General features: G+C 67.6%; 50 protein-coding genes, 1 tRNA gene and 1 pseudogene (1 of these 52 running past the window's edge). 23 read left to right on the top strand and 29 right to left on the bottom strand.

Annotated features, from left to right (window positions below):
- Window positions 1–709 carry the 5' portion of an RNA polymerase sigma factor gene (locus ABT297_RS27380; protein ID WP_350554676.1) on the bottom strand. It extends 2 nt beyond the left edge of the window, so only the first 709 of its 711 coding nucleotides appear in the window; it begins with the start codon at window positions 707–709; the stop codon is cut by the window's left edge — 1 of its three bases falls inside, at window position 1.
- Window positions 710–853: 144 nt separating this feature from the next.
- Between ABT297_RS27380 and ABT297_RS27375 the strand changes: the two genes are divergently transcribed.
- Window positions 854–1,705, top strand: coding sequence for an NAD(P)H-binding protein (locus tag ABT297_RS27375; protein WP_350554674.1), 852 nt, complete (start codon window positions 854–856; stop codon window positions 1,703–1,705).
- A gap of 27 nt (window positions 1,706–1,732) precedes the next feature.
- On the opposite strand, the gene ABT297_RS27370 is transcribed toward ABT297_RS27375, so the two are convergent.
- From ABT297_RS27370 to ABT297_RS27360, 3 genes are read right to left on the bottom strand one after another with little or no spacing between them, the layout of a single operon-like run.
- Window positions 1,733–2,539, bottom strand: a complete 807-nt coding sequence (locus tag ABT297_RS27370; RefSeq protein WP_350554672.1) for a hypothetical protein — start codon at window positions 2,537–2,539, stop codon at window positions 1,733–1,735.
- Window positions 2,529–4,658, bottom strand: coding sequence for a hypothetical protein (locus ABT297_RS27365; RefSeq protein WP_350554670.1), 2,130 nt, complete (start codon window positions 4,656–4,658; stop codon window positions 2,529–2,531). The genes ABT297_RS27370 and ABT297_RS27365 overlap by 11 nt, the downstream gene beginning before the upstream one ends.
- A complete protein-coding gene (locus ABT297_RS27360) occupies window positions 4,655–5,446 on the bottom strand; it encodes a hypothetical protein (RefSeq protein WP_350554668.1) in 792 nt (263 codons plus the stop codon). Before ABT297_RS27360 ends, ABT297_RS27365 begins: the two co-directional genes overlap by 4 nt.
- 148 nt (window positions 5,447–5,594) lie before the next feature.
- Between ABT297_RS27360 and ABT297_RS27355 the strand changes: the two genes are divergently transcribed.
- From ABT297_RS27355 to ABT297_RS27335, 5 genes are all read left to right on the top strand, one after another.
- Window positions 5,595–6,116 carry a Pycsar system effector family protein gene (locus ABT297_RS27355; RefSeq protein ID WP_350554666.1) on the top strand — a complete coding sequence of 174 codons (522 nt, stop codon included), beginning with the start codon at window positions 5,595–5,597 and terminating at the stop codon, window positions 6,114–6,116.
- Window positions 6,117–6,169: 53 nt separating this feature from the next.
- Window positions 6,170–6,877, top strand: coding sequence for a Crp/Fnr family transcriptional regulator (locus ABT297_RS27350; RefSeq protein ID WP_350554664.1), 708 nt, complete (start codon window positions 6,170–6,172; stop codon window positions 6,875–6,877).
- Between the two features lie 538 nt (window positions 6,878–7,415).
- Entirely contained in the window at window positions 7,416–7,649 is a 234-nt protein-coding gene (locus ABT297_RS27345) for a hypothetical protein (protein ID WP_350554662.1), read from the top strand.
- 132 nt (window positions 7,650–7,781) lie between these two features.
- Window positions 7,782–8,111: a nucleotide pyrophosphohydrolase gene (locus ABT297_RS27340; protein WP_350554660.1), complete on the top strand. Its 330-nt coding sequence runs from the start codon at window positions 7,782–7,784 to the stop codon at window positions 8,109–8,111.
- Window positions 8,108–9,076 (top strand): hypothetical protein, encoded by a 969-nt coding sequence (locus ABT297_RS27335; protein ID WP_350554658.1) that lies wholly within the window; start codon window positions 8,108–8,110, stop codon window positions 9,074–9,076. Before ABT297_RS27340 ends, ABT297_RS27335 begins: the two co-directional genes overlap by 4 nt.
- Window positions 9,077–9,245: 169 nt before the next feature.
- On the opposite strand, the gene ABT297_RS27330 is transcribed toward ABT297_RS27335, so the two are convergent.
- The 5 genes from ABT297_RS27330 to ABT297_RS27310 all read right to left on the bottom strand — a co-directional run bounded on the left by ABT297_RS27330 (window position 9,246) and on the right by ABT297_RS27310 (window position 11,908).
- A complete protein-coding gene (locus ABT297_RS27330; protein ID WP_502885652.1) occupies window positions 9,246–9,689 on the bottom strand; it encodes a DUF6036 family nucleotidyltransferase in 444 nt (147 codons plus the stop codon).
- Between the two features lie 61 nt (window positions 9,690–9,750).
- Window positions 9,751–10,257: a helix-turn-helix domain-containing protein gene (locus tag ABT297_RS27325; RefSeq protein WP_350554656.1), complete on the bottom strand. Its 507-nt coding sequence runs from the start codon at window positions 10,255–10,257 to the stop codon at window positions 9,751–9,753.
- 177 nt (window positions 10,258–10,434) lie between these two features.
- On the bottom strand, window positions 10,435–11,007 hold the full coding sequence (locus ABT297_RS27320; protein ID WP_350554654.1) for a Fic/DOC family protein: 573 nt from the start codon (window positions 11,005–11,007) through the stop codon (window positions 10,435–10,437).
- Window positions 11,004–11,318, bottom strand: coding sequence for an antitoxin VbhA family protein (locus ABT297_RS27315; RefSeq protein WP_350554652.1), 315 nt, complete (start codon window positions 11,316–11,318; stop codon window positions 11,004–11,006). The genes ABT297_RS27320 and ABT297_RS27315 overlap by 4 nt, the downstream gene beginning before the upstream one ends.
- Window positions 11,319–11,596: 278 nt before the next feature.
- Entirely contained in the window at window positions 11,597–11,908 is a 312-nt protein-coding gene (locus ABT297_RS27310; protein ID WP_350554650.1) for a calcium-binding protein, read from the bottom strand.
- A gap of 62 nt (window positions 11,909–11,970) precedes the next feature.
- On the opposite strand from ABT297_RS27310, the gene ABT297_RS27305 reads away from it, so the two are divergent.
- Window positions 11,971–14,340, top strand: a complete 2,370-nt coding sequence (locus ABT297_RS27305) for a TOTE conflict system archaeo-eukaryotic primase domain-containing protein (RefSeq protein WP_350554648.1) — start codon at window positions 11,971–11,973, stop codon at window positions 14,338–14,340.
- A 196-nt stretch (window positions 14,341–14,536) separates the two neighbouring features.
- Window positions 14,537–14,914, top strand: coding sequence for a replication-relaxation family protein (locus ABT297_RS27300; protein ID WP_350554646.1), 378 nt, complete (start codon window positions 14,537–14,539; stop codon window positions 14,912–14,914).
- Between the two features lie 5 nt (window positions 14,915–14,919).
- On the opposite strand, the gene ABT297_RS27295 is transcribed toward ABT297_RS27300, so the two are convergent.
- Entirely contained in the window at window positions 14,920–15,522 is a 603-nt protein-coding gene (locus ABT297_RS27295) for a hypothetical protein (RefSeq protein ID WP_350554644.1), read from the bottom strand.
- Window positions 15,523–16,114: 592 nt separating this feature from the next.
- On the opposite strand from ABT297_RS27295, the pseudogene ABT297_RS27290 reads away from it, so the two are divergent.
- Together ABT297_RS27290 and ABT297_RS27285 are read left to right on the top strand one after the other, a co-directional pair.
- Window positions 16,115–16,333 (top strand): annotated as a pseudogene (locus ABT297_RS27290) (site-specific integrase); the annotation flags it as partial.
- 166 nt (window positions 16,334–16,499) lie between these two features.
- Window positions 16,500–17,315: a tyrosine-type recombinase/integrase gene (locus ABT297_RS27285; protein ID WP_350554642.1), complete on the top strand. Its 816-nt coding sequence runs from the start codon at window positions 16,500–16,502 to the stop codon at window positions 17,313–17,315.
- 195 nt (window positions 17,316–17,510) lie between these two features.
- Here the strand turns inward: ABT297_RS27285 and drmB are convergent, their stop codons facing one another.
- The 5 genes from drmB to ABT297_RS27260 are packed head-to-tail and all read right to left on the bottom strand — an operon-like array spanning window position 17,511 to window position 29,760.
- Entirely contained in the window at window positions 17,511–19,319 is a 1,809-nt protein-coding gene (drmB, locus tag ABT297_RS27280) for a DrmB family protein (RefSeq protein WP_350554640.1), read from the bottom strand.
- Entirely contained in the window at window positions 19,300–22,464 is a 3,165-nt protein-coding gene (locus tag ABT297_RS27275; RefSeq protein WP_350554638.1) for a helicase-related protein, read from the bottom strand. The genes drmB and ABT297_RS27275 overlap by 20 nt, the downstream gene beginning before the upstream one ends.
- Window positions 22,461–23,981 (bottom strand): NERD domain-containing protein, encoded by a 1,521-nt coding sequence (locus ABT297_RS27270; RefSeq protein WP_259860853.1) that lies wholly within the window; start codon window positions 23,979–23,981, stop codon window positions 22,461–22,463. The genes ABT297_RS27275 and ABT297_RS27270 overlap by 4 nt, the downstream gene beginning before the upstream one ends.
- A complete protein-coding gene (locus ABT297_RS27265) occupies window positions 23,978–28,690 on the bottom strand; it encodes a sacsin N-terminal ATP-binding-like domain-containing protein (protein ID WP_350554691.1) in 4,713 nt (1,570 codons plus the stop codon). The genes ABT297_RS27270 and ABT297_RS27265 overlap by 4 nt, the downstream gene beginning before the upstream one ends.
- Entirely contained in the window at window positions 28,687–29,760 is a 1,074-nt protein-coding gene (locus tag ABT297_RS27260; protein ID WP_350554635.1) for a hypothetical protein, read from the bottom strand. The genes ABT297_RS27265 and ABT297_RS27260 overlap by 4 nt, the downstream gene beginning before the upstream one ends.
- Before the next feature lie 804 nt (window positions 29,761–30,564).
- Between ABT297_RS27260 and ABT297_RS27255 the strand changes: the two genes are divergently transcribed.
- From ABT297_RS27255 to ABT297_RS27230, 6 genes are all read left to right on the top strand, one after another.
- Window positions 30,565–33,210 carry a Z1 domain-containing protein gene (locus ABT297_RS27255; RefSeq protein WP_350554633.1) on the top strand — a complete coding sequence of 882 codons (2,646 nt, stop codon included), beginning with the start codon at window positions 30,565–30,567 and terminating at the stop codon, window positions 33,208–33,210.
- The gene (locus ABT297_RS27250; RefSeq protein ID WP_350554631.1) at window positions 33,207–34,232 is read left to right on the top strand and encodes a PD-(D/E)XK motif protein; all 1,026 of its coding nucleotides are present in this window, start codon (window positions 33,207–33,209) and stop codon (window positions 34,230–34,232) included. The genes ABT297_RS27255 and ABT297_RS27250 overlap by 4 nt, the downstream gene beginning before the upstream one ends.
- A gap of 95 nt (window positions 34,233–34,327) precedes the next feature.
- Window positions 34,328–36,109 carry a hypothetical protein gene (locus tag ABT297_RS27245; RefSeq protein ID WP_350554629.1) on the top strand — a complete coding sequence of 594 codons (1,782 nt, stop codon included), beginning with the start codon at window positions 34,328–34,330 and terminating at the stop codon, window positions 36,107–36,109.
- Between the two features lie 149 nt (window positions 36,110–36,258).
- Window positions 36,259–37,035 carry a hypothetical protein gene (locus ABT297_RS27240; protein WP_350554627.1) on the top strand — a complete coding sequence of 259 codons (777 nt, stop codon included), beginning with the start codon at window positions 36,259–36,261 and terminating at the stop codon, window positions 37,033–37,035.
- Entirely contained in the window at window positions 37,032–37,841 is an 810-nt protein-coding gene (locus ABT297_RS27235) for a DUF6339 family protein (protein WP_350554625.1), read from the top strand. Before ABT297_RS27240 ends, ABT297_RS27235 begins: the two co-directional genes overlap by 4 nt.
- A gap of 43 nt (window positions 37,842–37,884) precedes the next feature.
- Window positions 37,885–38,358: a very short patch repair endonuclease gene (locus ABT297_RS27230; protein WP_350554624.1), complete on the top strand. Its 474-nt coding sequence runs from the start codon at window positions 37,885–37,887 to the stop codon at window positions 38,356–38,358.
- A 15-nt stretch (window positions 38,359–38,373) separates the two neighbouring features.
- Here the strand turns inward: ABT297_RS27230 and ABT297_RS27225 are convergent, their stop codons facing one another.
- Complete coding sequence (locus tag ABT297_RS27225) at window positions 38,374–39,453, bottom strand: DNA cytosine methyltransferase (RefSeq protein WP_350554622.1); 1,080 nt, start codon at window positions 39,451–39,453, stop codon at window positions 38,374–38,376.
- A 492-nt stretch (window positions 39,454–39,945) separates the two neighbouring features.
- Between ABT297_RS27225 and ABT297_RS27220 the strand changes: the two genes are divergently transcribed.
- A complete protein-coding gene (locus ABT297_RS27220; protein WP_350554620.1) occupies window positions 39,946–41,238 on the top strand; it encodes a restriction endonuclease in 1,293 nt (430 codons plus the stop codon).
- A 337-nt stretch (window positions 41,239–41,575) separates the two neighbouring features.
- Here the strand turns inward: ABT297_RS27220 and ABT297_RS27215 are convergent.
- Window positions 41,576–41,648, bottom strand: a tRNA-Thr gene (locus ABT297_RS27215).
- Between the two features lie 237 nt (window positions 41,649–41,885).
- On the opposite strand from ABT297_RS27215, the gene ABT297_RS27210 reads away from it, so the two are divergent.
- Window positions 41,886–42,980 carry an ABC transporter ATP-binding protein gene (locus ABT297_RS27210; protein ID WP_350554618.1) on the top strand — a complete coding sequence of 365 codons (1,095 nt, stop codon included), beginning with the start codon at window positions 41,886–41,888 and terminating at the stop codon, window positions 42,978–42,980.
- A gap of 65 nt (window positions 42,981–43,045) precedes the next feature.
- On the opposite strand, the gene ABT297_RS27205 is transcribed toward ABT297_RS27210, so the two are convergent.
- The 3 genes from ABT297_RS27205 to cysS form a co-directional block, all read right to left on the bottom strand.
- Entirely contained in the window at window positions 43,046–45,769 is a 2,724-nt protein-coding gene (locus ABT297_RS27205) for an Hsp70 family protein (RefSeq protein ID WP_350554616.1), read from the bottom strand.
- A gap of 67 nt (window positions 45,770–45,836) precedes the next feature.
- Window positions 45,837–46,931: a 23S rRNA (guanosine(2251)-2'-O)-methyltransferase RlmB gene (rlmB, locus tag ABT297_RS27200; RefSeq protein ID WP_350554614.1), complete on the bottom strand. Its 1,095-nt coding sequence runs from the start codon at window positions 46,929–46,931 to the stop codon at window positions 45,837–45,839.
- A gap of 4 nt (window positions 46,932–46,935) precedes the next feature.
- Complete coding sequence (gene cysS / locus ABT297_RS27195) at window positions 46,936–48,342, bottom strand: cysteine--tRNA ligase (protein ID WP_350554612.1); 1,407 nt, start codon at window positions 48,340–48,342, stop codon at window positions 46,936–46,938.
- Window positions 48,343–48,501: 159 nt separating this feature from the next.
- Between cysS and ABT297_RS27190 the strand changes: the two genes are divergently transcribed.
- The 4 genes from ABT297_RS27190 (at window position 48,502) to ABT297_RS27175 (ending at window position 51,019) form a co-directional block, all read left to right on the top strand.
- On the top strand, window positions 48,502–49,140 hold the full coding sequence (locus ABT297_RS27190) for an IclR family transcriptional regulator (RefSeq protein WP_502885651.1): 639 nt from the start codon (window positions 48,502–48,504) through the stop codon (window positions 49,138–49,140).
- A 75-nt stretch (window positions 49,141–49,215) separates the two neighbouring features.
- Complete coding sequence (locus ABT297_RS27185; RefSeq protein WP_350554689.1) at window positions 49,216–49,824, top strand: sensor histidine kinase; 609 nt, start codon at window positions 49,216–49,218, stop codon at window positions 49,822–49,824.
- Entirely contained in the window at window positions 49,824–50,459 is a 636-nt protein-coding gene (locus tag ABT297_RS27180) for a response regulator transcription factor (RefSeq protein WP_350554608.1), read from the top strand. Before ABT297_RS27185 ends, ABT297_RS27180 begins: the two co-directional genes overlap by 1 nt.
- A gap of 131 nt (window positions 50,460–50,590) precedes the next feature.
- Window positions 50,591–51,019, top strand: coding sequence for a YkvA family protein (locus ABT297_RS27175; RefSeq protein WP_350554606.1), 429 nt, complete (start codon window positions 50,591–50,593; stop codon window positions 51,017–51,019).
- 11 nt (window positions 51,020–51,030) lie between these two features.
- Here the strand turns inward: ABT297_RS27175 and ABT297_RS27170 are convergent, their stop codons facing one another.
- From ABT297_RS27170 to rplK, 5 genes are all read right to left on the bottom strand, one after another.
- On the bottom strand, window positions 51,031–51,273 hold the full coding sequence (locus ABT297_RS27170; protein ID WP_350554604.1) for a hypothetical protein: 243 nt from the start codon (window positions 51,271–51,273) through the stop codon (window positions 51,031–51,033).
- A gap of 135 nt (window positions 51,274–51,408) precedes the next feature.
- Entirely contained in the window at window positions 51,409–52,545 is a 1,137-nt protein-coding gene (locus tag ABT297_RS27165; protein WP_350554602.1) for a hypothetical protein, read from the bottom strand.
- The gene (locus ABT297_RS27160) at window positions 52,542–53,048 is read right to left on the bottom strand and encodes a SigE family RNA polymerase sigma factor (RefSeq protein ID WP_350554600.1); all 507 of its coding nucleotides are present in this window, start codon (window positions 53,046–53,048) and stop codon (window positions 52,542–52,544) included. The genes ABT297_RS27165 and ABT297_RS27160 overlap by 4 nt, the downstream gene beginning before the upstream one ends.
- Before the next feature lie 132 nt (window positions 53,049–53,180).
- Window positions 53,181–53,543 carry a hypothetical protein gene (locus ABT297_RS27155; RefSeq protein ID WP_350554598.1) on the bottom strand — a complete coding sequence of 121 codons (363 nt, stop codon included), beginning with the start codon at window positions 53,541–53,543 and terminating at the stop codon, window positions 53,181–53,183.
- Entirely contained in the window at window positions 53,527–53,961 is a 435-nt protein-coding gene (gene rplK, locus ABT297_RS27150) for a 50S ribosomal protein L11 (RefSeq protein ID WP_350554596.1), read from the bottom strand. Before rplK ends, ABT297_RS27155 begins: the two co-directional genes overlap by 17 nt.
- A 263-nt stretch (window positions 53,962–54,224) precedes the next feature.
- Between rplK and ABT297_RS27145 the strand changes: the two genes are divergently transcribed.
- Window positions 54,225–54,626 carry a GntR family transcriptional regulator gene (locus tag ABT297_RS27145; protein ID WP_350554594.1) on the top strand — a complete coding sequence of 134 codons (402 nt, stop codon included), beginning with the start codon at window positions 54,225–54,227 and terminating at the stop codon, window positions 54,624–54,626.
- Between the two features lie 150 nt (window positions 54,627–54,776).
- On the opposite strand, the gene ABT297_RS27140 is transcribed toward ABT297_RS27145, so the two are convergent.
- The 4 genes from ABT297_RS27140 to ABT297_RS27125 are packed head-to-tail and all read right to left on the bottom strand — an operon-like array spanning window position 54,777 to window position 57,402.
- Window positions 54,777–55,448 (bottom strand): hypothetical protein, encoded by a 672-nt coding sequence (locus ABT297_RS27140; RefSeq protein ID WP_350554592.1) that lies wholly within the window; start codon window positions 55,446–55,448, stop codon window positions 54,777–54,779.
- Window positions 55,438–56,037: an RNA polymerase sigma factor gene (locus ABT297_RS27135; protein WP_350554590.1), complete on the bottom strand. Its 600-nt coding sequence runs from the start codon at window positions 56,035–56,037 to the stop codon at window positions 55,438–55,440. Before ABT297_RS27135 ends, ABT297_RS27140 begins: the two co-directional genes overlap by 11 nt.
- On the bottom strand, window positions 56,034–57,080 hold the full coding sequence (locus tag ABT297_RS27130) for a glycosyltransferase family 2 protein (RefSeq protein ID WP_350554588.1): 1,047 nt from the start codon (window positions 57,078–57,080) through the stop codon (window positions 56,034–56,036). Before ABT297_RS27130 ends, ABT297_RS27135 begins: the two co-directional genes overlap by 4 nt.
- 4 nt (window positions 57,081–57,084) lie before the next feature.
- The gene (locus tag ABT297_RS27125; RefSeq protein WP_350554587.1) at window positions 57,085–57,402 is read right to left on the bottom strand and encodes a hypothetical protein; all 318 of its coding nucleotides are present in this window, start codon (window positions 57,400–57,402) and stop codon (window positions 57,085–57,087) included.
- Window positions 57,403–57,671: the final 269 nt, after the last annotated feature.

Here is a 57,671-nt window from a genome sequence, read left to right as displayed (position 1 = left end):
ACCTCGTCCGGCTGCTTCCCCGTCTGTATGACCAGGCCCTCGCGTCACGCTGAGCGCCGCGGGCGGCGTACCAGAGCGTGCCGATGGCGAAGAGGGCGCCGGCGGTCAGCCAGGAGGTGGTGACCGACGACGGCTGCGCCGGCCAGGCCCAGACGCCGGTGACCCCGCCGATCTGACGCGGGGCTGCCCCGTAGACGGCGCAGACGTAGCCGAACACGGGCAGCCAGGCGAGCCGCGCGCCGAGCAGCGTGGCGCCGAGCGCGACCAGCCCGACGCAGCCAAGGGTGTTGCGCAGCAGGGCGTACGCCCCGAAAACTTCCGGTGCCCGCAGCCCGGTCAGCGCCAGTGGCCCGCCGATCGCAGCTGCGGCGAGCAGCAGGTGGCCGAGGCGCCACCGCCGCCACGGCAGCGCCGTGCCGCGTTCCAGCTCATCGTCCGCGCCGGCCAATGTGGGGGCGAGCAGCACCGCGGGCCCGCCGGATCGTGTCGACCAGCCGACGACCTCGCCGTCACCCCGATAGCTGCCGGCGGCCCGCCAGACCGTGAGGAAGGCTTCCTGCAGCATCTCGTCGGCGAGCTCCGCGTCGCGGCAGCGGCGACGCAGGCGCAGCGCCAGCCAGGGTGCGTTGCGGGCATAGAACGCTTCGAACGCCCGCCGGTCACCCTTGCCGACAAGGCGCAGCAGTTCTCTGTAGTCCGCCTCCCTCACAGAAGGTTAGGACGCAATCCCGAGCGAAATGGTTCTCGCCCAGCGAGCCGATCGGCCCCGCTTAGGACAGATCCTGACCTGACGAGTGCGTAACGTCGCTCCCGGCCGGGATCGCCGGCAAAAATGCGGAGAAGAGGACAGGACATGACGATCTTGGTTACCGGCGCCACCGGGGCAGTCGGACGCCACCTGGTCGCCGCCCTTGTGGCCGGCGGCGAGCAGGTACGGGCGCTGACCCGCAAGCCACAGGAGGCCGGCCTGCCAGCGGGCGTCGAGGTGGTCGGTGCGGACCTCACCGACCCGTCGACCCTCCACGCAGACCTGTTCGACACGGTGGACCGGGTGTTCGTCTTCCCCGCCGAGCACGGCGTCGACGAGTTCGTCGCCGCCGCGGTCAACGCCACGGTGGACCGGTTCGTCGTGCTGTCCTCGCTCGCGGCCGCCGGCGAGTTCTCCCGCGACATCGGCTCGGCCAGCTATACCCATCACCTGGCCGTCGAACAGGCCGTGACCTCCCGCACCGACGACTGGACGATCCTGCGGCCGGGCACCTTCGCCAACAACCTGCTCGCCTGGGCCTGGACCATCAAGGCCGGCGCGCCCGTTCGCGCCCCGTACATCCACTCCGCCCAGGCGCCCATCCACGAGGCGGACATCGCCGACGCCGCGGCGGCCGTCCTCACGCAGGACGGGCACAGCGGCAAGATCTATCCGCTGACCGGCCCACAATCGCTCACCCGGATCGACCAGGTCGCCGCGATCAGCGCCGCGATCGGCCGCGACATACAACTCCTGGAGATCAGCCCGGACGAGTTCCGCGCCGACGCGGCGCAATACATCCCCGAAAGCATCATTGCCATGCTGCTCGACTACTGGTCCGACACGGTCACCGAGCCCGACCGGCCCCGCCCCGGCATGCGCGACCTCACCGGCCGGCCCGGCCGCACCCTCGAGCAGTGGGCCCGCGACCACCGCGCCGACTTCGGCGCCGCCTGACCGCTGTGCAGGCGCCAGCTGGCTCGGTCACGCAGCTTCGTCCATGCCGGCGCGTTTGCGGTACTCCGCGAGTGCTGCGTCCAGCCCTTCCGCGTACTCGTAGAGTCCGATCTCGTTGAAGCTTCTCCCAGCCTTCTCCAGCAGGTCGATCAACTTCAGCAGCTCGTCCTTCCGCCCCTGCGTCATCGCCGTGAACACCTCGGCGAACGCCTCGTGTCCGACCAGCGCTGCCGCGTGCCGGTTTCGCGGATCCGCCTCCAACGCGGCCATGACTCGCGACCACGTTTGCGTACGCTCGCGTGTCAGCTCGGCTCGACGCATCGCCAACTCGTGCTCGGTCTGCATCTCGATGCGCCGCTGCCAGTAGGGCTGCATGCTTTCGCGGACACGGGGATCCGGCAGGACGAAGACCTCCGGGCGGCAGATGATCCGCTCCTTCAACGGGCCCATAGCCCAGTCCTTGGCAGACAGGCGCGTGTTGAGGTCGCGCTCGAGGTCGCGCGAGCGGTGCGGTTCGTACGATCGGGCCACCCGCTCGGCACGAGTCCTCAGCGTGTACAGCGCATCCGGCATGTACTCGTCGACGAGGTTCTCGAATTTGCTGCGGGTCATGTGCTCGGCGTACCAGGTGAAGGTCGGTCGTACAGAGAAGTCGAACGCGTCGCCGTGCGCGGCCAGAGCGATTGGTACGCCCGTGCGGCACTCGCTCAGCTCGGCCTCAAGGTCGGGTTGCTCGACGACCGGGGGCTGCATCAGGCTCGCCAAGAACCGGCGGAACCCTTGTTTGCCGGACTGCTTGGCCGTCTGTGCTTCCGCGTAATAGTCAGTGGTCACGGCGGCGTTCCTCCAGCATGGTCGTGACGGTGATGAGAGTCGGGTTGTCCGGCATGCTGCGACGCCAGAAGCACCGGAGATAGAAATTGGCGCGGCGGATGATCGGGCCGCCTGTGAGGACGTGGCTCAGTACCTCGTGGAGAACGTCGGCGAGAGCCTCGTCGGTGGCGGCCAACGCGATCCAGCGTTCGAACGCCGACCACGCTTGACGAGCCGTGCCAGGGTGCAGCAGTGCGCCGGGCCAGAGCCGGGCATGCTCCGCCGGCGAGACCTCACCGGCGGCGGTCTGGCAAAGGAGTGCCGGCCAGGCGCTGGTCACCGCTTCGCGATCGGCGTTGCTGTCCACGTCGGCCAGGCGTACCAGGCAACGGCTCGCCATGGTCCGCAAGTTCGCGAACGGGGAATCGGACCACTCGACGAGCCGGTGCACGACCGCGGCGCCGAGCGAGTCGTAGATGCCACGCACTCCGAAAGGAACGGCGCTGCTGGTGCGCTGCATGTCGTCGCGGGCAGCCATGCTCAGCACCGTCAGTGCTTCCTGCGGGAGGCGGCGAAGGAAAGTACGCGTGGCGTATGTACGTACCGCGGCGTCACGCCGAAACCCCGAGTGCTCGGCCCAGGCCGACACGCAGCGCAAGATCTGCGGTGTGAGGGCAGGATGGTTAAGAACCGCCATTTCACACGCGAGCGCGGCCGCTTCCCGCCGCGAGCGCTGCTTGCTCACAGCCCATTTGTCCAGCAGGCGACTACGGATCTGCTCGAAGTCGTACTCACAGAGCAAGCCGGTAGCCGCGGCGACCGGTCGGGCGTCGCCGTTCTCGGCGAGGTCGTCGAGCCAGTCCAACAACGGCTGACGAGCTGTGTCGTACTCGTGCCACGCGACGTCGAGCAGTCCCCGAACCAGGCCGGGTTGGCGGAGCAGAGCTACCCGCGCGGCGCCGACGGCACCGTCGACAGGCGCTGTGGGCCGGATGTCGTCGAGCAGGTCCTCGAGGTTGTGTTCGAGCACCGTCCGGTCGTTTGTGGACCGGCCGACCGCCTCGTCAAGGCGCTTGTTCAGCACGCTGGTGGCATCAAACACCCTGGTCAATGGGTAATTGTTGAACACCGAAAACGCGATGCGGGCGGCGCGGCGGTGCTGCGCCAGGTGGCGAGCGCGACGCCTTTCATAGGCCACACCGTCCTGAGGATGCGCCGCCTCGAGCAGATCGACGGCCTTGGCGCGCAGTGCTGCGCGATCGGCGAGGAGGTCGCTGGCCCCGCTGCTGTCCGGAAGGAGCTCGGCGAAGTTCACGGCGAACCGCACGGCGTCCGTCATGGTGTTCACCGATAGGTGCCGCACATACTCGGCGCGGCAGCGCTCAACGTACGCCTGGACGCACTCGCCCTCGCAAGCGGAACAAACAGCGATGCAGCTGCCTTTGTCCCGCAGGTTTCGTTCCAGCCATACCAGGAAGACCTCACGCGGGTCGGGACGGACGTGCTCGACGTGGTATTCGACGAGTTGCCGGTTGCCCGCGGCGTCGCCGACGAACACCACCGAGGCGTGCGCCTCCCGGGCGAGCGTGGACAGCTGGGCCAGTTCCGACGACTCCGGCTTCACCGCACCCGTCAGCTCGACGATGTGTCCATGGCTCGGGCGGAGCAGGTTGGGATCGGCGAAGTATGCATGAATCGGCTCGTCACCGAAGAGATGCAGCTGGGTGATCCTGTCCGCCGCATGTGCGCGCGCCAGCGCGACAAGCGTCGCCGTCATCCGGCCGCTGCCGGGCGGTCCGCTGAGATACGCGACTGGCAGCCGGGCAAGCCGCTCGATCAGGCGGTCGGGCGTCGCGGTCTTGGCGTAGGTATGGATCCGCTCCAGCACCAGGGCGCCGTCCAGTCGCTGGTTGACAAGCCGTTGCCCGGTTTGGCCGGCACCGATATTCAGCATCGTGCCAATCGCCGTCGCACCGGGTCCGAACGCGGACGGTCCAGGAAACTCCGAGTCCATGATGCCGTAGGACCGGATCATGTGCCCCGGCAGCGACCGCACATCGTCAGCGGTGCTGTCGTCGTCTTCCACGAGTTCGACGAGCTCCGGATCAGCCTTCGGTTCCGGCTCTTCGACGGTGGTCATCGGTCAGCTGTCCCGTGCCATGGGCCGTTCACGGTGCCGATCGCGGTACCGCCCGGTCCGAAGACTGCCGGTCCATGGGTCGTCACGCCGCTGATCTGGTACGTCGGCGTCTCCGCACTCGTTGCGGCGACCGGCGTGGGCGGCTTCGATGGGGGCGGCTGATCCGCTGCGGGTGGTGGCTGTTCCCCGGCGAGGCTGCTTGCGTCCTCATCCGGTACAAAGATCCAGGCGTCGGTCACCAGTTGCTTCACCTGCACCTTGACCTGGGCGAAGCGTTCGGGGCGCAGTCCGCGGTACCCGTGCCGAACAACGTCGTGGAAGATGCTGCGCGACACGATGAGCGCGACCGAGGCGTGCGGAAAGGCCACCAACGCCTGCCGAAGCGGGTCCGCGTCGAGCAACCGGCACACCTCGACGATTGCTTCGCTCGGGTACCCGTTGGCGCCTGTCATGTGGACCAGTCCCTGGTGAATCGCGACGCGCAGCCGAACCTTCGCCTCGGGCAGGAGGCTACTGTTGCGGTCGCGCAAGATTCGGTCGAGGGCGGGAACGAAGTCCGCCACGACGGTCAGCTCCGACGTATCGGCCGGCAGGATCGCCAGCTCGCCGTCGCCGCTCTGCTGCGTCGTCCAGCTCTGGCGATCCAGCCCGATGCCTGCGGCTGTCTCGTCCAGGACCTCGCGAAACAACTGCTGTGCACGGTACTGCCCCAGGTTGGTCCGCGGGCTGTACCGCTCGATGTCGACGGCGAGGACGATGCAACGTCTGGGATGGGTAGGCTCGGACACAGGGGTCACCTCTCACCGCTCGGTCATGACACCCGTCCTGTATATCGACGCCGTTCGCTGGAGATTCCGTCGAAATACGGCATGACCGAAGACGGTCAACCTGTCTTGTGACGCAATCGCTCATGGCCGTCCCGGCTGCAATGGATACATGAGCAAAACGCCCGAACCTCTGGAAGACCTGCGCACCGCGATGTCAGTCGGCGCGGCAGCGCAAACCGCGATTCAACACGCCGACACAAAAGCGGCGCTCCTGTTGACCGGACTGGCTGGTGCGGGGGCTCTGACGGCCAACCAGCCAGGACTCGTGGCTGTCGCCGTGCGCACCGGCGCTCTTGCGACCATCGCCGCGATTGGACTCGGAGCAGCGATCGTCGTCGGCGTCGCGGCCGCCGGATGGCACCTGGGCCGGTGCCTCGCACCGCGCTTGACCGCGCCGGAAAGTGCCGCCGGGAACCGGTTTGCACTGCCGGACCTCGGCGCGCGCCGGAGGCCGCTTGCGCCGGCGCCGATGGAGCAGCAACGTGACGAAGCCTGGGCGGCGGCAGAGGTGCTGGCCGGCATCGCGATGGAAAAGTACCGAGCGATCGGAGCGAGCCTGCCATGGGCGGCCCTGGCCGTCGTCGGCTCCATCGGATGGCTGTGCGTCGCCATCGTCACGGGTACGCGATAAGGACTGACCTTATGGCAGAGTGTGCATGGGCAATGCACGAAGGGTGACTCCTGGTGGAATTCGTGGACGTCGACACGACTGGGTGGGCGCCCGGCACGTACCTGTATCGGCTCACCGCCCCTGCACGCGAGAATCTTCAAGCAATGGCCCCACGTCGCCGGATCGAGCCCGGCGATGTGCTGATCCACCAGGGCGCGCTGGAACGCCATGTGATCCTGATGCACAACGGCATCGCGAAGGTCACTGCGCTGACCAGTGACGGTGCCGAGTCACTGCTCGCCATCCGCGTCGGTGGAGACATCGTGGGCGAAATGTCCGCGCTTAACGACCTTCCCCGCTCAGCGACCGTCGCGGCGTGCACTCCGGTGGTGTACAGCGTCATCCACCGGCCACAACTCCATAAGTTCCTGGAGTGCCAGCCCGGCGCAGCCGTCGCGCTGGCCGGCATGGTGGCCGATCGCCTCCGCTGGGCCAACCAGTTCAGAGTCGAGTTCACCGCGTACTCGGCGAAGGTGCGGGTCGCGCGGGTGCTGGTGAAGATTGCGCTCGCGTACGGGCGTCGTACGCCGGCCGGGCTGGAGATCGGGTTCGAGCTGACACAGTCCGAGCTGGCGAGTCTCTGTGGCGCAGCGGAGGTGACGGTGCAGAAGGTGCTGCGAGATTTCCGCCGCGACGGGTCGATCGCCACCGGGTACCGCACGGTGACCGTGATCGACCTGGAAGCCTTGCGGAGAGCGGCGGAGCTGCACAGCGAGCTGTAGCACGCGCGACGACCAACCCACCGTCCTTTCCCTGGCCGGTTGCCGTGTACGACGCACTGACGCGCGACGCCCGACCCGTGCTAACTACTCAGTTCGCCAACGCTCACAAACCCGGATAGGGAGATGGGCGGCCCGACGCGACCAGCGACGCGTGGAAACCGCGTCGAAGCGGTCGGTCGGCGGCGATGCGGACAAGCCTCGTGCCGACGTGTCGATTGCACCTGAGCTGGTGATGCCGTACTGCGCCGCGCCGTCCGAGCACAGAATGAACACGATGTCGACGCCGATCACTATCAAGCGAGCATAACGTTAGGAGAAAGACCAGTTCAGGCCTTGATCCGGAGAGCCGACGGGGGAACTTGAACCCCCAACCTTCCGATTACAAGGCGGGCGGCGGGGGGTCCAGAAACGGCGGAGCACGCATGGAGCGCAACCGAATCCACTATGGACGGTCGCCATAGTGGGCGGCATTACCGCCCGAGAACTGTCAAACCGGGTCGATGGGCTCCGCTGCGTCGACATCACCGGGAGGCGCCACTTGACCGAGATCACTGTCGAGCCAACCTATCGCTCATCCTTCGAAGACCTTGCTGCCTTCCTCAAGCGACCCAAGTCGGCCGGCTATCCGGTCCACGAGGCGCACGAGTGCATCTGCCGCACGTGCAGCGGCCGGCGGTTCGAAGCGCAATTGATGGACACGGAGTCTGCCGTCCACCACACGTACCTGGACTGCGAGCGGCATGAGTTCACCGCCGACAGCGGATGCGCCTAGGCTGCAGCGTGATCGGTGGCGTTATCCGGCAAGCGTGACGGTGACCGATCAGGCGCCGCTCGATCTCAAGCCAACCTGGCGGCCTTAAGGCCATCACATCGCCGCCGCCGGCATCGTGATCGGCTGGCGACAATGCCGAACGACGAACAGCCCGACGACTGGCCTGCACAGGTGCAGCGAGAGCTGCGCCGCTTCGCCGAAGCTCGCGACTGGCCCCGGTACCACACCCCGCGCAACCTGCTCCTCGCACTGGTTGGTGAGGTTGGCGAACTCACCGAGCTGTACCAGTGGGACCCGCCGGCGCCGCCGCCCCCGGACCGCGTCGCGGAAGAGGTGGCAGATGTCCTCATCTACCTGCTTCGATTCGCCGACGTCGCTGGCGTCGACGTGGCGGAAGCAGTCTCCGCGAAGATTGCCCGCAACGAGCAGCGCTTCCCGCCACTCGAGGACCGTCCCGCATGAGCCGCAGCGCGTACGTGTACGTCGGCGATCGCGCCGACCGCAACTTCACAATCGGCATGCGCGGCAACATCTGGGGCTGGAAGACCTTCACGGGCGGCGGCCCATTGGTCGCCCAGGCCGAGCAGTGGCTCCGCGATCCGGACCGTGACGAACCGACGTGGCTGATCTTCGTCCGCGGCATCACCCCACAAACCCCGGCGCCGAAGGGCTGGCCGCGCACCCGAGAGGAGGACTTCGGCGCTTGGACGGGCGCGACCATCCGCTCGGTGACCCAACGTCTTCTGCACACCCCGCTACACGAGGACCACATCAACCCGGTCTGGCCCGACGACCTGTATCCGTACCGCGTCACCCTCGAGCCCGATGAGCCGGATGACACCTTCGGCCCGCTCCCCGCCGCGGACCTGCCCGAGGACGCCATCCGGGCAATCCGCCACTCCGCCCTTCAGAAGGGGTGGCCGGTGCTCGGGCCACCGCTGGTCGACCCGCCATCCATCGCGCCCGACCGCCGCCTGGCCACCGGTGCGGTGGTCCGCACCATCGCGCTGGAGCAGAACATGACCCGCACCTTCGTCCGCCGCCCCGGCGAATCCCGTCAGGCCACGCGCCGAGAGGCCGACCTGGTCATCCGCTACGAGGCCTATCTGGCCGGCCTCGGCCACCGAGCGGTCCGCAACCTGATCACCCTGCCGGGCGGCCTGGACACCTTTTTCACCGATGTCTTCGACGAGGACGCCGACGAACTCGTGGAAGCCAAGTCCACCGTCGGCCGTGAACACATCCGCCACGCGATCGGCCAACTCTACGACTACGCCCGCTTCGTCAAGCCCCGCTCCCGGGCGGTACTCCTGCCAGCCCGTCCGAAGCAGGATCTCGTCGACCTCCTGGTCGGGCTCCACATCGACGTCATCTACGAGCACAAGCACGGCGACTTTGTCCGTGAACCAGCCCGTCAGGCGCCCTAGCCGACGATGGCCTGGAGTCGAGGGGGTCGCGGGCGCAACTGATGCCGGGCGGGCGGCCACGAGATCCTCGACGAGCCCTTCGAGAGATCGGCCCTCGTACCCCACGCCCACGATGCCAGGCGGCGTGCCCCGTACCCCTCCGTTCGTCAACTTCCCGCCGCCACCCAGCTCAACATGCGCTCGCACAGGACAGTGGATCGTCCATCGCCCTGATGCGGTCGGCGAGAGTGCCGGCATCGATCAGACCCGCCTCAAGCAGCGCTGATACGAAGACGAGGTCCTTCTCCCGGCCCGCGGCGAGCTTGGACGCCGCGCAGTCGTGCGGCTCCAGGCAGCGGGCCTGCGTGTTACCGGTGTTGGCGTTGGCGACCACGACGAGCCTATCCCGCCAGCCGTCCGGCAGGATCGCTGTTGAGGTGTCGACGCCCTGGGCGTAGTACCCGTAGGTGCTGTCGAACGCCGACATCTCGCCGATACCGCCGTCGACGAGGTCGGCCTTGCGTCCGTCAGGATCGTCGAAGAACGCGATGTCGACCTCCGTCGAGCGGGTGACTACCGGCGGCAGGAGATGCTCCGGTATCGCGCCGAGGATCGACTGGCTGCCGATGACCAGTACATCGGGTCGTCCACGATCGCGGACACCGCCCGCAGCACATGCTCGAGCTGCGCCCGCCTCACGCGGACATCGCCGCTCGGGGGTGAGTTGCGTCGAACGCCGCCAGCACCTTGAGACGCTTCCGCTCAGTCAGCAGCCCAGCGAATGGCGTGTTCTGCCGGAGCTCCGCCGCGATATCGGTTCGTGCCGTGATCATGTCCACGACTGCGTCCACGCCCTCGTCGAGCAGCCGCTCCCAGGCGTCGAACCAGGTGTCGGCGCTGCCATCCGAGTGAACCTCCCGGCGGTGAGCCAGATTGCGGCGAGCCAGCGCCATTCCCCGTACCGGGTCGGCGACGAGCTTGCCCGCCACGGCTCGATGCAGCCACAGCGACTTCTCGACCTCGCGGCGGAACGGTGGCCGGAGGAGCCTTTCGACGTCGTCCTGCCGAATCCGCCGGTGCGTGCCGGCTCGGACAAACGGTAGCGTCCCGTTGTCGCACAGGTCGACGACATGCTGCCGCGAGCAGTGCAGCAACGCGGCAGCCTTGGTGGTCGTCAGTAGGGAAGACGATGTCGAGCTCACGTACCCATCGTAATCCTAAACGCTAAAAACGCTACAGACCTTCGCCGACGTTGCCCTACTGGCGGGCGCCGCACGTGACGACTTGACTGCCTCGCGAAGGCAAGCGTTGATCGACAGTGGGTGGCCCAGCATTGGACCGTTCGCCGCGCCTGTCCGGCCTTGTCGATGCGACAGCGGTCAGCGGCTGATGAGCGAGTCGAGCATCTCGTGGAGCAGGAGGTTGTCTCCACGCAGCGAAGCCATCGACGCTTCCGCGTTGCGCTCCGGATCGAGACTCGACCAGTTGATCGGCCAGCCGGCCTCCCGGCTCAGCTGCCGGAAGAAGGCTCGCTGCGCCCGGCCGTTGCCCTCGCGGAACGGATGGATCGCGTTTATCTCGGCGAAGTAGTGCGTCAGGCGAGCGACGAAGTCACCCCTGGATAAACCCCGCAGGAACCGCTCCTTCTCCAACGCATCAAACACCTCCGCCGAGTACCTCTCGATATGGTGCGGCAGGCAAAAGGGATCCGTCTTGGCGATGCCCACGGTTCGAATCTCACCGGCCCACGGATACAGATCGCCGAAGATCTCCGCATGGAACAGCCGCAGGTGGGCGAGGTCATAACCGCCAGGCAGGATACGGGTACCGAGGTCCGCCAACGCCGCTGCGGACAGGTCCGCCTCGGCATCGCGGAGTCGCTGTGGGTCGGTGATCCCGAACCGATTGCGTAGGACACCGGAAACCGGGTCGGCGTACGGGTCGACAGTCATGAGGCGTAGAGCTGCCGGACCAGTTCTCGCATCTGGGTTGTACTGAGCTCGCCACGAGCCCACCGTTCCATGATCGCCTCGGCGTCGGATCCGATCGCGAGCCCCTCGGCTCGCACGGATGCGGCGGCCTGTGCAAGCGATTGGTTCCGCTCAGCCGTCAGTTCGTCGAACACCTCCACAGAAACCATGATCGCCTCCGTCTTCCGATGCGACCCCACACCGACGGGCGTACGGTCACCCTTGCGGAACCTTTCGAGAACGGTTGGTAGCTGCTCCCGCGCTTCTCGAACCGACAGCGTCTCAATCAACATGGAAAAAGTGTACCCGATTGTGTACACATTTGGCCGAAGTCCTGGCCAGCCCCGCCGGCACGGCCTGGCCCCAACTCGTCGCCACCGCATACGCCCCCGGCACGGAACCGCATCACAGCGTCGCTGCAGTTACCGTACGAGCCCGGGGTTATGACCCCGCCAACGGGCTCAAACGCGAGCCGCCGGTGCGTCATTCGCGACGGTGACATCCCGAAGGCTTCACATTCGGCGAGGGGTCGATGGTGGTGAGCTCGTAATGCTGGTATTCGCTCTTCTGGTTACCGTCCTGCCCAGTGCCGGTGGGCGTCGATCCATTCGGCGCCATCCGGTGGCGGGGTGGGCAGGGGCAGGTCGAGCAGGTCGATGCGCTGCCGGTCCCGGCCACGGGAGCAGATCGCGACGATGCTGTCGGCGGTCAGGTCGATCTTCCGCACGGTGACCTCGGCGCCGAGGACGGTAGTGGTGAACGGTACCGCCAGGTGGTCTTCGATCATGGTGTACAGGCCGGTGAGCTGTTCATCGTCGTTGTAAGCGTCGACGGTGGCCTCTTCGATCATCGCTTCGAGTGCCGCGGTCCGCTTCGATGCCATCGGCAGATCGTAGCGACCCCTTCCAGGGGTGTCCGGCGCCGATCCGCGCGAGGATGGTCGGTGTGGGTGCGGTGGACGAGGTCGCCGGTCTTCGCCGGGAGGTGGAGCGGTTACGGGCGGAGAACGCCCGGCTGTCCCGGCTGTTGGACCTGCGCGGCCACGACACGGCTCCGGCACCGGAGCAGTTGGCGGCGCCGGTCGCCGCGCCGGGTCTGGTCACGATGGCATCATCGGTGCGGGACAAGCTGGCGCTGTTCAACGACCGGTTCCAGGCCCGCACCGACGTGTACGCGGTGCGGTGGGAGAACGCCCGGACCGGCGCGGCCGGGTGGATGCCCGCCGTCGCTGGCGGCTGGCGTAAGGGCATGGACCGGCGCGGAGCCGCCTACCTGCCCCGTACGGCGGAGGTCGTCGCCGCGCATCTCGTCGGTGACGTGTTCATGGGGCTGTACCCGCTGCTGCCCGGCAACACCTGCCACTTCGTGGTGGCCGACTTCGACGGCCCGATGGCGATGCTCGACGCCCTCGCCTACGTCAAGGCGGCCCGAGCCAGCAGTGTGCCGGCCGGACTGGAGATTTCGCAGTCCGGTCGCGGTGCGCACGTGTGGATCTTCTTCGCTGGCCCGGTCCCGGCGGCGGTTGCCAGGGCGGTCGGCACCGTGTTGCTGCACGAGGCGATGGTGCTCCGCGGGTCGATGGACCTGCGCTCCTACGACCGGCTGTTCCCCAACCAGGACATCCTGCCCGAGGGCGGCTTCGGCAACCTGATCGCCGCGCCGCTGCAGGGCCGACGCCGCAACGGCCACGGCCTGACCACGTTCCTCGATCTCGCCACGCTGGAGCCGGACGAGGACCAGTGGGCGTTCCTGTCGACGCTGGACCGGCTCAGCCCCGGCGACGCCGAACGCCTCTCCCGGCAGGCGAAACGCGCCACCACCGGCACCGACGTCGCCGCGATGAGCCGCTCCGCCGCGACCCGCGTGCATCCTGCCCTGCCCCCGGTCGTGCATGCGGAAGCCGGAGCCGGGCTGAGCATCGACGCGGCGCAGTTGACTCCCGCGGCGTTGGCGACGTTCAAGCATGCCGCCGCGATGGCGAACCCGAAGTTCTACGAACTGCAGCGCCTGCGCAAGTCGACCTGGGACACCCCACGGTTCATCCGCGGCTACGACTTCACCCTCGACGACCGCCTCATCGTGCCGCGCGGCCTGCGCCACACCATCGCCACGGTCGTCGAACAGGCCGGATCACGGCTCGCCGTCACCGACATACGGAACCCGGGCCGGGAGATCGACGTCGCGTTCACCGCCGCCCTCACCACCAGACAGAGCGCCGCGGTTGGTGCGGTGCTGGCCCATGACGATGGGCTGCTCGTCGCACCGCCCGGATCCGGGAAGACGGTCATGGCCTGCGCCGTGATCGCCGAACGCGGCACCTCGACGTTAGTGCTCGTCGACCGCAAGGCTCTGGCCGACCAGTGGCGCGAGCGCATCGAGCAGTTCCTCGGCATCCGGGCCGGCCAGCTCGGCGGCGGACGGCGCAAACTCACCGGCACGGTGGACATCGCGCTGCTGCCTTCCCTCGCGCGGCGCGACGACATCGCCGCCCTAACCGCCGAGTACGGGCACGTCATCGTCGACGAGTGTCACCACCTCGGCGCCGCCGCCTACGAGCACTCGGTCAAGCGCATCGCGGCGCGATTCTGGCTCGGCCTCACCGCCACACCCACCCGCCGGGACGGGCTCGGCCAACTCGTCACCTGGCAACTCGGGCCCGTCCGGCACACCATGACCGAGGAGGAGCAGGGCAGCATCGTAGCCGCGCTGGAGTTGGATGCCGGTCCGGAACGGTTGCTGCGCGTCCACAAGACCACGTTCAAGGTCGCCGACGTGGACCTGGACGCGCCAGGCGCGCTCGCCGAGGTGCACCGGCTCCTCGCAGTCGACGAACCGCGGAACACCCAGATCGTCGACGATGTCATCACCGCACTGGCTCGCGGGCGCAACTGTCTCGTCCTCACCCGCCGCGTCGCCCACGTCGAGGCCCTCACCGCGATGCTCGCCACGCGCGGCCACCAGGCGCTCGTCCTACAAGGATCGATGAGCGCCACCGACCGGCGGGCCGCCGTCGACCGGCTCGACGACGCCAAGGCCGGTGACGGCCTGCTCGTCATCGGCACCACGCCGTTCATCGGTGAGGGCTTCGACGCCCCAGCGCTCGACACCCTCTTCCTCGCCGGCCCGATCTCCTACGACGGCCTGCTCATCCAATGCGCCGGCCGCGTGATCCGCACGGCGCCCGGCAAGGAGATTGCCGAGGTCCACGACTACCACGACCCGGCAACACCGATCCTCGCCGCCTCACTCCAACGGCGCATGCCCGGCTATCGCGAACTCGGCTTCACCAAGACCGCCGGGCGAACGTCAGTCTGAGCACCGCAGCGCACCCGCCCACACGGCCGGGCGATTCTTACACGAGGATCCGCACTACGACCGGCCGTTGCCGAACAGCCTGCTACGCCGCTCTGCGAACCGAGCCCGCAAACCGTCCAGCACTCGGCCGGTCACCCCATACTCGGCGAAGTCGGTGGTCGAGAGTTGCTGGATCTCAGGGCCACCACGTCACGCCGTGCTCACAGGCCGGCGCGACAGTCGTGGCACCGATCCATTCCGCCCCGACGGGTACGGCGAGTGGACCGAGCACGGCGTCACCGTGCCGTTCTTCCTGGAGTACGACAACAACACCGAGCCAGTGGGCACGCTCATCGACAAGCTCGACGGGTACACCGAGCTCGCCCGCCATCTCGGCCGGCTCTGGCTGATGCTGTTCTGGCTGCACAGCCCCGCTCGAGAACGCAACCTCCAACGGATACTGACTGACCAGCCGCCGATCGTGCCGGTCGCCACCGGCCACCGCGCCGGCTCATGGTCACCGGTCGGCGAAGTGTGGGCTATCGCCCAAGCCGGCTGGTACCGGTACCGCCTCGCGGAGCTACCCGCCTCGTGATCCGTTCACCGGTTGGCCGGCGTATGGACCAAGCCGCCCGGCCCCGGCAGCGCGATCGCCTCCCACCGCTCCTCAGGCAGGCCCGCCGCGAACGATGCGGCGTCCTTCCCAGCATCGATCTCGAACCCGATGACCGCGCAGGCGACCCCGACCTCCGCGTGGACAGCATCAGCGACGGTACCCAGCCAAGCGTCGAGCTGATGCCGCCAGCGCAACGACACAGGACCGCCATCCTCGCCGAACGGGAACGCCCCGATACGCCGATCGGTACGAGCGAGAGCGCCGAGCGGAAGGTTCAAGGTCAGCCACTGCTGGCCGTCGTCGAATTCGACCGAAGTGCAGGCGCAAACGACACGATGGCCGGAAGGCAGCGTCACGATCCCGGCGAGCAGTCCGTGCTCCTCGAGTGACGACACATTCAGCGGTACCGCCGTCAGCCCGTTTGCCATCCGGGGATCCGCATAACAGCCGTCGATACCAGCGGCAGCCCACAGCGCCATCAACGCCGCCTGTAGGCGCACCGGATCGGCTCTGCCGAGCTCGATGTCGAGCTCGTAGAAGCCGCCGGACCAGTTCTCGGGATCGTCGAGCCGCGCCGGATCACGCACTCCGCAATAGTCACCGGCTCTGCGACGGAACGCGAGCCGATTCCAGTCCTCCGAAAGGAACGACCGCGTCCACCACCAATCCGCCCATCTGGACCGTCGACGACGTCCGCGCCCTGGGCGCCGTCACCGACCTGCCCACCGCCGCAGCTGTCCTCGGCATCGGCCGCTCCACCGCCTACGCGCTCGCCGCCGGCGACTTCCCCGTCCCGGTGCTGCGCGTCGGTCGCCGCTACCGCGTCTCAGTCGCGTATCTCCTCGCCATCGTCGATCCCGCCGGTACCGGCGACTTGACCGGCGCGCTAAGTGAAGTGTCGATGGACACGGTCCGACCGCCCGTTAGGAGGCAAGGTTGAAAGGCACCACCTACAAGCGGTGTAGCTGCGTCAACCCCGACACCGGCCGCCCGAACGGCCGCTCGTGCCCAAAACTGCGCCGCCCCGGCGGCTCGTGGCACCCGACGCACGGCGTCTGGCAGTACCAGTGCGAACTCCCGCCCACCGCCGACGGCAAACGCCGACCGCTGCGCCGCGGCGGCTTCGCCAGCAAGGCTGACGCCGACGCCGAACTCGACCGCATCCGCACTCTGCTCGCGATGGCCGACGACACCGACGATGCCACCCGCATCGGCGACCTCATCGCCGCAGCGATCAGCCGTCGCGAGCCGCTCCCCGACCAGGCCACCGTCCGCCGGCTGCTGCACAGCGACGGCGAACACGACGACATCACCGTCGGCGAATGGCTCGACCACTGGCTCGCCAGCCGCCGCTCGCTCCGCGAGACCACCCGCCGCAACTATGCCGACAACATCCGCAAGTACCTCAAGCCACATCTCGGCCATATCAAGCTGGTACGGCTGACCGGCGAGCATGTCGCTGCGATGTTCGACGCGACCAACGCCCGCAACGAGGAACTGGAGACCCTCCGCGCCGATCCGGACCTCAAACCTCGGCTCTCGCATTGTCGGCGATCGGCGCACGATGAAGCCGGTCGGACCGACCGCGCAGCGCCGCATCCAGGCCGCACTGCGCGCCGCGCTCAACCACGCCATGCGCCGCCACACGATTACCTACAACGCGGCCACCCACATCGAACTGCCACCGGCACGGTCGGCGAAGCCGCTCGTCTGGACCGACCAGCGCGTCGCCGAATGGCGGCGCACCGGCAGAATCCCGTCCCCGGTCATGGTGTGGACCGCCGAACAGACCGGCGCGTTCCTCGACCACATCATCGACGACCCGCTGTACGCGATGTACCACCTCATCGCTCTGCGCGGCCTCCGTCGTGGCGAAGCCTGCGGCCTGCACCGCGCCGACCTCGACGCCCTGACTCTCACCGTGCGGCACCAGGTCGTCGTCGAAGCCTGGAAACTCAATCTAACGGCCCCGAAGACTGACGGCAGTGAAGCCACCATCGCCCTGGACACCATCACCGCCCGGCTGCTCCGCGAACACCTCGAACACCAGGACGACCTACGGGAGCGGGCCGGCGCGGCATGGATCGAGACCGGCCTCGTTTTCACCCGCGAGGACGGCAGCATGATCCACCCCGACTACGTCACCCGCCGATTCAAGGAAGCCATCGCCGAAACCGGCCTGCCACCGATACGGCTACACGACCTCCGCCACGGCGCCGCGACGCTCGCCCTCGCCGGCGGCGCCGACATCAAGACCATCCAGGCAATGCTGCGGCACTCGACCATCGTGCTCACCGCCAACACGTACACGTCGGTTCTGCCGCAGGTGGCTCGGGACGCTGCGGAGGCGGCAGCCGCGCTCGTACCCCGACGGCGGTAGCGACGCCACGGGGCTTCGACTGGCTCAGCTCAATTCCAATACCAGACGAGTCAGTCGTAGGTCCAGCCGCTGACAACTTCACGAAGCGCACCAGCCCCGCGCAGCACGCAAGACCGGCGGCGCACAGCCGCGTCCGGCAGCGCGATCGACTGGTCAGCGGTGTCCAAGACCGTGATACGCAGGTACGGCTCGGCGTCATCCGCCTATCCGACGCGCCTGATCCAGGACATCGTCGAGCAGTCCGGGCACATTGGCTCCACCAAGCACCAATTGTCGATCGAGCAGTCGATTGGCAGTCTCGCACGATGTCTCGCTGACAAGCGCACACCCATGACAGGCCGACAGGTTGAGGGACGATGCGCCCTGCCGGTCACTCTCGATGCACACAGGATCGTTCGAACAGACGTCCGCGTCGCTCAATGCAGCAAGCAGGAGGGGGAGAAGTTTATCGGGTTCACCCAGGCGAACGAGACCCCCGAGCGTTCCTTGTGCGTCGCCGGCCGCCGTGTAGATCAAGATACCTGCGGTTCGATCCGGCCTGTCGGAGTGCGCGTAGACGCGTTCCTGCAACGATGCCGATGCGTACCCACTGGCGAACGCGAGCCTCCGGATCAGCAGATGAGCGATTGTGTGCAGGGCGACGAAGCGCGGCTCGGGCACAGGTAGGCGTTCTGCCCACTGACTGGCCCTACGCCTCTGCATCAGAATGTCCGCGCGCGCCCTGACCTCGGACGCCCTCTCCCATTCGGTCAGCCGCTCCTCGTCGAACCGGAGGAAGATGCCCTCCCCGAACAGCTCGATGGCCGGAAAGACCGACTTCCTCTTCCGCTTTGGACCGAGATCCGCATTGATGAAGACAGCACCGGCGTCGTACCGACGGAAACCGCGAAGTGCCCTCACCTCGCGGACGCGGCGCACTTGACCGACCCCTCCGAGCCGGCTCGTCAGCGCCTGCGGCCAGGTGGAATGGCTGGCCACCGCCCACCCGTCGACGACGAAGTCACCCACTCCATGATCTCTGCCGTTCTCCAGTTTCTTGAGGAAGGCGGCCCACTCGCCGTCCTTGAGATCCAAAAGGGCAGCACCGCCCGATTCATCCTCTTCATCGGATGCCGTTCTCAAGACCTCCTCGACCGGGATACCGACTTCCTCAGCGATCATCTCCGCGAACATTTCGGACTTGGGTCCGCCGTTGTCGGCCACCATTCTCCAGAAGAGCTCATGACTCCGGATCGCCTCCGTACGGGCAACGGACGGCAGGGTCTCCTCCGGGATGTCGAGCGCCGAGAGAGACTCAGCGATGTAGTTGCTGGTGGCGCCCCGTTGAACGGCGATCAACCGGTGATCGCAGATTTGGTCCGAGCTTGGGTCCTGCCAGGGCTGCCGACCCTCGCATCGAACGCCGTCGCGGTGCAGGGACTCTATGCCGACCAGGGCGGAGAGCGGACGGGAACGCCTGCACCCGTTGCATTCGACGCTCAGCGAGGACAGACCTTCGCCGCGCTGAGACGAACGCACGAACTTCAGTTCCTTGTACGCCTTGCAGAACCGCACGGCGTCGGTGACGCCGGCGTCCATGCCCCGGTGCGCCCACTTGAACCACGGAATGTCCTGGATATGACTTCCCTTGTCGCAGACGGCGACGTAACGCATGGGTACGAGAGCTCCGCCGCAGTCGCAGCGGTTGACCCAACGGCCTTTGCTCTTGCCGGTGATCTGCGACAACTTGGTGCACCGTTCACAGAATCGCCAGCCCGGGAACCGCCAGTAGAAGAGGTGTGCGGTCTCCTTGGCCGCCCGCCCTGAGTGAGCAGGCGCCTGCCTGAGGACACCAGGGTCCAGGCGTGCCAGCAGGCGTTGACAGCTGATCTCGGGCGCCGACCTGGTGTCCCACCATGATGTATCGGAGGCGATCAATGACTCACCGAGCACGTCGACAACCGCTCCCACCCCGAACGGCGTAACCGTCTCGGAAAGGCGAAGGTCATGCAGGATTCGCTCCACCGGACCCCTCTTCCAAAGGCTCACGCACCTGTACGGCGACGTTCGGATCGACCGACCGCATCGAGTCGGCGACGAGCCAACCCTCACCGCTCTGCCCGAACCGCTTCAACAACGCTTCGTCGTCGCTCTTGTGACGGTCGTAGAGCAGCGTGTCTCCGGCGTCCCTCGCCACCTTCGCGCGACGGTCCCAATCCCGTAGGAGCCGCCAGATCTCATCCTTGGTCTCCTGCGCCTCGAGTTGTTCCGATCGGCTCACCAGCCCGAGGAATGTCGATACGAGCCGGTCGATCACCTGGCTCATCCGGCTGTCGTCGAGATCGAGTTGCGCAGCCGCGTCGTTCGCCGCGAGGCTCGGGACGGCATGACGGAGCAACGCCACCAGAGCACCCGCCAACGACCTCTCTCGCGAGGCCATCGACCAAGGGGTGACACTCGTGGGCTCCACGCTGCGGTAGAGCGCCTCGTGGTACCCCCGGAAGGTTTCGAAATGTGAGCGATCACGCGCTCGATTGGACCTGAACAACGTCGTGACGATGCCATTATTCCGGCCGCGGCCGACACGACTGGTCGCCTGGATGTACTCCGCGGTCGTCTTGGGTTGTCCGACCATCAGCATCAGGGCCAGGCGCGGGATGTCGATGCCGACCGACAGCATGTTGGAGGACAGCACGACGTCGACGGCCTGGTCGGTGCTGTCCGCGCTGCGCGCGAGTTCGCGCAGGTCGTTGGGAAGTTCCTCCGGCCCGCGCCTGCTGGTCAACTCGAGCACCCGATCGGCACGGACACGCCGCAGCGGCAGGCTGAGCCGGTCGGCTCGCGGCTCCAGGCGCCCGTTGACGTCGTCGACGACCAGCGTTCCCGTCCGGCCGAGCTCGCGGAGACTGTTGTGGTACATCACCGCGGTCCAGTACGAGTCTCGCGTCGCACCCGAGTCGGCGACCTGTGACAGCACCTCGGCAATCTCGATCAAGGGTGCGGCAGCAGCGACGACCGCGGAGACCTGCGACAAGGACTGCGGCATGAGCCCGATGTACAGACGGCCCTCACCGCTCGCCACCGGTCGGGAGAAGAACGTTCTGTCGCCGTCGAGGCCGGCCGGCGGGTAGAGGGCGACCTCGCGCCCGTACAGGCCTTGAACCTGTTCGGCCGAGGCACGGATCGTGGCTGTCGAGGCGATGATCTTAGGCGTCGAACCGCCTCGGCTCAGCAGTATCTGTATCACCGCGTCGAACACGGCGACAGTGGTCCCCAACGGCCCCGACAGCAGATGCAGCTCGTCCTGAATGATCATCGAAGGCTGGTGGAACGTCGTGTTGAGGCCCAACAGTCGCCCAGCCTCCGGTTTGAACTGGAGTCGGGCGAACTTGTCGACCGTCGCCAGGAGGATCGTGGGCGGCTCCTCGTACAGCACCTCGTCGACCACCGCGATGGGCAGTTCGTCGTAGAACGGGCAGTCCGTGCTGGTGCAGTGAATGACAACGTCGTGACCCTGGACGCGAATGCCGTACCGGCTGCGGTCGGTCTGCCGCGAACCGGGGATCAACGCCGCGCCGCACCACGGACAGCTCTCAACCTGGAACTGGTTCGCTTCCTCGGGTTTGGCTGCCTTGTGGAGTCGGTCGAGAGCGGCCTTTGCGTCCTTCTTGGTCCCGGGCGTCACCTCGTTGCCGACCCACAGGCCGATGGAGAACGGCGCCATGCCTCTCGCCCGCGGATCCTGGCGGCGGAGAAGCTCCATCGCGCACACGAGTGACGCCGCTCGCTGGAACTGCTGCGCAGTGAGCAGACGCAGGGTGTAACGGGTGATGACGGCGGTGCCCGCACCCTTAGTGCCGTATGCGATCCTACGCCGGAAGATCTCGATCGCCGCGAGCCCGAGATATGCCTCCGTCTTGCCTCCGCCCGTAGGGAACCAGATGAGGTCGACGAGTTCGCGGTCGCCGTGTTTCTCGTCGACCGTCGAGGCCAGTGCAACCAGCAGGAAGCCCAACTGGAACGGACGCCAGCGAGGTTCGGCGGGATCGTTGCCGGCCCTGACGGCGGTCTGGCGCATCTGCGAACGCATGGCGGTCATCCCCAGCGCGAACGCCGTCCTCAACGCCCCGCGCTCAGGATCACGCAACAGGTCGACGCCAGCCGTCATACGAGCGGCCGCTTCGCCGGCCCGGTCGGTGATCGCACGCGCCGTTGCCGCCCTCGACCCGAATCCCTCGACACGAGTCTCCTGCCCGCAGACCCAGTCGGAAAAGGCGCTGACGAAGGCGTCGAGCATCGACACGACCCTCTCGGGCTGCGTGTCGATGAGCGCGAGGTTGGCGAGGCCCAGCGCCTCGGCCTCGACCGACTCTGGATCGAAACCGATGGTCTCGACTGTCGGCACGACGAACGCCGGAACCGGATCGAGAAAGATCCGGCTGCAGGTACCGTCGGCGAGCTCCCAATCCGCTGCCATGCCGTGCCCGACCGCATAAACCCTCTTGTCCCGATACCGAAGTCGCAGCTCTGCGGACTCGGCGTCCAGGTCGAAGGCACGGGAGATGTCGTACTCGAAGATCTGCCCGCCCGGGGCCGGAGAGACGTCGAGCGCGATCTGGAAGAGCATCAGGGCGATATCCTGCCGGTCGTCGCCCGTCGACCTTGACAGGACACGCGCATGCGTCGTCACCAGATAGCGGTCACCGTAGGGCCGCCATCTCGATCCGATCTCGATCGGCACCTCGCCAGCCTTGAGCTGGTGCGGCGGCGTCTCCCGGGTGAGCTCGACGCCCTCGAAACGGAATGGATGCCGTTGCCAGCGCGGCGGGCCGTCGCCTTGGACAGGCCGATAGGTACCGCCCGAGAATCCGCAGACGACGGCCGGCCGATCCGTGATGAAGGAGATCGCGGCGGACGACGGACGCCAGTCCTCGGCGAGTGGAACGCCGGCCCCGCTCTCCTCGACGTCACCGGAGCTGACGTCAGCCTCGACTTCCGTCTCGTCGGACTCCTCTTGCATGGGTGGCGACGAGGCCACAGGGAACAGCATGCCGACGGCGTACTGGCGGTCGGGCATGTTGAGAACGACCTCGTCGTCACCGCCGTCCGGTCCGACGTACGCAGATCGAAGATGCCGCAGCGCGATCTCTTGCGCGGTCGTCCTGCTCATTTCGCCACCGATCCCGGTCGGACGAGTTCCCGAAGCCGCTTCCTGTCCTCCTTGGATGCGACGATGTGCAACGACACGCGCGCCCGCGTCACCGCGACGTAGAACGCCGCCGTTCCCGCCCGGTCGTAGATGGCCGGGAGATCGCAAACAATGATGTTCTCCGCCTCGAGGCCCTTGGCGTGTCGCGGACTCATGACGGTGAATCCACGCTCGGTCACCGAGCGGGCTGCGGTCGAGGTCGCACTGATGATCCAGATGTCCTGCCGCCGGACGCCACCGGAGACGAGGTCCGTCGCCACCTTGTCGGCCGCCGCGACGTCCGGTGCACCCTCGGGCTGGTGCCATTGAACCTTTTCACCGTGGACGATGCCCGGATCTCCGACGTCCGCGCCGATGTACTCCTGAACCATCGTCACGATCGCCGCGGTGTTCCTGACATTGAGGTCCAGGTCGAGCAGGAAGGCTTCCTCGGAGACGTAGTCGTAGATGACCTGATCGAAGCACCCATCGACGTGTGCTTGATTGTTCGTGTCGAGGAACATCCGCCAGCGGCCCGAGCTTCGCCCACCGGCGACCACCGCATCGAGCTGGTCCATCCGTTCGGCGGTCATGAGGTCCTGCGCCTCGTCGACGAACACGGCGTCGTAGCGGCTCGACGGCGTCAACAGGTCGAAGGGCACGACGTCGATGACGCGATCGCCGACGTGCGCCTTGAAAAAGGGAAGCAACTCCGGCGAGCGGAACGTGATCAGGACCGATCTGCCATGGCCAGCCTCCTGCTTGGCCGCCTCGACGAGCACCAGCGATTTACCGGTGCCGGCGCCGCCCGACACCATCACGCGCGGATTGCGCGCGAGCGCGGCGAGCACCCTCGCCTGGCCGGCCGTGGCGCGGTTCTGCTCCTCGATCACAGCTCCTCGCTGCGCGTCGAGCACCGGCATCCTGGTGAATTCCCCGAACAGGCGGGCACGCAATTCGTCGATTCGCGCCTGCTTCTGGCCGAAGGGCGGCGTCCGGGCGCCCGCGGCCACCACATCGAGCGCCGTGGTGAGGCCTGTGACGCTCATGTCGTCCTTGGCCAGCCAGTGCGTCGGCTGCCAACCGACCGCATGTGGGGGCGAGTCGATGTCCGGAGTAATGACGACCGCCTCGTGCGCGAACCAGCCGATGCCCTCCTCCCGAAGAATGTCGCGCAGCGCGTACATGGCGGACTGTGCCTGATCCATCGGCGAACCCGGGAGCTTGTGCCAGTCGTTGCGTCGGTCGACCGAGTACCAGACCCCGTCGTGCTTGCTGACACCGCCGCCCTTGACCTCGACGAGGATGACGACCCTCTTCCACAGGACGACCAGATCTGCCTCCGCCTGCTGCTTGTAGGCGTGCGATCGCAACTTGACGGAATGAAAGGCGACCGCCTCGGGATCAGAGTCGATCTGGCGAAGAAGTCGGGCGACGCGCCGTTCGGCGTCGCTGACGGCAATCTTCTCGATGTCAGCGAGGTCCGGGACGAGGATCATGCGCTCTGCTCCTGCCAGAGGTGCTCGTACTCCCGATATCCGAGCCAGTCGCTGAGGTCCCCGAAGTTGTCCGCCATGTCGACGATCAGACACTCCTCCTTCCCCCCGTTCGCCGGGCCGCGGAGGCCGCGGCCGGCCATTTGGATGTAGGCGTTCGGACTGAGCGTCGGTCGTGCGATGTAGAGCGCCCGGACACCCGGAGCGTCGAACCCCTGGATCAGAAGGTCGCAGTTGGTCAGAACCCGAATCTTGTTGTCCTTGAACCTTCTGATGATGTCGCTGCGCTGCTGTCGACCGGTCTGCCCACTCACCGCTGCCGCCTCGACACCGCGGTAGCGAAGCGTGGCAGCGAGCACCTGCGCGGAGAGAACGTTTGGTGTGAAGACCAGCACCGGCCAAGTGCTGTCCAACCCCATGATGTGATTGACGAGGATCGACATGCGTACGTGGTCCTGGCCGACTCGGTCGAGGACGGAGCGGCTGAGGGAGCGCCGGTTGGTCGCCTCGGCCCTCTCGTCCGGGCGCAGGACCACCTCGATGCCGGGCAGCACCTCGTGCCTGACGCGGGCGAGCACTCCACTCGCAGACAGCTGCCGATACGCGTCGCCGCCGAAGGCCTCCAACTTGCGATTGCCGAACCGGCTGGCAAGGGCGATGGTCGCCGACTCCGACGTTCCCTTGAACGGTGTGGCGGACAGCCCGACCAAGGGACGCTCCCACCCTCGTCCGGCCACACCCAGCCAGCCGAGGATCCGGGTGTAGCGCTCAGAATTGCCGGCTCGGTGTCCCTCGTCGACGAAGACCGCGGCGGGGCGGCTCAGCCACTCGTACTCGGGTGCGTTACGCACGACGTCCAGCTGTGCATCCGTCGCCACGATGAAGCTGAATTCGGTATCGGGCTCGTGGACCGTGTTGCCGTCCCAAAGACGCCCGATCGCGAGCGGCCGTTCGTCGGCGAGCCCTCTCCATACCGTACTCGCGGTCTGAACGGCCTGCTCACAGAGCTCCAACGACTGCGCGATCCAGAGTACGGGACCACGGAGGCTGCCGTCGATGAAGAGTTTCAGCACCGTCTCCGTGGCGACGCGCGTCTTGCCGGCACCGGTCGGAAGTTCCACCATCGCCTTCTGGTGGCGAACGTTCGCCTCACGCGATGTGAGGACGTCCCGGAGCTGCCGGCTAATCTCCAGCTGGAAATCGTGAAGCGGGTTGAGCCGGACGGCGCCGTCGACAATGAACTCGTCGGCCCTCCGAATCTCCCGCCGGCCGGCGTACTCGGTACCGAAGCCCATCCTGCGCAGCCAGGAGATCGTGGCCGCGCCGCCCGCCCACTGATTCGGGACGTCGGGGAACCCGGCCACCTGGAAGAGCTCTTTCAACTGCTTCACCGAGTCCGCGCCGAACACGGTGAGGAAGAGCTCGGCGACGGAGGTCCGGCCGTCGACCAAGCCCTGCGCCTCGAGCGCCTGCCACAGGCCCTTGGGCAGCGCTTCACGCAGGTCGTCCGGGCCGAAATAGACGTCCAATCGGTCGGCGTCGGTGACAGCCGCCTTGGCCTCCTGCCTCAAGGCTTCCAGGCGATGGTCCAGCCCGGTCTTCAGGACCCCGTCCAGTTCCGCGTTCGTCAGACTCAGATCGAATGCTTCGTTGACGAATCTGAGTGTCCGGCGCTCGTCCGCATCGCTGCGGACGAAGAGAGCCGGACCGTCGCGGTAGAAATCGAGCGAATGGTCCTCGACCCCGTCCTCCGTCGAGACCCGCTTGGCGATCTGGATCGCCCGCGTGACGGTCGCGTTGTTCACCGCGTCCGCGACGTGCGTGCCCCGAAGTCCCGTGAAGACATCGACGATGCGTTCGGCATCCTGCAGCCCTTCCACCAGCATCGAGAACGCGAAGCTGTCCTCGAACCGACGGCATCCCACCGACTCGACGAGTTCTGTGGACCGCTCATCCGTGACCCGCAGATAGGGCCGCTGACGGGTGGACAGATACTGCTCCTGCTCGTCGGTCGTGGCGAGGTAGACCGACGACGGCGGGCGGGCCTCGATCGTACGCTTGATCCGGGCAGGGATCCTCGGAGGTGGCGCGTTCTCGTACGCCACACGACACACCTTCGTGATGAACTCGACGAGGACGGCGTCCGGGATCGACGACGCGAACGCTTCCGCCTCGAGCGCCTCCTTGAGCACCGGAACCGGGACCGCGTCGAGTTGATCCGGGAGCTCCAACGTAGCAGCGACCTGCCCCTGCCCGGATCCGCGCAGGAGCGGAAGCAGCTTCTCGTACCTGACCAGCGTCGGCGAGACCACCTCGGCGGGTGGACGGAATCCTTGGTTCGAGCTCAGCAGACCGGCCTGCTCCGCCGCCCATCGAACCGGAGACTGCACGTGATAGGCGGCCCCCGTGTCGACGTCCTCGCAGGTCCAATCCGGACTTCCGGCGGTGACCAGACCGACCGTCCAAGACTCACGTACGCGATCGGGGGCCCCCGCATCCCGGAGGATGGAGAGCATGGAGAAAGGGCCAGGGCCCTTGCCGGGGTAGATCTCGATGCGCTCGACGGGACGCTCGCCCGGGCCTTGCACCGCTCGGACAGCCTCCAACACCCAGTCTCGATAGTCCTCGAAGCAAGGCTCGTCCTCGAGCGGGTATTCCTTGACCGGCTCACGTATTACGCCCAGCCGGTAGGCGACCTCCGGCAGGCAGCGCGTGCGGTCTAGACTCCTCGACGCCAGGCCGTCGCCCAGATACGGGTCGAGATCGAACACCTGCCGGGGCCATGCCCACCCACCGTCGCGCGTCGGCACTTTCACGACGGACGAGTGTTCGGACAGTGTTCTCACGGCCCTGTCGACCGGCAGGCCGAGAACCGCGTCCCAGAGCTTGGTAAACTGCTCGTCACCGGGCGACACGGAGACGTTCGCCAGCCGGGCGTTGAGGATCGCGAGTGGGTCCAGGTCTCGGAAGCCGGCATCACGGAGGGCCTTGTCCACACCGGGCTGGGCGAGGAAATCCGCCGATACGAAAACCGCCCCTTCGATCTCGACGCCCTCCTCCTGGTTGATGAAGACGGCGTTCTTGTCCACCAGCGCACGCAGACCCGCGGTGGTCGGGATGACCTTGGCGTTCTCGACGTCGGCACGTCGTTTGTACCCGGTGACGAACTTGAAGGCTTTCGCGGCGGACGCCGCGTCCGACCCCTCGGCCCATTCGCGCAGCCACGTCAGGAATCCACGCTTCGGCATGACCTCAAGCGCCTTCTTGACGTCGCGGCTCTCCGCGTCGATTCCACCGCCCGACGCCGCCTCCGTGAACAGCTGACGAAGGCGGGTGAAACGTTGCGGCGTCGTGTAGCAGCGCCAATGAGGAACGTTGTCGCCGGTGTTGGGGGAGTCGATCCACGCTCGATGGACCTCGGTATCGACCTCGACAGAGAAATCGAGCGGCTTCAACTCTTTCGCGCCCGTCAGCGTCCCGGAAGCGTTGGGCACGAGCTGCCGGTTCGCTGCGAACCTCGGCACATAGGCGCAGAGCAGTCTGTCGCCGAACGACAACCATTCCTTGCCACGCGCCGGCATGTAGTCGAGATGACCGGCCGGGTCGTCGTCCCCGCTCAGCCTCGGGAGCAAGTCCACGAACATCTCGGCGACCGTACCGAGGATCTCTCGGTTGTAGGTGTTCTCCAGCAGTGTCGTCCGGTCGTCGTTGACACTCCAAGGCGCATTGAAGAGGGCAGATGCAGAGGTGTTGTCGACCAGCGGGAAGTAGGACCAGAACTTACCGATCCGCAGCCTCGAATGCCGCTTCGGAATCGCGACAGTCACCTTGACCCGCTTGCGTGACACCGCCTCCCCCACCGCAGCGCGCGCTTCGGCACTCGACTCATGCATCCGGTTCTCGACGATCCACTCCTCGCCACTGCCGTCCGGCCGTTCGATCTTGAGAACGCCGTCGCCGAAATCGCGTGAACGGTGACTCGTATCGAGACCGTTCAGACCGAGGACCCGGAGCCTCACCTCCCGCACTGCACCGACGAAGAGCAGGAACTCTGAGGCGAAGTTCTCGATCTCCCCGCGGAGCCGATCGAGTCCGGTCGCCAGCGGGAGCTTGACGATGGTGACCGCCCACTCGGCCAGGTCGGCCAGGACTGGATCCTCGACGAACGCGGTGCCGGCGTCGACAACCGTCGCCGTTCGCAGGATCGGATAGCGTTTGGCCGCGAAGCCGATCTCGGCCAGACGAGCCTGGGCGGCTGGCGAATTGAACTCGAACGAGATCGAACGGCTGAAGACCTGCGGCGCCGAGGAGACAGCGAGAACGGACTTGAACCCGAGGCCGAACCGCCCGATCTCGTCGCCCCGCTTGGCGCTGAGATACGCGTGCATGATCGACGTCAATCCGCTCTCCGTGAACGGACGCCCCGCGTTGGCGCAGTACAGGTTCCGATTCTCGGTGTCGAGCACGATTTCGACACGACCGGCCGCACCGTCGTGAGTGCCGTTGTCTCCGGACATCGCATCTGCGGCATTCTGGACGAGCTCGAGCAGGGTCCGGTTGGCGTATCCGCCAGTCCTGATCGATTCCTCGAGGCCTGCATGCTCCGGGATCAACGTGGGGAGGGCCCGATACGATTTTATCGCCCCTTCGAACTGCTCCTCGACCTGCTTCACAAGACCGGGGTCCGGCGTCCAGGCCTGCCGCGTCGTCATCGCCACGAACGAGCACTCCTCGCATCCGCGGTCGCTGCACCGCGACCGATTACACCTTCGCAAGGGGCAGCTGCCGAATTGACGACGCAGCGTCCGTGCCGAAGTTGACGTTCCGCAACTCGACGCCTGCCGCGCTTCGTAATCGCCGAGCATTTGCAGCTTTCCGGCCGGACATGCCCAACGTTCGGTACTGCGATGGAAGAACGCAGGCGGCGCGGAGCGGCAAGTCGGCAAACGATAGGCCTCATGTCGGCGCCCTGCCGTCGGACAGCGGTGTTACCCAACGCCTCCCTCAGCGCATCCGCGCCGTTCTGCACGAGTTCGTGGATCTCCTTGCAGCCGCAACTGTCCTGCGACGTCTGGATCTCGATGCCAGTGCCGGACTCCACATGGCCAGGATCTTCGTGGTACGCACGAGACATCCGCCGCTCCGCTGCGTTACGGCGCCGCAGACTCCGTCCCAGGGACCGGCCTATGTCGGCATCTCCGTCGATCTTCAGACGGAGGGCCGACACGTTCAGGACGAACAGCAGGAACTCTCGTGAGAACTCGCGCATCTCCCCCACGAGCCGCGAGCGGCCGTTCGACGGCGGAAGGCGGACCACGGTCTGCGCCCAGGACGCAAGGCCCTGCAAGGTCTCGTCCGTCCTCAGCTCATGTTCGACGCCGACAAACAACGGAAGGCGCAGGACGAGAAACGGGCTGGCGTGCGGATCTACGACAAGGAGCTCGAGCCGAGACCTGTCACCGTCGAAGTCGAAGCTAACTGACCGGCTGAAGACGGCGGGGTGTCGACTGACTCCGAGGAACGACTTGAAGCCCAGACCGAGCCAGCCGATCTCTTCGCCGCGCTTTGAACCCAGGAAGGCATGGCCTACGGCCTCGTGGCCAGCCTGTGTGATGGGCTCGCCTTCGTTGGCACAGTACAGCGTGTCGCCTGCCAGTCGCAGCTCAACGCGTCCGTGGGCACCACTGCGGTGCGGGGCGTCGGCGGTGTTCCGAACCAGTTCCAGCAGCTGCCAATGCACCAATGCCGGATCGGGCTGCCGCCAACTCGGGTCACCAGTCATTGCTGCTCCCCAGGAGCAAGACAGCTTGTGCCCGATCCACGATCCCCACGCGACTCGTCAGTGGGTCGCTCCTGCGCCTCTACACCGTCTACAACCACGACTGTAAATCTTCCAGTATTTTCCAGCAATCCCCAGTTTCGGGTCGCCGATCGGGGCCATAAGACTACCTACCGCCAGATTCGGGAAGCAGTAGCCCAAAGGATTGCGAGTTCGACTCACGGCTCGACATCGGCGGCAAACGACGGAGCCCCCATCGTCCGGAAGTGGTCCAATTCCGGGAACGAGCGTCTGCCTGTCCGCGACGGGTCGCCGCATCGCGGCTCTAGCAACACTCCGCTCAAACGCGTATCCGCGGTATGCATCTCGGGAACTCGAGCCAGCCTACCGCGTTCCAGCTGCGGCGGTCCGCTGATCACGAACACTGACCATCGCACAGCGCACTCGATGGAGAACATCGATGGAGCGGCCGGGATCACCGCTCGAGACGACGATGCAACCGGCGTCACGCCGAACCGTCCCCGGCCGCGAGTGATTGTCGGGCCGGGATCCGTCGGACCGACGCACGAGTACGCAATGAGACATTCGGATGAGTTTCACCGGGTCGAACTACACCGAAGCCGTCACGACTACCGCGGTGATGATCCAGGATGCTAGTAAGGGTTTCGTGCACACCCCACCGCTTCGACCTCCAGCAGCGAAGCTCCGAAGTCGCATCTCTGTCGCCGATCACCTGGTGAACGGTCACGCCGACGTGTGCAACACCAGACCAGCGAACTGTGATGCGTCCTTGAATCGAGGTGCCTGATGTCTGAGAACGATCCGCGCATCAGCGGCGCGTGGGAGACCTATCGCAACTTCCTCGACCACGCGCCGCCGCACCAGGTCACGCAGCAGCTCCGCAGCCTTTCGGTTCCCGAGGACCTCATCGCCGAGCTCATCAAGCGGCACGAGGTCGAGACGACCAAGATCCTTGAGCTCAAGGAGCCCTTGGGCCTGGGCCGGGAGAACACGACGCCGTGGTACACGGGTCCCCGCAAGGGCGACCGCAACTGGCCCGCGTTCGAAGCACACCTGCGGAGAACCCTGGATTCGGATGCCGTCGACACGATCAACGAAGCCTCCGAAAAGGTCGTCGCCATGCTGGATCATCCGGCGACGCCTGGGTTCGACTCGCGCGGGCTTGTGGTCGGCCACGTCCAATCCGGCAAGACCAGCAACTTCACGGCTGTCATCTGCAAGGCCGCGGACCGTGGCTACCGGATGTTCATCGTGCTCTCCGGCGTGCACAACGCCCTCCGGCGTCAGACGCAGACGAGGCTGATCCGCGACGTGGTCAGGCTGAACCCTCCCCTGTGGCACCAGATCACGACCCCCGAGCACGACTTCACCCCGCCGCCGAATCCGGCCGCCCTTCTCGCCGCGAAGGATCAGCATCTTCTGCTCGTGGTCAAGAAGAACGCTGTTGTTCTGCGCAAGCTGAAGAAGTGGCTCGCCGACGCTCGGGCGCATCTGCAGAACTGCCCAGCTCTGCTGATCGACGACGAGGCCGACCAGGCGACGATTGCCACGAAAAGTATCAACCCGTTGATCGCTGACGTTCTTCGGCAGCTGCCGAGGGTGTGCTACGTGGGCTACACGGCGACCCCGTTCGCGAACCTGCTCGCCGATCCGGTCAGTAAGGAGGACTTCTACCCGCGCGACTTCATCCTGAGTCTGCCCAGGAGCGAGGACTACCAGGGTCCGGAGACCCTGTTCGGACGCTCGCCGCTCGACGGTGAGGACCCTGCAGACGTGCCGGGTGGACTCGACATGATCCGGGAAATCCTGGACGGTGAGGTCGCCGCGATGCGGCCTGCGAAGAAGGCGGACATCGCCGACTTCGAGCCGGGGGTGACGCCGTCGCTCCGGAAGGCCGCGCTGTGGTTCTGGTTGTCGACTGCTGCCCGCAGAGCGCGTTCCGGCAAGGCGCAGCATTCGTCGATGCTCGTCCATGCCCACTCCGACACGCGAGTGCACGACTCGTACAAGCTGCCGCTGGAGCAGCTCAAGTTGGAGATCGGCGAACGGCTCGCCGCGGACGACGACGAACTGCTCGCAGAGCTGCGCACGCTGTGGGAGACGGAGACTGCTCGCGTGCCCGCCTACGAGCTCGGCGAGCGCCGCGTCGCCTGCGCGGACGTCATGGGGCTCCTGCCTCAGGTCGTCGCCGACACAAAGATCATCATGGACCACTACCGGAGCACCAACCGGCTCGACTACGAGTCGGGTGCGGCAACGGTCATCGCCGTCGGTGGCAACACCCTCTCGCGTGGTCTCACCCTAGAGGGCCTCGTCGTCAGCGTTTTCGTCAGGTCGTCCGACGTCTACGACACGCTGCTGCAGATGGGTCGGTGGTTCGGCTACCGTCCGGGTTACAAGGACCTGCCGCGCATCTACATGCCCGCTGAGATGCGTCGATGGTTTACCCACCTCGCCACCGTCGAGGCCGAGATGCGGGGCGAGATCGATCGCCTACTCGTGGAGCACAAGACACCGCTCGAGATGGCGGTCCGCATCCGTTGCCACCCGAAAATGCGTGTGACGGCGCCGAGCAAACAGAAGGCAGCGGTCCGTGCCGCGGCCGCATACGGTGGTGCGCTGGTCGAGAGCCGGTACTTCCCTGCTGCAAAGAGCGTCGACACCGAGACGTGGCACGCCGACAACGCCGACGCGGTCACGAGGCTCTTGGAAGCCGGCGGCATGGACGGCCGGTTCGACCGATCAGCACCATCCGCCAAGCCGTTGTGGCGGGACGTACCAGGTGATCACATCCTTCGATTCGTGAGCACATATCGCTTCCACGAGAAGTCGATCGACGCCTCGGCGAACCTGATGGCCGCATACATCGAGAAGCGAATGAACACTGGTGGTCTGACAAGTTGGAACATCGGTGTCATCGGCGTCGATCCGGAATCGAGCGCCTCGGGCGCCAGCCGAGGGCTCGAGAAGGTGACGCTCCCCGGAGGTAGCGTCGTAGGAACCGTTGTGCGTACACGTTTGATCGCCAATCGCGACGACGATGTAGCCGACATCAAAACGCTGACGGGTTCTCGCGACGAAGGTCTCGACCTCAACCTTGAGAAAGTGTCTGAGGTTAATCGAGCCGTGCTGCAGAAGGAGCGCTCGAAACAACAGCCCGAGAGGGGCCTGGTGCTGCTCTATCCGATCGACGCAGGCTCCAAGGCGACGAAACCGAACCGCGCAGATCTGAAGGTCGTCGGTCCTGCCGTCGTCTGGGGAGCGGCATTGGTTTTTCCCAAGCCGGTTCGAGGACAGGACGTCGAGGTCGAGTACGACTACCTGGCCGCCGATCTGTCTCGAGTCTTCCCCGCAGCAACCGATGAGGAGCCGGAGGACGTTTCTGTTCTCGACCAGGACCTCGACACCGACGTTCCGGTGTCTGCTCCGTGACGGGTGTACGCGGCGGCCAGGAAGCAGCACTCCGGCGAACACTGGAACGTCTATGGAGCGAGCTCGCCGGGAAGCGTGCCCGCAGCGACGGCAAGACGTTGCAGAGCGCCGAGCTGGCACTGCCGACGTCGGCTGGACCGCTGCGGTTGGCGTCGGACTCGTACGGACTTCCGCATTTGCTGGTGCCCTTGGCAAAAGGCGCCAAGGACGTCGAGGACAGACGCAGTTCGGGTGTGCATCTGACGACACGGACTCTGGTCGTGAACGACGAGGCGGTCCGATTCCTCGACCTGGAGTGCAGGCGAACGACACTGACCGGTGTTTTCACGGGCCTGGTGGCGGACATCTGCACGGTCCTCGCTCGCGGCGAGTCCGTGCCCGAACGGGCAGTGCCGGAGGCACTGGAGGCCTGGCGCGAACTTCTCGGCGGCCGGCCTCAGTGGACCTCACAACGGCTCGCCGGCCTGTACGGCGAGCTTCTCGTCCTGGAACACCTCCTGGCAGTCGACGCAAAGGCGGCGAGCACCTGGACCGGCCCGACCGGGGCTGCTCAGGACTTCCGCAGCCACCCCCACGCGATCGAGGTGAAGACAACGACGTCACCGCAGGGCCGGTTGATCCACGTTCACGGCGCGGAACAGCTCGTCCGGCCGCCGACGGGGTCGTTGAAAGTCGTATGGCTGCGCTTGGCGTTGACAGCACCCGGCGTCGCAGACGACGTGCCGTCGATCGTGGATCGTTGCACGGCAGTGGGTGAGCCGCACATGATCCTCTCGCGTCTGGATCGTCTGGGGCTTCCGCCGCTGTCCTCGTCCGAGATCCGGATGGCGAGCTTCTCGGTGATCGACCAGCGCCTGTTCGACGTCGACGACGAGTTTCCGAGCATCACCCCCGCCAGATTTTCGTCGGGGGTGGTTCCGGCGGGCGTCAGCGGCATCGAGTACTACGTCGATCTTGACACTGTTCCGCCGTCGGACGAGGACCTGCATCAAGCCGTGAGACGTTTCCTGGGGGCCGCATGACGAAGCCCGGGTGGTACGCACAGCCGTTCCGACCCGACGGTGGCATCACCGCGGAAGGTCTCCGGAACCAGCTGGGGCGGCCGACCTTGTCGGTGTTGACCGTGCTGGTCCGCGAATCGGCCCAGAACAGCTGGGACGCGAAGACAACGAACGACGTCTCGTTCAAGCTCGACCTGGTTACCGTGTCGCCGGCGCACCGGTCGGCCTGGAAGGAACTCCTCGCAACAGACGCGCCTAGCGACCCCACGGCTGCCCGTACGTTGCCGGACCTGTTCCGGAGCTCGACCATCCGCTATCTCGCAGTCTCGGACCGAGGCACCAGCGGACTGGGCGGCCCGACACGATCGGACGTCGAAGCGAAACCCAACCAACGTGGATGGTTGTCGTTCGTGCTGAACAGCGGCGAGCGACAGGACGTCGACGGTGGTGGCGGCACGTATGGGTACGGCAAGGGCGCGTTTTTCCTCGCGTCCCGGGTCGGGACCGTACTCATCTACACGCGGTTTCGCGAGGGAGATCAGTTGCGTTCCCGACTGATTGCGTCGGCCCTGCTGAGCTCGACGACGGTGGACGGCGTGCCGTACACCGGCCGGCACTGGTGGGGTCTGCCCAGCCCGGACCATTGCGAGCCGCTGGTGGACCAGGACGCCGATGTCACGGCACGTCGTCTGGGGCTACCTGGATTCGAGAAGGACGAAACCGGAACGACGGTCGTGGTACTCGATCCGGATCTTTCGGACCCTTCGCTGCCCGACGACGATGCCGACGAAATGTCCATCGAGTCCGCCGGACGCCACCTGGCGGATGCCGCAGCGTGGAACCTGTGGCCAGTAACCCTTTCCGACCGAGCGGTTCGAATGCACGTCTCAGTCTCGGCACATGGTGTCCGTGTCCCCGTCCCTTCCGAACACGACGATGCCGTGCTGGCCAACTTCGCCGCCGCGTACCGGACGGCATTGGGCGCGCACGGCAAGGCACTGTTCTGCATGAGGCCGAAACAGGAGCTGGGTCGGTTCGACCACCAAGACACGTTCGGGGCGAAGGTGACGTCACCCGCTGCTGCCGAGCTGGGTCTTGTCGGTTCCCCTCATCACGTATGCCTCATGCGTTCACCGGATCTGGTCGTGCAATACCTACCGGGCCCGACCAAGGCTCATCCCGACGTCGGGTACGCCGCGGTCTTCAAGGTGAACGACGACCTGGACTCGATATTCTCAAGATCCGAGCCTCCGACGCACGACGCCTGGGTCGACGTTCAGCTGACCGGACGCGACGCCACGTTCGTCAGAGTGGCACGCAAGCGCATGCTGGAGCAGTGTGCGGCCATCGTCGGGCCCAAGACGCAAAGCTCCCAGGCCGTCGCGGTTCCGGTTGGCACCATCGCGCAGAGGCTGGGCTTTCTCCTGTCGGGCGTGGGAGGAACCGGCGCGTCCGACTCGAACCCGGCCGGTGGCAGCACCGACTTCGCCCGGCCCGGACATGGCTCTTCGACTCCCACCGGCGGTGGTTCCGACGCTGAAGCTCCGAAGCACGGACGCGGCAAGACTTCCTCGCCTCGGCGCCAAGCCAGGCCTGTTCTCGTCGGATCGCCCTTCTTCGCCTCACACGCCGGCCGAGCCGTCCTGGTCCAGAAGGTTCGGGTGTCTGGCCCGACCACGCTCCGAGGCTCGGCGTCGGTGTTCACCGGCGAGGGATCACTGGAAACCACCAGGCCTGCGGGGGGTTCCGTTCCTGAAGTGTTGGGCTGGCGCCTGGACAGCAACGTGACGCTCGGTGAATTCGTCGAGGTCGACGAGGGCCCGAGCGAGTACGAACTGTTGGTGGTGCCTGTAGTGGACGCGGCCGTCGACGTCGCGGTTGAGGCGATGCAGCGATGAGCGGGCGAGCATATCCGTATCGCACAGCAGGCGACCATGTGTCGGCAGAACCATGGGTCCACACGGACGACGGTGTCGCCGCCGGTGATCACCTACCGAGTTGGGACTACGGCACGCTGCTGCACTTCTCCAGACGCGTCACCGTTGACATGACGGCGCTCCTGACTGCCTGTGGGTTCGACAGCGCCGTAACGCTCGCCATGAACGTGCGGTACTGGCCTTCGACCTCCCTGCTGCGTCGCTCCGCTGCACACGTGCCGTTGCGACACGACGGTGTACCCGGACAGGTCGAGACGATCCTCGATGTCGAAATCCCCGGTGCAGATCTCGCCGGTGCAGTCACGCTGGAGACGACAATCGTGCTGGCGACAGGATCTGGCGGCTCAGATCCGTTCGTCGCCTTCAGGCCCGGCAGCGTGCTGTGGCGTGACCAGACCTCCATCCGGTTGGAGGGCAATGCGGGGCTTCTGCCGGTGGCACCGGTCAGCTTCAAGAACCAAGGTTTGCCGGAACGGGCTGCCTGGTACGTGAGCGTCGACTCGGCCGAGTGGAGCAGCGCCGCCATGGGCAACCTGCTCGTCCTGCTCAACGATGACAACGAGCAGGTCAACGAGGCTGTGCGGAAACCGAACGACCCCAAGGCGGCGATTCTCTGGGACGGGCTCACGGTGGACGTGGTGTACGACCTGGTCGGTCGGGCGCTGGAGGACGACGAGTTCCCGTCCGAGGAGGGGACGACGGACCGCGACGGCGAGGTGACGACTGCAGCCTTGGTTCACGGGCTGATCAGGGCGTTTCTGAGGATGCCGAACGAGAGCCTCGCCGACGCCATCGACCGCCTGAGAGAGCAACGTCGGCGTGACCCGTCACGACTGCGTGCCGCCGTTCAGAGCAGTTTGCTGTTCCCGGGAGGCAGAACGCCGTGAGCACCCTGTATCCCCGACTTCTGCCCGGTGAGTCCGAGAGGTTGTTCGCGAGTCTGCACGGTCGTCAGCCGGAAGACCTGGCGCGGTTCGCGGCCGTCGTATCGGATCGTGCCGTCTATGCCGCCACGGGTGGGACACGCGTCAGTCGCGACGAGCTGCGTCTTCTCGCGACCGAGCTGGAAAAGTTCGCCACCGTCAATGGCTTCCCCGACCCGCCCACCACAGCGGGCAGGAACGAGTTCGATCGGATGGCCGCACGATATCTGCACGAGCGGTCCGGCATGCTTCCGGGCGAGGCGTCGCAACGGCAGGTGTGGGCCTTCCTCGCACTGGTGCTGGTTCCCCATCTTTGCGCCTGGCGATTCCCGATGCGAGACGGCGTCTACCTCGCCGACCGATTCAAGGGAACGGACCTCACCAGGCACACACTGGCCAGACTGTGGACCCGTGCGCACGTCCTCCACGATCCGTCTCTTCCGGATCCCTACGAACTGCTGTCCGGCCTCGGAGAGGCCGATCTGGACCACGTCATGGCCCGCCGTCGTGCCGTGGCGGCAGCCCCGGCGCTGGTGCGCGCCATCGTGCGGGCCCATGTCGAGGACGGCCGGACCGATGGCGGTGTACCGGCTAGGGCGGTGCATCGCGACTCGTTGCGGCGCCTTCTCCGACTGACGGCTTTCCTCGACCTCGACTGGATGCCTGAGCAAGGTCTCTTGGAACTCGTCCGAGAACAGCGCCATGAGTCGAGGCGCCAGCTCGCCGAGACGGGCGTAAATGCGGCTGACCTCAAGGAATCCGACCTGTGAAGCCGCTCGTCGTTGTCTGACCCAGCCGGGGTACGGTTGCGTCATGGTGGCGCAGCTGCCCGTCCCGAGCTCGTTCGGCGTCTCCAGCCGTATGAGCCGCCAACGGCGCCGCGACACGGCACCGGAGGTGTCGATACGGCAGTTGCTGCATGCCCAGGGCTATCGCTACCGAGTTGCGTGGCCGATACCCGGTCTACGCCGGCGAACCGTCGACATCGCGTTTACTCGAGCCCGGGTAGCCGTGTTCGTCGACGGGTGCTTCTGGCATTCGTGCTCCCAGCACAAGACGATTCCAACCGCCAACGGAGACTGGTGGTCGAAGAAGCTGGAGACGAACCGTCTGCGCGACGCAGCGACGACCGCCCACCTTGAGGCGTCGGGTTGGTCGGTCCTCAGGATCTGGGAACATGAGAGCCCCGGTGACGCTGTCGTACGCATCGTCGACCTGCTGAACGAGCGTCGCGCCGACTGCCGAGAGCAGGCCGGCCGGAGGGAATCGCTGGCGGTTCCGGACTGAATCCTGCCGCGTCCCTCAGCTCTGTCCGTCTAGCGCATCGGCAATGTGCTGCCCAATAGCCATCGCGAGCTCAACAGGAACGGCGTTACCGATCTGACGGGCAATCTGCAGCTTGTTGCCACACCACTTGAAGTCGTCGTCGAACCCTTGCAGTCTCGCGGCCTCGTAGTGGGTCAACGCCCTGTCCTCAGACGGATGCAGGTAACGCCCCTTCTCCGGCTTGAAGAACTCGGTCCGGATGGTCACTGACGGCCGATCCCACCTGAGTCTGCCCATGACGTCCGCGGCGCCGGTCGTGTGCTTACGCCAACAGGGCGACTTGAGACGATCAGGAAGATCAAATCGGTTGCCACCAGGAGGAATGTACTCGAACCGCTCTCGGGAGATCTCCTCGTAGTGACGTGTGATGTGAAGCGAGGGGCTGAGGAACGGCCCGGGAACCGACTGACCGAACCGCGTAACAGATCCGGGAGGCAGGCCCTGCCGATGCTTGGGTACGTAGGATCTCACGCCGGCCAGAGCCTCTCGGACGGTCTTCCAATGTTCCCGACCCAAGTCGGAGATTGGAACGTCGATGGGCTTCAAGTCGCGGTGAGTACCGATGACGATAGCCCGGCGCCTGATCTGCGATGAGCCGAACGCAGCAGCCACAACGACGTCCGCACGGAGCTCGTAGTCGCGGAGATCCTCACTCTCGGTGGCGGCTTTCATCTGCTGATACTGGTCGCTACGCAGGAGCCGGTCGACGTTCTCGACCACGAAAACCTTGGGCTTGATGATGCTAAGAGCACGCCAGTACTCGCGCCAGAGCTCATTGCGAGGATCGTCGTCGAGGCGCTTCCCCAGATTCGAGAAGCCCTGACACGGAGGTCCGCCTACAACTACATCGGCCTCTAGAGCCAGCCCCTCGTCCAGCCATTCTGCGATGCCGCCATGATGGATGTGCTCCTCGCCGAAGTTCTCGGCGTACGTAGCGGCCGCGGCCAGATCGATTTCGACCGCACCGACGGGGGTAAATCGCTTGGTCTTCCGCAGGCCCGCCGTGAGTCCTCCACATCCGGCGAAGAGATCCACGACGCGGAAGATCTTCGACATGGGCTGTACCTTAGCCGGCCGCACCGACGCTCGCCAGCGGCTGGCTGGCTCAACTTTCTGGCTAGCTCAGAGATGCACCCGATCAGGGCATTCCACAGCCCAGGTTGGCGCCGTGTTGGCCGCACCAACCACTATGGACACTTCATGGTGCGCGTCCAGCTCTGACCCCCTATCGCCCCCTTCCCGCAGGACGAATAGCCGTCACGACCGTGCATCGCGCCAGGACTGGAGTGCTCGCGGCCGGCAAGCCGTTCACTGACGAGCTCGTCACAGCGGTCCATGCTGTGGGGAATCGCGCCACCGCACCGCAGGACGGCCCGGCGCGAAGCCGACGCCGATGCACCCACGCATGTCGCCCAGCGGTGCACCTCACAGTTCCGGCATAGGCACTTCAGGCGAGGAAGGCTATTCCAAACGCCAGTACCGTCCCAGAGGGCGAGCAGCCAATATGTGCAGGTGGATCACGCCCGCCCAGTTCCGATGCTCGAGGTCATGCGCTATGCCCAGGGAGCCAGCAGGCTGGAGGTCGAGCTGGACGGCTACCTCAACTATCACTTCGTGACCGCCTCACCCGAAGCCATCGACATTCCACGATTGATGCTCGAAGCCGGTATCAACGTGGCAGCGATGGTGGACGCACCTGACAGACCTCGTCGGCCCGTGATCAGCTTGCGGTCGAGTCCGTGGAAAGCAGGGCACGCCACCAACCCGTGGCATGACGAGTTCGACCTCGACCATGGCCACGTCCGCTACTACGGAGACCACAAGCCGACCACGATCGGGCTTCCCGGCGCAACAGTAGGCAACCGTGCACTGCTGGACGCATGGGCACTGCACGCTGCCACCGATTCGCGCGAGCGGCTCCAGGCACCTCCACTGCTGATCTATCGTTCCACAACGGTCAGCCGAGGTGGCCGCAGCCTCGTCAAGGGGCACATCGAGTTCTGCGGTGCGGCGATCATCGAACGACTCGAGCACGTCGTGCAGCGCGACCCAGAGACAGGGCGTAGCTTCCCTAACCTTGTGCTCGACCTGGCAGTCACTGATCTTTCGGAGACCGGCGACGCCCTCGACATGCGTTGGATCGACGACCGCCGCAACCCGACACTCCACGCTGAGCAGGCTGCCCGCCACGCGCCCGCGTCCTGGTGGCGCTGGGTCAAAGACGGTCGAGCCGCGATTCCTCGCGTACGACGCCGCGTCGTATCCTCGCGCGTGCGTTCGGCCGAAGACCAACGCCCAGCCGTTGGATCTGCGGAAGCGGAGCTACTTCAGCGTCTGTACACCCACTTCGACGGACGCAAGCATGCCTTTGAGTTGCTGGCCGCTCGGGTCACTGCCCAGGTCCTGGGCCACTCCGGCGCTCGGTACCACGACGGCTGGCTTACCCGACCTGGTGGTGACGGCGGGGTCGACTTCGTCGGTCGGCTCGATGTAGGCACAGCCGCCAACAACGTCCCACTGGTAGTCCTCGGCCAGGCGAAATGCGTAACTCCCACCTCGTCGATCAGTCCCGACCAGGTCGCTCGGGTGGTCGCCCGCCTGCGACGCGGATGGATCGGGGTCTTCGTGACTACCGGAGTCTTCTCCCGACAAGCACAGATCGAAGTAATCGACGACCAGTACCCTCTGGTGCTCATCGACGGAAAAGCCCTCGCCGATCAGGTGCTCCGCATGGCAGCCGCCGACCATAACGGCGACCTCAACGCACTTCTCAACTCGGTCACCGGGGACTACAACATCGCCATCACGTACCGCCGGCCGGATGAGATCCTCCTCGGGTGATCCTCGGGCGCAGCGCCTCAAGAAACCACCGAGGAACAACCCTGGCAAGTACGGGGGTCACGACCGAGCCGGAGCGCTCGAGACAATCAGGCCGACCCCGGCCGCCAAAGTTGATCTCCAAACCGGGGGCCACAAACGGGTAACAGCACCCCCTGTCCTGAACCCAACCAGCCCATCCGTTCCATCAGCGGCAAGGGGCGCATCCGTCCAGCGCGAGCGTGTTCGTCCGGCGCGAAATTGGCTCGTCCGAGCACAGAATGAGCACAATGGCCACTCCAACGACCCGCCAAGATCGCCACCATGGGCCGAAAGACCTGGTCAAGGGCTTGATCAAGAGAGCCGACGGGGGGACTTGAACCCCCAACCTTCCGATTACAAGTCGGGTGCGCTACCAATTGCGCCACGTCGGCCCGGGCCGACGTTCGTCAGCCTAGCCCACTGATGGTACTCGGTCCCCGGCTCGGCGCGCGGCCCAGATACCCGGCACGAAAAGGTATCAAATCACCACCAAATCGGACCCTGACCTTGGCAGCGGGGCTCCTACCGCTTACTGTTTGCCCTACTCCTCATCCTGCACCGCCGCAGGCCGGAGGTGCTTCTACTCGGATCGTCCGGCACGTTCCTGCCGGTGGAAGGTGGCTACCCCTATGGCTACGGTCACATACGCCAAGGCGTCCCGGGTCTACCCGGGCACCCCGCGTCCCGCGGTTGACCAACTCGACCTTGAGATCGGTGACGGCGAGTTCCTCGTCCTCGTCGGGCCCTCCGGTTGTGGCAAGTCGACGTCGCTGCGCATGCTTGCTGGTCTTGAGGAAGTCGACGGCGGCGACATCCTGATCAACGAGCGCAACGTCACGCATCTGCCGCCGAAGGCGCGCGACATCGCGATGGTGTTCCAGAACTACGCGCTGTACCCGCACATGACGGTCTACGAGAACATGGCGTTCGCGCTCAAGCTGCGTAAGACGCCGAAGCATGACATCGACCGTCGCGTGAAGGAAGCGGCCGCGATGCTGCAGCTCGAGGACTACCTCGGGCGTAAGCCGAAGGCGCTGTCCGGTGGTCAGCGGCAGCGTGTCGCGATGGGTCGCGCGATCGTGCGTGAGCCGCAGGTCTTCCTCATGGACGAGCCGCTGTCGAACCTCGACGCCAAGCTGCGTGTCCAGACCCGTTCGCAGATCGCGACGCTGCAGGCCAGCCTCGGCATCACCACCGTGTACGTGACGCACGACCAGGTCGAGGCCATGACGATGGGCCACCGCGTGGCGGTGCTGCTCGATGGCGTTCTGCAGCAGGTCGACAGCCCGCGTTCGCTGTACGACCGGCCGGCGAACGTGTTCGTGGCCGGGTTCATGGGCTCGCCGGCGATGAACATCAAGACTGTGCCGCTGACCGACCAGGGTGGGCGCTTCGGCGACGTCATCCTGCCGCTGACCCGCGAGCAGATCGCGGCGGCGCAGGCGGACGGGGCCAACGGCCGGGTGACGGTCGGGTTCCGGCCCGAGGACACCGACCTGGTCGGGCCGAACGACGGCGGCATCCCGATCACGGTCGACCTGGTGGAGGAGCTCGGCTCCGACGCCTACGTGCACGGCACCGTGGCGCTCGACGGCCAGGACGAGCGGTTCGTCGTCCGCGCCGACCCGCGCAACACGCCGCGCCTGACCGAGATCGTGCACGTCCGTCCGCACTCGAACACGCACCACGCGTTCAACGCCGCGACCGGCCGCCGGATCGGATAACCGAGCACCGAAGACACGACGAGGGCGGCGCCGGGTTTCCGGCGCCGCCCTTCCCGTGAGCGGAATCAGGCGGCGAAGGCCCAGACCTGCAGCTTCCCCTCGCCGATGCAGGCGATCTTCGATTCGTTCCAGGAGCAGCTCGTCCCGAAGACCTTCGACAGGGTGCCGAGTGCCACGCGGTCGCCCGTGGACGCGGTGACGCCGACCAGTGCGACGTCACTGGGGTACGAAGACGGGGCCTTCGCGAAGAACAGCAGGCTCCCGTTCGTCACCCGGAAGCCCAGCGCGCCCTGGTCCTCGGGCTTGAGCAGCCGCCCGCCGTTCTCGTCGAACAGCGAGCTGGCGCCGCCGTTCGAGTACGACGTGGCGAGGATCTGCTTTCCCACGGGTACCAATGCGCTGGTGCCCTTGGCGTCCTGGCGCCAGAGCTCTTTTTTGTCGGCGGTGGACAGCACCCGCAGTACGGTGTCGGAACCGTCCGAAGCGGTGCCGTCCAGCAGGCAGAACCGGCCCGCGCCGCAGGTCGAGACCGAGGCGATGCGGCGCTTGTCGTCGGAGGTGTAGAGCTGATCCGGCTCGCCCTGCTTGCTCAGGTCGTACACCTTGACCGTGTACTTGGTGCTGCTGCCGTAAACGAACAGCATCTCGTCGGCCATCACGTAGCCCGAATAGCTGTCCGCGGTATTGGTCCAGCTGCGCAGCACCTTGCCGTTGCCCGCCGCGTCGCGGAGGTTGATCTTGTCGCCGTCGACTGAGACGTACGTGGTCTTGGACTTGCCGTCGCGGTTCGTCAGGTCGCCGGTGAAGTCGGACGGGCCGCGGCCGTCAGCGGCGTCGCCCGGCCCGAGAATGGCCGTGCCCTTCTTGTCGTCGTCGACGGTCCATTTCCAGGCGCCGTCCCATGCGTACGCGTTGGTCTTCTTCGTGCCGCCGGAGTGGACGACCCAGACCGAGTCGAGGAACAGGACGCGATCGTCGGAGGCGAAGTCCTGCTTCGCGCGCTCCTTGCCGTTCGAGGCATTCAACAGCCTCAGTGTTCCCTTGGTACCGCCGGCACCGATCACGATCAGCCCGTCCCGATTCGGCAGTAGTTGCCAGCGGTAACTGTCGGAGTCGACATCGGCGGACCAGACCTTCGTCTTCTTGTCGAGGTCGTAGGCGACGAGGTGGAACCTCTTGTCCTGAATCCAGCCAGCGTACGTGCGCGAGCCCAGCGTGGCCGTCACCGGATAACTGATCGCGTCGGCGGCGGCGAGGTCAAGCGAACCTGCGGGGACCAAGGTCTTGAATTCGACGGTATTGATCCGGTCGCGCCAGAAGAAGAAGTACCCGCCAGCGGCCACCAGCGCGAGCACAACGACCGCCGCGACCGCCCCGACGAGCAGCCCAGTGCGGCCGCGCTTCACGGGCGTGTTCGGGTAGCCGGGCGGCGCCGAAACCGGCGAACCACCGAAGGCGCCGGAAACCGGTGAGCCGGCAAAGCCGCCAGAAACCGGAGAACCAGCGGGGCCGCCAGAAACCGGAGAACCGCTGAAACCACCCGAAACCGGCGGGCCGCCGAACCCGCCGGAAACCGGAGAAACCGGCCCGGTGGGAGGAGCATTGAAAGCGGTGGGCGGAGCGCTGAAAGCAGCGGTGGGAGGAGCACTGGCAGCAGCCGGCGGGGCGCTGAAGCTGGGAGAAACCGGCACGCTCTCCGTCTGGTAGCCGACCGGTACCAGCTCGGCCAGCGCCCCCTCCGCGACCGGCAGCTCCGGCTGCTCCAGGACCGTCGGGGCGATCCCCAGCTCCGCGTGCAGCAGCCGCGCCGCCAGCGGCAGCCGCGACGACCCGCCGACCAGGAACATCCCGGCGAGCTGGTCGGGGCGCAGCCCGGCGGAGTGTACGACCTTCCCGGTCTCCCAGACGGCCCGCCGGATCAGCGGCTCGGTGACCCTCTCCAGCTCCTCGCGGGTCATGTGCAGCGCCTGGTCGCGCCCGGGCACGGTGATCGGGGCGACGGTGGTGCGGGACAGCATCTCCTTGGCCCCGCGCACGTCGTCCCAGAACAGCCGGCGGTCGCGGCGCTGGGTGGTGGTCGCGGGGTTGCGCAGAGCGGCCCAGGCGGCGGGCGTGGTCTCGGTGATGACCGCCCCGAGGTGCTCGATGATCGCGGCGTCGACGTCGAGGCCGCCGAGGTCCTCGATGCCGCCGGAGCCGGCGACGGAGAAGCGGCCGTTGTCGTTGCGTACGACGGCGATGTCGAGCGTGCCGCCGCCGAAGTCGAACACGGCGAGCGCGGCGCCGACGGGGACGGGACGGCGGAGCACGTCCGCGAAGTACCGTGCCGCGGCGACCGGCTCGGGCACGAGCATGACCGGCGGCCAGCCGGCCCGCCGCGCCGCCTCGGCAAGGGTGTCCCGGCGGCGGCTGCCCCAGGCCGCCGGGTGGGTCAGCACCGCGGAGGGCAGGAACCCGACCGCCTCGACGGCGGCGCGCGCGACCGCGGCCAGGATCGCGGCCAGCATGTCGACGGTTGGGATCTCGCGGTCGCCGAGCAGGACGGTGGGCTCGTCGATGCGCCGCTTCGGGTTGGGCTCGAAGCGGGACGGGTCGAGCCCGGCCATACGGTACGCGTCCCGGCCGACGTGCAACCGGCCGTGCTCGTCGACGTACACGCCGGAGGGCATGATCGGCGCGCCGTCGACGAGCAGCGGGCGGGTGCGGCCGTCGGGGTGCCGGATCACCGCGACGGTGTTGGACGTGCCGAGGTCGACCCCGATGGCGAAGCCCTGCTGAGGCTGAGTCACCGGCCCATATTAGGGTCGCCCACAAAGATCTACAGCGCGTGCAAGGTCACGCCGAGAAGCGCGGTAGCTACTGCGTGCGCCGCCGCGCCACCTCGGCCAGGGTCACGGCCGCCGCGACGGAGGCGTTGAGCGACTCCACGTCGGAGACCATCGGAATGCCGACACGCAGGTCGCAGGTCTGCCCGACGAGCCGGGACAGGCCGCGTCCCTCCGAGCCGACGACCACGACCAGCGGTCCGACCGCGGCTTCCAGCTCGTACAGCGAAGTCTCCCCGTCGGCGTCGAGCCCTGCGACGATGAATCCCTCCTCCTGGCACTGCTTCAGCGAGCGGGTCAGGTTGGTCACCTGCGCCACCTTGACCCGGGCCGCGGCGCCGGCGCTGGTGCGCCAGGCGGTCGCGGTGATCGCGGCGGAGCGGCGTTCGGTCAGGAAGACGCCGTGCGCGCCGAACGCGGCCGCGGAACGGAGGATCGCGCCGAGGTTGCGCGGGTCGGTGATGCCGTCGAGCGCGATGAGCAGCGGCGCCGGGGACTCGAGCGAGGCGGCGAGCAGGTCCGCGAACGGCTCGTACGCGAACGGCGGCACCTGCAGGCCGAGCCCCTGGTGCAGCACACCGCCGGTCATGCGGTCCAGCTCGTTGCGGGTCACCTCGAGGATCGCGACGCCCCGCTCGGCGGCGGTGCGCACGGCCTCCTTGACGCGCTCGTCCATGTCGATGCCGATGGCGACGTACAGCGCCGTGGCCGGCACGTGCGTGCGCAGCGCCTCGACGACCGGGTTGCGCCCGACGAGCAGCTCCGGGCCTTCCTTGGGCTGCGCGGCCTTGCGCCCCGGAGAGACCCGCGGCGACGACCGGCCGTGCGCGGCAGCCTGCTTCTTGGCGCCGAACGGCCCCTTGCCGGCCGTCCGCTTCGTCCCCGGCTGGCCGACCTTGGGGGCACGCCCCTCGGCCGCCGCGGCCCGGCGCTCCTTGTCCTGCTTCCAGGCGGTGCGCTCCGGGAGCTGCTCGTCCCCGGAGTACCCCTTGTGCCAGGGCCGCTCGTCGGCGGGCAGGGTGCGGCCACGCCCGGTCAGCGACTGCCGGTTTTTGCCGCCGGAGCCCTTCGTGGCGCCCTTCTTCGAGGCGACCCGCTTGCCGCGGCGTTCGGAATTTCCTGGCATCGGTTCAGTGCTCCAAGGTCCATCGTGGACCGGCCGTGGTGTCCTCCACCACGACGCCGGCCTGCTTGAGCTGGTCGCGCACCGCGTCCGCGGCGGCCCAGTCCTTCCGGGTGCGCGCCGCGGCGCGCTGCTCGAGGGCGAGCGCCACCAGCGAGTCGACCACCTTGGTCAGGTCGCCGGCGTCGGTCGAGCGCCACTGCGGGTGCAGCGGGTCGACCCCGAGCACGTCGAGCATCGCGCGCACCTCGGCCAGCGCCGCCCGGATCGCGGGCACGTCCCCGGCGGTCAGCGCCGCGTTGGCGTCGCGGACGGTGTTGTGGATGACGGCCACCGCCTGCGAGGTGTTGAGGTCGTCGTCCAACGCCTCGGCGAACACCGCCGGCACCTCGCCGAGCTCGCCGTCGCCGACCTGCTCGGCGGCGCGCAGCACGAAGTTCTCCAGCCGGCGGTACGCGGTCGCCGACTCCGCCAGCGACTCCGGCGAGTAGTCGATCACCGACCGGTAGTGGGGCGTCATCAGGTAGTAGCGGACCTCGACCGGCCGTATACCCGACTCCACCAGCGCCTCGAGCGTCACGACGTTGCCAACGGACTTGGCCATCTTCGTCCCGCCGAGGTTGAGCAGCGCGTGGTGCACCCAGAACCGGGCGAACCCGTGCCCGGCCGCGCGGGACTGCGCGACCTCGTTCTCGTGGTGCGGGAACTGCAGGTCGAGGCCGCCGCCGTGGATGTCGAACTCGGTGCCGAGGTATCGCCAGCACATGGTGGAGCACTCGATGTGCCAGCCGGGTCGCCCGGGCCCCCACGGCGAGGGCCAGTTGGCGTCGGCGGGCTCGTCGGGCTTGCTGCCCTTCCACAACGCGAAGTCACGCGGGTCGCGCTTGGCGCGCGCGGGCCCGTCGGCCGCTGGCTCCATCAACTCGGGCCGCTGCCCCGACAGCGCGCCATACTCCGGGTAGGACCGCACGTCGAAATACACGTCGCCGCAGCCGTCGACGGCCTGGTAGGCGTGCCCGTCCGCGATGAGCTGCTTGATGAGCTCGTGCATCTCCGGGACGTGGCCGGTCGCGCGCGGCTCATACGTGGGCGGCAGCACCCCGAGGCGCTGATAGGTGGCCGACAGCAACCGCTCGTTGGCATACGCGATCGACCAGAACGGCCGACCGGCCTCGATCGCCTTCTGCAGCACCTTGTCGTCGATGTCGGTGATGTTGCGGATGAACGTCACCGCGTAGCCGGACTTGGCGAACCACCGGCGCAGCACGTCATAGTTGACGCCGGAGCGCAGGTGGCCGATGTGCGGACCGGCCTGCACCGTGAGCCCACACAGGTAGATGCCGACCTGCCCGGGCGTCTTCGGGACGAAGTCCCGGACCGATCGGGTGGCGGTGTCATACAGGCGAAGCGTCACACGTGCAAGAGTAGCTTCCGCACCCGTCCCGCATCGCGCCCGGAGGCCACGTCGGGCAGCGTGCCGCCCGGACGTCTGACCGGTCAAGATCCGCCGGATGTCGCGCTCCGCCGCCCGCCCTCCGCGGCCGTGCGGCAGACGCCGACAGTCACATAACCTGTGCCGGTGGCAACCGAGACTGCACAGACGCTGGACCGCGGCCTGCGCCTGTTGCACCTGGTCGCCGACTCGCCGGCCGGCCTGACCATGACCGAGGCCGCGACCCGCCTGGATGTCGGCCGTGCGGTCGTCTACCGCCTGGCCGCGACCCTGGCCGAGCACGGCATGATCCGCCGCGACCGCGCGGGCCGCCTCCGTCTGGGCGCCGGGGTGCTCCACCTGGCCCGCCGCGCCCAGCCCCTGGTGGCCGACGCCGCACTGCCGGCCCTGCGCCGCCTGGCCGAAACGGTGGGCGCGACGGCCCACCTGACCATCGCCGACGGCGGCGAGGCCTACGCCCTGGCGGTCGTCGAGCCGAGCTGGACGCAGTTTCACGTGGCGTACCGAACGGGCTCCCGCCACCCGCTGGCCTCGGGCGCCGCGGGCAAGGCGATCCTGGCCGGCCGCCAGGGCGACTACACGGCCGTGACCACCACGGGCGAGCTGCAACAGGGCGCCCATGGCGTCGCGGCCGCCGTCCCGGGCGTCGAGGGCCTGGAGGCCAGCGTCGGCGTCGTCGCCCTGACGGAACTGGACCCGGCCCGGGTACCGCCGGAGGTCGTGCACGCCGCCACCGCCATCGCGAACGCACTGTCCTGACACAACGCGCAGAGGTCAGCCGGCTGCGGCTGGAGCTGCGCGAGGCCCTGCGCGACGTGCGCGACAGCCGGGCGCCTGGTCGAGGCCGGCACCACCGAGCGCCGCCGGCTCGAGCGTGACCTGCACGACGGCGCACAGCAGCAGATCGTCAGCGTCGGCATGCGTCTGAGCTCCACCCAGCGCGGCCTGGCCCCGGACAGCCCCGCCCACCACGACCTCGACCTCGCCGTCGAGGCGCTCGAGGCCACCATCGCCGAGCTGCGCCGCCTCGCACACGGTCTCCGCCCGAGCCGCCTCGACGACGGCCTGCCCGCCGCCGTCCGGGCCCTGGTCGCCGACGCCCCGGTACCGGTGCGGGTCAGCGTCACCGACGTGCGCACGAGCGAGTCGGTCGCCACGACGGTGTACTTCGCCGTCGCTGAGGCATGGGCGAACGCCCTCAAACACGCCCGCGCCGGCTCCGTCAACGTCACCGTGGCCCCGGCGGACGACGGCTCCCTGCGGGTGTCGGTCACCGACGACGGTGTCGGCGGCGCCGGAGACCTCACCACCGTCCGCGACCGGGTCGCCTCGCTGGGCGGCAGCCTGACCGTCGACAGCCCGCCCGGCGCAGGCACCCGCATCGAGGTCCGCATCCCGGACGCCGTACTGCCGCGCGAAAGGCACGAAGGGGAGCACTCCTGATGCGCATCGTCCTGGCCGACGACTCGGTCCTATTCCGCGAGGGCATCATCCGTCTGCTCACCGAGGCCGGGCACGAGATCGCCGCCGCGGTCGGGGACGCCGACGCGCTGCTGCACGCCGTCGGCGAGCACACCCCCGACCTCGCCGTGATCGACGTCCGGATGCCGCCCACGATGACCGACGACGGCGCGCGGGCCGCCCGGCAGCTGCGCGGTACCCACCCCAAGCTGCCGATGATCCTGCTCTCCCAGCACGTGGAGACCCGCCACTCGGTCGCGCTGGTCGCCTCGGGCGGCTTCGGCTACCTGCTCAAGGACCGGGTGCTGCGCGTCGACGACTTCCTCGACGCGGTCCGCCGGGTGGCCGAGGGCGGCTCGGCCCTCGACCCCGACGTGGTGGCCGCCCTGCTGTCCCCGGCCCGCCGCGACGACCCGCTGTCGATGCTGAGCGAGCGCGAGCACGACGTGCTGGCCCTGGTCGCGGAGGGCCACTCGAACGCGGCGATCGCGGCGCGGCTGCGGCTCGCCGAGCGCACGGTGGAGAGCCACATGCGCGCGATCTTCCAGAAGCTGCGCATCCCGGACACCGGCAACCGGCACCGCCGAGTGCTGGCCGTCCTGACCTACATAACGTAGAGGTACGGGGCAGGGCCCGCCGGAATCGAACCGGTGTCTTCCCGATTCGAAGTCGGATGGCGACAACCTCTGATGAGTACGCCGACGAGGTCTACCAGGCCGTGCATCCCCCTGGACAGGGAGGAACGCTGATGAGGCAGTGGCTGATCGGTCTGGCCGTCGGGGCCGGGCTCTTGCTGGCGTCGTGGGGACTGCTCATCGTGCTGGCCAGGCGGTTGCCGCCAGGAATTCTGCGCGACCTGGCGGCGTTCATCCCGGACTGCGTGACGGCGGTACGGAAACTGCGCAAGGACCCGCGGGTGCCGCGCCGGGCGAAAGTCGCCGTCATCGTGGCCGGGGTGTGGGTGGCGTCCCCGATTGATCTGATTCCCGAGTTCATCCCGGTGATCGGCCCACTGGACGACATTGTGGTGGTCGCGTTGGCGCTGCGGTACGCCGGCCGTCAGGTGCCGCGCGAAGTGTTGCTGGCTGCGTGGCCCGGTGACCCACGGCTGCTCGAGCGGCTACTCGGCCAGCCGAAACGATCGCCGGAACCGGTTGACGGAGATGGGCCGGTGTAGCACGGCCCGTCTCAATCCTCGGTCTCGATGACCTCGGCGAAATGGCTGCTGCGCCACATCTCGTGGTCGTACATCAGCACCGCAACCGCGTGCACCGCGAAGTTGATCAGCGCGATCGCAAGCAGCACGAAGCCCAGCACACGCATGAAGTTCAAGGCGGGACCATCCACCGCCATACCAACGAGCACCACGCCTACGACGGTGGCCACAACCGCGATGACGAAGAACTTCAGGGTCACCGCCGGGTGCTTCACGTCGTCTCCTCTGCTGGGAATGGTCCGCAGCCTATGACAGATCGAACCGCCGTACGATCGCCCGGCCGATTCCTTCGCCTCCGCCTCCGACAAATCAGCGCGTTCATGCCGTCGAGTGGCTGAGCCGCACGCTCGTCACGGGGGTCCGATCCAGCCAGTGTCGCCCCAGCCCTGGACGATCTCTACTGCTGTGGCGACGTGGATCAGGTCGTCGTTCGTGAGCGGCTGCCCGCCCGCCGTCCAGCTACCCGTCACACCGAGATACAAGGGTTTTACGCCGGCGACCAGGCACGTAGCGTTGTCGGCCAGCGCGACGATCCGGCCCGGAGTGGTCCCGACGCCGACGATCTCACCGCCGTCGCGGCACGTCGTCGTCTTGCCGTACGCGACCAGGAGGTACTGCGGCGACGTCGCCGAGTCCAGCCGGGCCGTCTCAACGAACATCGTCCAGTCGATCGGCGAGTTGCCGCGCATCGACACCGTCAACAGCCGATGCTTGTCGGGCAGCCAGCCCAACACCAACGCCGAGGCAGCCCAGCCGTGATCGGCGACCATCGAACGCGCGATCCGCAACACGTCGTCCTTGCCGACACCGGCCTCACGAACCTCCAACTGCAGCACGTGGCGATCATCGGCGCGCCAGTTCAGCCGTACGGCGCCAGCAGCGGCCAGATAGAAGCCCGGCCGACCGTTGACGTCGACCGTCGAAGCGCCGTCCTGCGGTCGAGGATCGGACTCCGGTGACGCGGACGTCGTGATGGCCAGCTTGATGCCCGGCTCCGAGCGGTCACGACTGTCAACGACGATCGCCCCCTTCGTCCACAACCGGGTCAGCACCACGCCGTCGGCGCCGCCGTACTCGACGACCCGGCTCCGCTCGGTATAACCGGACGGCAGCCAGGTCGGGCGCAGCCCAAGATCGACCGTGCCGACGGTCAGCGGTGACGGCGCCGGCGATTCCGTGACGCGCTCGGCCGGCGGCGGCTCGGCCGGCCCCGGCTCGTGCGGCGCCCCGCGCACGGCGAGCGGCACCGCCAGGACGGCAGCGAGGACGACGGCAGCCGAGGCCGCGAACCTGGCCCGCCGCCGACGGGTCTGCCGGACCCCGATGGCCACCAGCGCCGCTTGGAGCCGCCCCGGATCGGTCGCCGGCTCCGCCCGCCGCTGCTGCGCCGCCCGGACCAGGTCCTCGATGTCCCGGTCAGGGTCCCTGTCAAAGCCGCTGCCGAAGTCCCTGTCGACGTTGCTGCCGCCGCTCGTGCTGCTGTTCATCGCTGACCTCCGGCGGACGTCGTGGCGGCCGACAACGCGGCACGCAGTGCGGTCAGAGCTCGGGAAAGATGGGTACGGACCGTGACCTCGCGGCAGCCGAGCACCCCGGCGATCTCCTCAACCGACTGATCCTCGTAGAACCGCAGGGCGATCACCGCCCGCTGCTGCCGCGGCAACGCCGCGATGAGCCGCATCATGGCATCACGCTCGTCGCGGAACCCGGCCGGATCAGGCAGCGGTACGGCCAGCGCTTCGAGTCCCTCCGTTGACAGCGGGACAAGCCGCGCCGCCCTCCGCCGCCGCCACGACAGGAACTCGTTGACAATCATCCGCTTCACGTACGCCTCCGGCGCGCCCAGCCGGGCGATCCGTGCCCACCGCCCCTGCACCCGGACCAGCACGTTCTGCGTAATGTCCTCGGCGAGATGCAAGTCCCACGTCACCACCGTCGCATAGCGCAGAAGGGCGCCGAACCTCGCGGACACGAACTCCTCGAACGTCACGCCAAGCCCTTCCCAGAGAGCACCGGGATCTGTTGACCCTCAAACGCCGCCGGCAGTGCCCGATGATGACATCCTCCCCCAGTTATTTCTGCTGGGACTTGCATCGGCGTACCGTCGGAGCCTCACGCAGGCTCACGATGAGCCGGAACGCTTGCGACGGCGGAGGTGGGCCGGGCAGTGCAGGCGGGTGGCGCCGGCGGTCCGGTCGACGAACGGCGTGCCGCAGTGGCATCTCTTCAGGCGATGCCAGCCGCCCGCCACCACCAGCAGGCCGAGCGCCAGGGGTGGGTCGAGGGACAGCTGCCAGTACCGCCCTCGGACGAGCGACGGCCTGGCGAGTGCCTCGTTCAGCCGGGCGGCCGCGGCCTCCTCGTCGGGGAGTGCCGCCACGAGTGCGGGCAGCAGCGGGGTGCCGGCGGCGACGTGCAGCGCGGGGTCGAGCATGCCGTACGGGGCCACGACCCCGCGCCACGGGTCGTTATCGCGGCGGCTCAACGTGCACGCCCATCGAGCGGGCCGTGCCCGCCACCGTGCGCATCGCGGCCTCAAGGTCGTCGGTGTTGAGGTCGGGCAGCTTGCGCTCGGCGATCTCGCGCAGCTGGGACCGAGTGAGGGTGCCGACTGTGTCGTGGCCGGGGCGCTGGGCGCCGGACTTGATGCCCAGCGCCCTGCGGATGAGGAACGCGGTCGGCGGGGTCTTCAGCCGTAGCGTGTGGGTGCGGTCGTCGTAGACGGTGACGACCGCCGGAACGATCTCGCCGCGCCGGCCCGCCGTGCCCTCGTCAAACTCGGTCTTGACCTGGCGGATGTTGACGCCGGTCGGGCCGAGCATCTTGCCCAGCTCGACCATGGATGCGTCGCCGGCATCCAGCTCGATCGTGACGGTGCGGACGATCTTCTTCGGTGCTGCCATGCCCGCGACGCTAAGAACTCCAGTAACTGGAGGGTCAAGCCGGTCAGCGCCAGAACGTGTCGTGCTCGTCGCCGGTCAGCTTGGACAGGTCCGGCTGCCCTAGTAGTTACGGCTCTTCGACGCCGGCGATCCGGTACTTGTGCACGTCGGCGGATCGCAGCGGGGGAAGCTCCACACCCGGCCCGCCTGCGCGCTGAGCCCGCCGCTGGCGCCACTACAGGTGGCCTTTACACCACATGGCCATACGATTACACTCCGGTTTCATGCACCAGGTCAGATTTCGGGACGTCGCGGATGTGCTCCGCCGGCAGATCGACGACGGGACCTACCCGCCCGGCGGCCGCCTGCCGAGCGAGGCGAATCTCGCCAAGACCTTCGGCTGCAGCAGGGACACCGTTCGCGACGCGCTGGCCGTGCTGGCCGCGGAAGGGGAGCTGATCAAGCGGCGCGGGACACCGGCCGTTGTTCGCAGGCATGCGCCACGGACCGCGGTCCGGCTTCCCCCGGACGCCACCGTCACCGCACGGCCCATGACACTCGCCGAGGCGGAGGCGTACGGCTGCGGCCCCGGCGTCGCGATCTTCGAGGTCTGCGCCGGCAGCAACGGCTACGCCCTGTACCGCGGCGACCAACACATCCTCACCACCGCGCCGGCGACCCGCTGACTGTGACCGTCCGGGCCCGGCTGGCACGACCGGACCCGGACGGTCGTCCGCAGGGCTGCAACGGGTCGCGCGGTGAAGGCGCAGCGCGTGGCCCGAGCGGCCGCGGAGCCGATGGGTACGACGGAAACAGCGCCGGGGCCGCGTCCCGCGTTACACCAGTCCCGATTGCTTGTTGGCGTGACTGGGCTTCGCCTTCTTCTCGGGAGTCGGCGTCGTCGCAGGCTCCTCGTGAGCGGGCTCCTCGGGGGTGGGCGTCATCGTGGGCGTCGGCGCGACGCCGAGCAGGCGGTTGCAGTACTCCTGGATGGCCTTCTCCCCGCCGCCCGAGAGGCGATTCAGCTCCTTGCGTTGCTCGCCGGTGACCGGCGGCGCGTGCGGGTCGGCGCGAAACGCCAGGAAGGCCTGGCACGCCTCGACCGGTGGGACGGCGGCGGAGGTGGGAGTGGAGGTGCTGGTGGGGGTGGGCGTACTCGGGGGCCCGGGGGCCGTGGAGGCTCCGGGCGTGGTCCGTGGCCGGTCCGGTGTCGCGGTGGGCGACGTGTGCACGGGTGGCGTCTCCTCGCCGCCGAGCCAGGCCTGGACGGGGGCGGGCAGGTGGCCCGTGGTCGCGGCGAAGGCGGTACCGCCGATCGACACCGCGGCTACCCCGGCCACCGCCAGCGCGAAGAGCCGCCGGCGGCGGTGCCGGACGGCCGGGCGGTACGCGGCGCGGAACCCGGCGACGGCCGCGTCCTCGGCGGCGAGCTCGTGCGGGCGCCCCGGCGCGGCGGCTGCCGACAGCAGCTCGCCTAGCCGCCCCTCGGGCGGTCCCTCAAGGTCCATCTTCGTCTTCCTCGTCAGTGTGTGCGCGCACCTCGGGATGCTCGGCCAGCCGGCGCAGGCCGCGCATCGTGGCGATCCGCACCGCGCCCGAGCGCTTGCCGAGCACGCGTGCGGTGCCGGCTACGTCGAGCCCGGCCACAACACGCAGCATGACAGCCTCGGCCTGCTCGCGTGGGAGGGTGGCGATCAGCCGGACGGCCCGGTCGGTCTCATCCAGCTCGACGACGTCGGCCGCCACATCGCGCTCGGTCAACGCGGTGCGCAGTTGATCGACGGCGTCGTGCGGCTCCTCGTGCCGGCGCCACGCCCGACGGTTCTCGTCGATGCCGCGGTGCCGGGCGATCCTGAAGAGCCAGACCCGGAACGCCGTCGCGGTGCCGCGGAAGCGGGACAGGTCGCGGGACACCTGCAGCCACGTCTCGGAGGCGACGTCCTCGGCGGCGTCGCCGCACACCACGCGCAGGTATCGCAGTACGAACGGATGCAGGCAGCGCCATAATACCGCGAAGGAGGCGGAGTCGCCCTCGATCGCGGCGGCCAGGGCGTCCGCGAGATCCTCGTCCCGCAGGCCCTGCACCGAGGCGGTCACCGCGCCGGGGCGGCCAGGCCGGTGCGGGCCATCGCCCGCCACCGCTGCCGTCCGCCGAGCAACGCCGCCACCGTTCCCTGCACCACAACAAGGTAGAGCAGTTGCCGGTAAATCACCTGCTGGAGAGGCACGGACCACAGGGGCGCCAGCCGTTCGCCGTCCAGCCGCAACGCGTACGCGGTCGTGGCCATCTGCAGCACGGTGAACCCGCACCAGACCGCGGCGACCTGAGCCCACGGCAGGAAGAGGGCGCCGTAGATCGCGTAGACGTCGACCAGCGGGGCCGCCAGCGGCAGCAGCATCTGGAACAGCAACAGGTAGAGCACGCCCCGGCGACCGAGGCGGCCGCCGCCGCCCCGCTCCAGGACCGCGCCGCGATGCTTCCAGGCCGCCTGCATCGTCCCGTAGCACCAGCGGTACCGCTGCCGCCACAACTGCCGCAGCGAACTCGGCGCCTCCGTCCACGCCACCGCACGCTCGGCGTAGACAGCGCGCCACCCGGCCCGCAGCACGGTCATCGTCAGATCGGTGTCCTCAGCCAAGGTGTCGCCAGGCACCCCGCCCACGTCGCGGAGCGCTTCACGCCGAAACGCCCCGATCGCGCCGGGGATGGTCGGCATGCATTCTCCCAGGTCGAACAGGCGCCGGTCCAGGTTGAAGCCGACCACGTACTCCAGGTGCTGCCAGCGGCCGAGCAGCCCGCCGCGGTTGCCGATGTTCGCCGCCTCGTTGTAGGTGGGAACGACGATCGACACCGAGTCGAGATACCGGCGCAGGTCCCGCGGCCGGCGCGAACGGCGGGCGTGCCGGCGCGCGGCGAAGACCTGGACGGCGAGGCGCAGCAGCGCGAGCGCGGTCCCGGCCACGACGATCCACTGGATCGCGACGGCGAGCCAGTGACCGGCGGCCTGGCTCCAGCCCAGCGCCGTACCTCGGGCCACCGTGCCCGCACTCGCGCGGGCGTGGTAGGCGAGCACGACGACGGCGAGCAGGAACAGTAACCAGTGCGCCCGAGGTTCGCGACGGGCCCCGTGACGGCGCATGCGCTTACTCGGTCCGGCTCGGCTCGGCATCGCCGCCCGGATGCGAGGGCTTGTCCTTCGCTGCGGCGGTCGAGACCTGGGGCCGGACCGTGACCGGCCGCGCACTCGACGCCGGCGTCCCGAGCCCCCCGGCCCCGTCCGCGTCGCCGCGCTGCATGCCCTGCCCCCTGTCGGGCAGTCCCGGCAGGGGCACCGGCGAGGAGCCGAGCAGCCCGGCGATGAGCAGCGCACCACCCGCGATGAGCAGCACGCCGATCGCAACACCGAGGGCCGTGAAGAGCCGCCGCCGGCGCCCGCCGAGATCCATGAACACGGGTTCCACGCAGGCAAGGGGCGTCGCGCCGGGCCGCCCCGTTACAGCGCGGACGGCCGGTCACCCGCAGCGGGTTCGCCATTATCGCGGAGTGAACATGCACAAGAAGCAGCACGTTCACTCCGCGATAATGGAGAACCCCGCGCATCGTGGACGCCAGGCGCATGATCACCGAAACGTTGCTCGCGGGCTGCCGTCACCAGCCGACTGACGGTCGCGTTCAGTTGGAGGCGATGCCGAGCCCGCCGGCGCCGCCGTGGAACTGGGTGCCCTGAGCG

Source organism: Dactylosporangium sp. NPDC000555 (genome assembly GCF_040300025.1).
In the GTDB taxonomy this organism is placed as follows: domain Bacteria; phylum Actinomycetota; class Actinomycetes; order Mycobacteriales; family Micromonosporaceae; genus Dactylosporangium.
The sequence above is the reverse complement of the archived record's forward strand: the minus strand, read 5'-3'. Positions and strand labels throughout refer to the sequence as shown.

Excerpts from the sequence above, each read along its gene's own strand:
- ABT297_RS27310 (WP_350554650.1), bottom strand. The coding sequence starts at position 11,908 with ATGGCATCGAAGCGGACCGCGGCACTCGAAGCGATGATCGAAGAGGCC.
- ABT297_RS27140 (WP_350554592.1), bottom strand. The coding sequence starts at position 55,448 with ATGGACCTTGAGGGACCGCCCGAGGGGCGGCTAGGCGAGCTGCTGTCG.
- ABT297_RS27260 (WP_350554635.1), bottom strand. The coding sequence starts at position 29,760 with ATGACTGGTGACCCGAGTTGGCGGCAGCCCGATCCGGCATTGGTGCAT.
- rlmB (WP_350554614.1), bottom strand. The coding sequence starts at position 46,931 with ATGCCAGGAAATTCCGAACGCCGCGGCAAGCGGGTCGCCTCGAAGAAG.
- ABT297_RS27145 (WP_350554594.1), top strand. The coding sequence starts at position 54,225 with ATGCACCAGGTCAGATTTCGGGACGTCGCGGATGTGCTCCGCCGGCAG.
- ABT297_RS27240 (WP_350554627.1), top strand. The coding sequence starts at position 36,259 with ATGACGGCGCTCCTGACTGCCTGTGGGTTCGACAGCGCCGTAACGCTC.
- ABT297_RS27180 (WP_350554608.1), top strand. The coding sequence starts at position 49,824 with ATGCGCATCGTCCTGGCCGACGACTCGGTCCTATTCCGCGAGGGCATC.
- ABT297_RS27225 (WP_350554622.1), bottom strand. The coding sequence starts at position 39,453 with ATGTCGAAGATCTTCCGCGTCGTGGATCTCTTCGCCGGATGTGGAGGA.
- rplK (WP_350554596.1), bottom strand. The coding sequence starts at position 53,961 with ATGGCAGCACCGAAGAAGATCGTCCGCACCGTCACGATCGAGCTGGAT.
- ABT297_RS27130 (WP_350554588.1), bottom strand. The coding sequence starts at position 57,080 with ATGCGCCGTCACGGGGCCCGTCGCGAACCTCGGGCGCACTGGTTACTG.
- ABT297_RS27340 (WP_350554660.1), top strand. The coding sequence starts at position 7,782 with ATGCCGAACGACGAACAGCCCGACGACTGGCCTGCACAGGTGCAGCGA.
- ABT297_RS27285 (WP_350554642.1), top strand. The coding sequence starts at position 16,500 with ATGAAGCCGGTCGGACCGACCGCGCAGCGCCGCATCCAGGCCGCACTG.
- ABT297_RS27210 (WP_350554618.1), top strand. The coding sequence starts at position 41,886 with ATGGCTACGGTCACATACGCCAAGGCGTCCCGGGTCTACCCGGGCACC.
- ABT297_RS27270 (WP_259860853.1), bottom strand. The coding sequence starts at position 23,981 with ATGATCCTCGTCCCGGACCTCGCTGACATCGAGAAGATTGCCGTCAGC.
- ABT297_RS27255 (WP_350554633.1), top strand. The coding sequence starts at position 30,565 with ATGTCTGAGAACGATCCGCGCATCAGCGGCGCGTGGGAGACCTATCGC.
- ABT297_RS27335 (WP_350554658.1), top strand. The coding sequence starts at position 8,108 with ATGAGCCGCAGCGCGTACGTGTACGTCGGCGATCGCGCCGACCGCAAC.
- ABT297_RS27375 (WP_350554674.1), top strand. The coding sequence starts at position 854 with ATGACGATCTTGGTTACCGGCGCCACCGGGGCAGTCGGACGCCACCTG.
- ABT297_RS27175 (WP_350554606.1), top strand. The coding sequence starts at position 50,591 with ATGAGGCAGTGGCTGATCGGTCTGGCCGTCGGGGCCGGGCTCTTGCTG.
- ABT297_RS27320 (WP_350554654.1), bottom strand. The coding sequence starts at position 11,007 with ATGACTGTCGACCCGTACGCCGACCCGGTTTCCGGTGTCCTACGCAAT.
- ABT297_RS27220 (WP_350554620.1), top strand. The coding sequence starts at position 39,946 with ATGCGCTATGCCCAGGGAGCCAGCAGGCTGGAGGTCGAGCTGGACGGC.
- ABT297_RS27165 (WP_350554602.1), bottom strand. The coding sequence starts at position 52,545 with ATGAACAGCAGCACGAGCGGCGGCAGCAACGTCGACAGGGACTTCGGC.
- ABT297_RS27265 (WP_350554691.1), bottom strand. The coding sequence starts at position 28,690 with ATGACGACGCGGCAGGCCTGGACGCCGGACCCCGGTCTTGTGAAGCAG.
- ABT297_RS27275 (WP_350554638.1), bottom strand. The coding sequence starts at position 22,464 with ATGAGCAGGACGACCGCGCAAGAGATCGCGCTGCGGCATCTTCGATCT.
- ABT297_RS27355 (WP_350554666.1), top strand. The coding sequence starts at position 5,595 with ATGAGCAAAACGCCCGAACCTCTGGAAGACCTGCGCACCGCGATGTCA.
- ABT297_RS27230 (WP_350554624.1), top strand. The coding sequence starts at position 37,885 with ATGGTGGCGCAGCTGCCCGTCCCGAGCTCGTTCGGCGTCTCCAGCCGT.
- ABT297_RS27365 (WP_350554670.1), bottom strand. The coding sequence starts at position 4,658 with ATGACCACCGTCGAAGAGCCGGAACCGAAGGCTGATCCGGAGCTCGTC.
- ABT297_RS27315 (WP_350554652.1), bottom strand. The coding sequence starts at position 11,318 with ATGTTGATTGAGACGCTGTCGGTTCGAGAAGCGCGGGAGCAGCTACCA.